This is a genomic window from Streptomyces europaeiscabiei (genome assembly GCF_036346855.1).
GTDB lineage: Bacteria > Actinomycetota > Actinomycetes > Streptomycetales > Streptomycetaceae > Streptomyces > Streptomyces europaeiscabiei.
Window position 1 is genome coordinate 6,888,343 of sequence record NZ_CP107841.1, and the last position, 57,671, is coordinate 6,946,013.

46 protein-coding genes (2 of these 46 only partly in view) are annotated in these 57,671 nt (G+C 71.4%); 28 read left to right on the plus strand and 18 right to left on the minus strand.

Features of this window, described 5'->3' with window-relative positions; translation table 11 throughout:
• The 4 genes from OG858_RS30225 to OG858_RS30240 form a co-directional block, all read left to right on the plus strand.
• A protein-coding gene (locus tag OG858_RS30225; RefSeq protein WP_328544244.1) for an anti-sigma factor family protein crosses the window boundary here: on the plus strand, nt 1–813 show its 3' portion. Its footprint begins 372 nt before the window's first position; the window shows 813 of its 1,185 coding nt (coding positions 373–1,185); its start codon lies off the left edge, out of view; its stop codon occupies nt 811–813.
• A 1,165-nt stretch (nt 814–1,978) separates the two neighbouring features.
• Nucleotides 1,979–3,535, plus strand: coding sequence for a S1C family serine protease (locus tag OG858_RS48240; RefSeq protein WP_408059498.1), 1,557 nt, complete (start codon nt 1,979–1,981; stop codon nt 3,533–3,535).
• A gap of 236 nt (nt 3,536–3,771) precedes the next feature.
• Nucleotides 3,772–4,248, plus strand: coding sequence for a sec-independent translocase (locus OG858_RS30235; RefSeq protein ID WP_086748502.1), 477 nt, complete (start codon nt 3,772–3,774; stop codon nt 4,246–4,248).
• A gap of 298 nt (nt 4,249–4,546) precedes the next feature.
• Nucleotides 4,547–5,218: a hypothetical protein gene (locus tag OG858_RS30240; protein WP_319066520.1), complete on the plus strand. Its 672-nt coding sequence runs from the start codon at nt 4,547–4,549 to the stop codon at nt 5,216–5,218.
• 154 nt (nt 5,219–5,372) lie between these two features.
• Here OG858_RS30240 and OG858_RS30245 read toward each other — a convergent pair whose 3' ends face one another.
• The 3 genes from OG858_RS30245 to OG858_RS30255 form a co-directional block, all read right to left on the minus strand.
• Nucleotides 5,373–6,506: an Mrp/NBP35 family ATP-binding protein gene (locus OG858_RS30245; RefSeq protein ID WP_319066521.1), complete on the minus strand. Its 1,134-nt coding sequence runs from the start codon at nt 6,504–6,506 to the stop codon at nt 5,373–5,375.
• 43 nt (nt 6,507–6,549) lie between these two features.
• On the minus strand, nt 6,550–7,128 hold the full coding sequence (locus tag OG858_RS30250) for a DUF1003 domain-containing protein (protein WP_319066603.1): 579 nt from the start codon (nt 7,126–7,128) through the stop codon (nt 6,550–6,552).
• Between the two features lie 106 nt (nt 7,129–7,234).
• Nucleotides 7,235–8,536 (minus strand): magnesium transporter MgtE N-terminal domain-containing protein, encoded by a 1,302-nt coding sequence (locus tag OG858_RS30255; protein ID WP_319066522.1) that lies wholly within the window; start codon nt 8,534–8,536, stop codon nt 7,235–7,237.
• Nucleotides 8,537–8,712: 176 nt separating this feature from the next.
• Here OG858_RS30255 and OG858_RS30260 point away from each other — a divergent pair, with 176 nt between their 5' ends.
• Complete coding sequence (locus tag OG858_RS30260) at nt 8,713–9,471, plus strand: hypothetical protein (RefSeq protein WP_086751019.1); 759 nt, start codon at nt 8,713–8,715, stop codon at nt 9,469–9,471.
• A 374-nt stretch (nt 9,472–9,845) separates the two neighbouring features.
• On the opposite strand, the gene OG858_RS30265 is transcribed toward OG858_RS30260, so the two are convergent.
• Both OG858_RS30265 and OG858_RS30270 read right to left on the minus strand, forming a co-directional pair.
• Complete coding sequence (locus tag OG858_RS30265; protein ID WP_086751020.1) at nt 9,846–10,406, minus strand: hypothetical protein; 561 nt, start codon at nt 10,404–10,406, stop codon at nt 9,846–9,848.
• Nucleotides 10,407–10,506: 100 nt separating this feature from the next.
• The gene (locus tag OG858_RS30270; RefSeq protein ID WP_319066523.1) at nt 10,507–11,631 is read right to left on the minus strand and encodes a magnesium and cobalt transport protein CorA; all 1,125 of its coding nucleotides are present in this window, start codon (nt 11,629–11,631) and stop codon (nt 10,507–10,509) included.
• A gap of 576 nt (nt 11,632–12,207) precedes the next feature.
• Here OG858_RS30270 and OG858_RS30275 point away from each other — a divergent pair.
• From OG858_RS30275 to OG858_RS30290, 4 genes are all read left to right on the plus strand, one after another.
• Entirely contained in the window at nt 12,208–12,792 is a 585-nt protein-coding gene (locus tag OG858_RS30275) for a suppressor of fused domain protein (protein ID WP_086753645.1), read from the plus strand.
• A 241-nt stretch (nt 12,793–13,033) separates the two neighbouring features.
• Nucleotides 13,034–13,675 carry a DUF6758 family protein gene (locus tag OG858_RS30280; RefSeq protein ID WP_037694964.1) on the plus strand — a complete coding sequence of 214 codons (642 nt, stop codon included), beginning with the start codon at nt 13,034–13,036 and terminating at the stop codon, nt 13,673–13,675.
• A gap of 251 nt (nt 13,676–13,926) precedes the next feature.
• A complete protein-coding gene (locus OG858_RS30285) occupies nt 13,927–14,787 on the plus strand; it encodes a PHP domain-containing protein (RefSeq protein ID WP_319066524.1) in 861 nt (286 codons plus the stop codon).
• A 150-nt stretch (nt 14,788–14,937) separates the two neighbouring features.
• Nucleotides 14,938–15,543: a MarC family protein gene (locus OG858_RS30290; RefSeq protein WP_037694967.1), complete on the plus strand. Its 606-nt coding sequence runs from the start codon at nt 14,938–14,940 to the stop codon at nt 15,541–15,543.
• 80 nt (nt 15,544–15,623) lie between these two features.
• Here the strand turns inward: OG858_RS30290 and OG858_RS30295 are convergent, their stop codons facing one another.
• Nucleotides 15,624–15,776 (minus strand): hypothetical protein, encoded by a 153-nt coding sequence (locus OG858_RS30295; RefSeq protein ID WP_020113966.1) that lies wholly within the window; start codon nt 15,774–15,776, stop codon nt 15,624–15,626.
• 236 nt (nt 15,777–16,012) lie between these two features.
• Here OG858_RS30295 and OG858_RS30300 point away from each other — a divergent pair, with 236 nt between their 5' ends.
• Nucleotides 16,013–16,918 (plus strand): NYN domain-containing protein, encoded by a 906-nt coding sequence (locus tag OG858_RS30300; protein WP_179201500.1) that lies wholly within the window; start codon nt 16,013–16,015, stop codon nt 16,916–16,918.
• A 176-nt stretch (nt 16,919–17,094) separates the two neighbouring features.
• Here the strand turns inward: OG858_RS30300 and OG858_RS30305 are convergent, their stop codons facing one another.
• Nucleotides 17,095–17,973: an alpha/beta fold hydrolase gene (locus OG858_RS30305; protein ID WP_319066525.1), complete on the minus strand. Its 879-nt coding sequence runs from the start codon at nt 17,971–17,973 to the stop codon at nt 17,095–17,097.
• 330 nt (nt 17,974–18,303) lie between these two features.
• A complete protein-coding gene (locus tag OG858_RS30310; RefSeq protein ID WP_408059435.1) occupies nt 18,304–20,886 on the minus strand; it encodes a DEAD/DEAH box helicase in 2,583 nt (860 codons plus the stop codon).
• A gap of 319 nt (nt 20,887–21,205) precedes the next feature.
• Between OG858_RS30310 and OG858_RS30315 the strand changes: the two genes are divergently transcribed.
• Complete coding sequence (locus OG858_RS30315; RefSeq protein WP_086747473.1) at nt 21,206–21,982, plus strand: ferritin-like fold-containing protein; 777 nt, start codon at nt 21,206–21,208, stop codon at nt 21,980–21,982.
• Nucleotides 21,983–22,237: 255 nt separating this feature from the next.
• Here the strand turns inward: OG858_RS30315 and OG858_RS30320 are convergent, their stop codons facing one another.
• The 4 genes from OG858_RS30320 to OG858_RS30335 all read right to left on the minus strand — a co-directional run bounded on the left by OG858_RS30320 (nt 22,238) and on the right by OG858_RS30335 (nt 24,226).
• Nucleotides 22,238–22,510, minus strand: a complete 273-nt coding sequence (locus OG858_RS30320; protein ID WP_037694974.1) for a hypothetical protein — start codon at nt 22,508–22,510, stop codon at nt 22,238–22,240.
• Nucleotides 22,511–22,724: 214 nt separating this feature from the next.
• Nucleotides 22,725–22,952 (minus strand): DUF3107 domain-containing protein, encoded by a 228-nt coding sequence (locus OG858_RS30325; protein WP_037694977.1) that lies wholly within the window; start codon nt 22,950–22,952, stop codon nt 22,725–22,727.
• A 212-nt stretch (nt 22,953–23,164) separates the two neighbouring features.
• A complete protein-coding gene (locus tag OG858_RS30330) occupies nt 23,165–23,806 on the minus strand; it encodes a TetR/AcrR family transcriptional regulator (RefSeq protein ID WP_086747474.1) in 642 nt (213 codons plus the stop codon).
• A gap of 201 nt (nt 23,807–24,007) precedes the next feature.
• The gene (locus OG858_RS30335; protein WP_086747472.1) at nt 24,008–24,226 is read right to left on the minus strand and encodes a hypothetical protein; all 219 of its coding nucleotides are present in this window, start codon (nt 24,224–24,226) and stop codon (nt 24,008–24,010) included.
• Nucleotides 24,227–24,489: 263 nt separating this feature from the next.
• Between OG858_RS30335 and OG858_RS30340 the strand changes: the two genes are divergently transcribed.
• The 7 genes from OG858_RS30340 (at nt 24,490) to moeZ (ending at nt 34,455) form a co-directional block, all read left to right on the plus strand.
• Nucleotides 24,490–25,713 carry an alpha/beta fold hydrolase gene (locus OG858_RS30340; RefSeq protein ID WP_328544242.1) on the plus strand — a complete coding sequence of 408 codons (1,224 nt, stop codon included), beginning with the start codon at nt 24,490–24,492 and terminating at the stop codon, nt 25,711–25,713.
• 281 nt (nt 25,714–25,994) lie between these two features.
• The gene (locus OG858_RS30345) at nt 25,995–27,548 is read left to right on the plus strand and encodes a DUF3152 domain-containing protein (protein ID WP_456243140.1); all 1,554 of its coding nucleotides are present in this window, start codon (nt 25,995–25,997) and stop codon (nt 27,546–27,548) included.
• Between the two features lie 212 nt (nt 27,549–27,760).
• A complete protein-coding gene (locus tag OG858_RS30350; RefSeq protein ID WP_328544240.1) occupies nt 27,761–29,818 on the plus strand; it encodes a DUF3492 domain-containing protein in 2,058 nt (685 codons plus the stop codon).
• A complete protein-coding gene (locus OG858_RS30355) occupies nt 29,815–31,320 on the plus strand; it encodes a hypothetical protein (RefSeq protein WP_373420930.1) in 1,506 nt (501 codons plus the stop codon). The genes OG858_RS30350 and OG858_RS30355 overlap by 4 nt, the downstream gene beginning before the upstream one ends.
• A 196-nt stretch (nt 31,321–31,516) precedes the next feature.
• Nucleotides 31,517–32,476 carry an NAD-dependent epimerase/dehydratase family protein gene (locus OG858_RS30360; protein ID WP_319066530.1) on the plus strand — a complete coding sequence of 320 codons (960 nt, stop codon included), beginning with the start codon at nt 31,517–31,519 and terminating at the stop codon, nt 32,474–32,476.
• The gene (locus tag OG858_RS30365; RefSeq protein ID WP_319066531.1) at nt 32,464–33,213 is read left to right on the plus strand and encodes a spherulation-specific family 4 protein; all 750 of its coding nucleotides are present in this window, start codon (nt 32,464–32,466) and stop codon (nt 33,211–33,213) included. Before OG858_RS30360 ends, OG858_RS30365 begins: the two co-directional genes overlap by 13 nt.
• Nucleotides 33,214–33,276: 63 nt before the next feature.
• Entirely contained in the window at nt 33,277–34,455 is a 1,179-nt protein-coding gene (moeZ, locus tag OG858_RS30370; protein ID WP_086747256.1) for an adenylyltransferase/sulfurtransferase MoeZ, read from the plus strand.
• 92 nt (nt 34,456–34,547) lie between these two features.
• Here moeZ and OG858_RS30375 read toward each other — a convergent pair whose 3' ends face one another.
• From OG858_RS30375 to OG858_RS30385, 3 genes are all read right to left on the minus strand, one after another.
• On the minus strand, nt 34,548–36,062 hold the full coding sequence (locus OG858_RS30375; protein WP_327724851.1) for an alpha/beta hydrolase: 1,515 nt from the start codon (nt 36,060–36,062) through the stop codon (nt 34,548–34,550).
• 118 nt (nt 36,063–36,180) lie between these two features.
• Entirely contained in the window at nt 36,181–37,731 is a 1,551-nt protein-coding gene (locus OG858_RS30380) for an alpha/beta hydrolase (protein WP_319319482.1), read from the minus strand.
• Between the two features lie 124 nt (nt 37,732–37,855).
• Nucleotides 37,856–40,657, minus strand: a complete 2,802-nt coding sequence (locus OG858_RS30385; protein ID WP_179200864.1) for a lysylphosphatidylglycerol synthase transmembrane domain-containing protein — start codon at nt 40,655–40,657, stop codon at nt 37,856–37,858.
• Nucleotides 40,658–40,842: 185 nt separating this feature from the next.
• Between OG858_RS30385 and OG858_RS30390 the strand changes: the two genes are divergently transcribed.
• The 5 genes from OG858_RS30390 (at nt 40,843) to nudC (ending at nt 51,015) form a co-directional block, all read left to right on the plus strand.
• A complete protein-coding gene (locus OG858_RS30390; protein WP_306300430.1) occupies nt 40,843–41,208 on the plus strand; it encodes an MGMT family protein in 366 nt (121 codons plus the stop codon).
• A 311-nt stretch (nt 41,209–41,519) separates the two neighbouring features.
• On the plus strand, nt 41,520–44,867 hold the full coding sequence (locus tag OG858_RS30395; protein ID WP_319066532.1) for an ATP-dependent helicase: 3,348 nt from the start codon (nt 41,520–41,522) through the stop codon (nt 44,865–44,867).
• 58 nt (nt 44,868–44,925) lie between these two features.
• Nucleotides 44,926–48,549, plus strand: coding sequence for an ATP-dependent helicase (locus OG858_RS30400; RefSeq protein ID WP_319066533.1), 3,624 nt, complete (start codon nt 44,926–44,928; stop codon nt 48,547–48,549).
• A 10-nt stretch (nt 48,550–48,559) separates the two neighbouring features.
• On the plus strand, nt 48,560–49,972 hold the full coding sequence (locus OG858_RS30405) for a dipeptidase (protein ID WP_327744939.1): 1,413 nt from the start codon (nt 48,560–48,562) through the stop codon (nt 49,970–49,972).
• Nucleotides 49,973–50,067: 95 nt separating this feature from the next.
• Nucleotides 50,068–51,015: an NAD(+) diphosphatase gene (nudC, locus tag OG858_RS30410; RefSeq protein WP_319066534.1), complete on the plus strand. Its 948-nt coding sequence runs from the start codon at nt 50,068–50,070 to the stop codon at nt 51,013–51,015.
• 13 nt (nt 51,016–51,028) lie between these two features.
• Here nudC and OG858_RS30415 read toward each other — a convergent pair whose 3' ends face one another.
• On the minus strand, nt 51,029–51,271 hold the full coding sequence (locus OG858_RS30415; RefSeq protein ID WP_046704456.1) for a mycoredoxin: 243 nt from the start codon (nt 51,269–51,271) through the stop codon (nt 51,029–51,031).
• A 215-nt stretch (nt 51,272–51,486) separates the two neighbouring features.
• Here OG858_RS30415 and OG858_RS30420 point away from each other — a divergent pair, with 215 nt between their 5' ends.
• The 5 genes from OG858_RS30420 to OG858_RS30440 all read left to right on the plus strand — a co-directional run bounded on the left by OG858_RS30420 (nt 51,487) and on the right by OG858_RS30440 (nt 55,475).
• Nucleotides 51,487–53,766 carry an ATP-dependent DNA helicase UvrD2 gene (locus OG858_RS30420; protein WP_086747575.1) on the plus strand — a complete coding sequence of 760 codons (2,280 nt, stop codon included), beginning with the start codon at nt 51,487–51,489 and terminating at the stop codon, nt 53,764–53,766.
• 164 nt (nt 53,767–53,930) lie between these two features.
• The gene (locus OG858_RS30425; RefSeq protein WP_046704454.1) at nt 53,931–54,254 is read left to right on the plus strand and encodes a hypothetical protein; all 324 of its coding nucleotides are present in this window, start codon (nt 53,931–53,933) and stop codon (nt 54,252–54,254) included.
• Nucleotides 54,255–54,427: 173 nt separating this feature from the next.
• Nucleotides 54,428–54,796, plus strand: coding sequence for a WhiB family transcriptional regulator (locus tag OG858_RS30430; protein WP_037695023.1), 369 nt, complete (start codon nt 54,428–54,430; stop codon nt 54,794–54,796).
• Complete coding sequence (locus tag OG858_RS30435; protein ID WP_086747576.1) at nt 54,793–55,116, plus strand: hypothetical protein; 324 nt, start codon at nt 54,793–54,795, stop codon at nt 55,114–55,116. Before OG858_RS30430 ends, OG858_RS30435 begins: the two co-directional genes overlap by 4 nt.
• 149 nt (nt 55,117–55,265) lie before the next feature.
• Nucleotides 55,266–55,475, plus strand: coding sequence for a hypothetical protein (locus OG858_RS30440; RefSeq protein WP_086747577.1), 210 nt, complete (start codon nt 55,266–55,268; stop codon nt 55,473–55,475).
• Nucleotides 55,476–55,591: 116 nt separating this feature from the next.
• On the opposite strand, the gene OG858_RS30445 is transcribed toward OG858_RS30440, so the two are convergent.
• Both OG858_RS30445 and OG858_RS30450 read right to left on the minus strand, forming a co-directional pair.
• Nucleotides 55,592–56,953: an ABC1 kinase family protein gene (locus tag OG858_RS30445; protein ID WP_086747578.1), complete on the minus strand. Its 1,362-nt coding sequence runs from the start codon at nt 56,951–56,953 to the stop codon at nt 55,592–55,594.
• A protein-coding gene (locus OG858_RS30450; RefSeq protein WP_319262874.1) for a TOMM precursor leader peptide-binding protein crosses the window boundary here: on the minus strand, nt 56,946–57,671 show its 3' portion. 540 nt of this gene lie beyond the right edge of the window; only the last 726 of its 1,266 coding nucleotides appear in the window; the start codon falls outside the window, past its right edge; the stop codon is at nt 56,946–56,948. Before OG858_RS30450 ends, OG858_RS30445 begins: the two co-directional genes overlap by 8 nt.

The window sequence follows — 57,671 nt, forward strand, 5'->3', positions numbered from 1 at the left end:
GGCGACTCCTTCGGATACGTTCCGTCGGGACCACACGGCGGCGCGCTGACGCCGTCGGAGGGCCGTGGACTGCTCGGCGGCCGTGGGTTCCTCGCTGACCGCGGCTTCCTGGGCGGGCGAGGCTTCCTCGGCGACCGCGGGGCGCTGGACGAACGTGGCTTCCTGGGCGGCGGACGCGATCTCTCCGAGGACGCGGACGGCCGTGCGGACCCGACGGAAAGAGCCGCCGACGGCACCGGAGGCACGGGCGACCGGGGCTTTCGAATCCATGCCGTGAGCCGGCAGGAGGCCGAGCGGTCTGCCTCGCGCGGCATGCGGTTCGCCTTCGTGGCGGCAGGCGCGGTGTCGCTGGCAGCGATCGCCCTCGGCGGCGTGACCAACGGGGTGCCCGTCGAGACGGCGGACGCCCGGGGCGCTTCCGGCTCCGGCAGCAATGTCACACCGCTGCGGACGCAGGCCGCGGGTACGGCTCCGGCTCCCGAGTCGCAGCGTCGCCGGGGAACCCTCGGGCCGCTGCTCGGACAGGGCCAGCAGTCCCTGGGCGAGGTGCCCGTCGCTCCGACGGAGATCTCCGCGCCCCTGCTGCCCGGAGTCCCCGCTCCGGCCGGTCAGGACCTTCAGTCCGTGCACCCGCTGACCGTGCCCGTGTTGGCCGGCGCGGCCGCCATGTCCCCGCTCATACGTCCGCTGAGCGTCGCACCCTCGCTACAGCGGACCGACTTGTCCCCGGCACCCGAACTCGCGGGACCGGGCCTGCTGACGGCTCCCGACACCACCTCGTCTCCCACACCCACCTCGCCCGTCCTCCGCTGACCCCGAGTTCTGCGCGCCGGCCCGCGAACCTGGTTGAATCCGGAGTGGGCCGTGTCCGCGCGAGCCGGTTCCGGCCCGCGGCACTCGGCGAACGGTGGGCGGCGGGCCTGTCCTTGGGACGGGCCCCAGGTGTGGGGAGAACATGAACGAGGGGAAGCCCACGAAGGCGAAATGGTGGAGCCGACCCCGAGCGCACGGCGCGGGGGACGGAACGACGGGGGACCACATCGGGGCCGGGGCCGACGAACCGACGGAGACTGCCGGGTCCACGGAATCCGCCGGGTCCCCCGGATCTGCCGGATCCACGAGGACCACCGGGCTCGCGGACACGGTGCGCGACGGAGACCCCGAGGGCGACTTCGAGTTGGAACGCCCGGCAGCGGTGTCGGCCCCCTGCGGGTTCGACACCGAGAGCGGCTCCGACTCCGACTTCGAACTGGCCCGCCCGGCCGCCGAAGCCCCGCTTCGGTCCGGCTTCACGTCGACCCCCGACACGGACGGCGACTTCAAGCTGAAGCTGCCTGCTTCGACGGGTGCGGGAAGCGATGCTCCGGCCGAGGCGGGTCCGTCGGGCGAGAACGGCATGCCCCGTTCCGCCGACGTCGCAGTCACCGCCGTGGCCGCCACCTCTGTCGCCGGTGCCCGGCCGCCGGACGAGCAAGGCGCCCTGCGGGCTCCTGGAGCGCCCTCCGAGCGCCCCAAGCCGCTGCACGACCCGGATCCCTACAGCACCCCGCCGTACGGCGAGCCCGGCCCCTGGGCGCCCGCTCCGGCGGTCCAGCACCCGGCGACGCCTGCCGCGCACGGCGCGGCCACGGCGGTGGGGACGCCGACACATGGAGCGCCGGCCCCGGCGGCTGCCCGGACGAACGCCGAAGCGACCTCCGTGGCTGCCCCGACACACGCCGGGGCGACCTTGGCGGCTGCCCCGACGCACATCGAAGCGACCTCGGCGGCACCCCCGCCCGCTCCGGTGCCCCCGGCCCATGACGCCGTCGTACCTCCGACCACACCCCGGCCCGCGACGGCGACCCCGTACCCGGACGCACACCGGCCCAGCTCGGCTTCGTATCCGGAGACGGCCCAGTCGGCGGCACCCCCGCGTGCGGACGCATCCGGGCCGACGGCGGCTTCGTATCCGGGTGCGGCCCAGCCCGCGACGGCCTTGTACGCGGAGGCGCCCCAGGCTGTGGTCGAGCCCTCCCCGGAGGGGCCCCGACCCGCCGCAGCGCCGTACCCCGAGGCGTCCCAGCCCCCCGGGGCCTCCTACGCGTATCCCTCCCAGCCGGGACCGCCGCCTTTCGGTGACTCGGCGCATGCCGTGCCGCCTGCCTACGCGGGTGGGTCTCAGCCCGTGCCGCCTCACCACGTGGGTGGGTCTCAGCCCGTGCCGCCTGCCTACGCGGGTGGGGCCCGGCAAGCCCCGACGCCGCCCCCCGGCGCCCCCGGCGGGTCCCAGCCCGCGCCACCCGCCTACGCCGACCCCGCCCGGCCGCTCCAAGGTGCCCCACAGGCGCCGCAGGGGCCGTGGCAGAACTACGACCCGTGGGCCGGGTCGGGGTCGCTGCAGCAGAACGGCGCCGCCGTGGGCGACGTGGCGCGGCGGCGTCGGCGCAGGGTGCGGGTCCTGTTGGTCGGGGCCTTGCTGATCGCTGTCGTGGCCGGTGGCATCGGCGGAGCCGTGGGCGCGTATCTGGAGCGGAACGGCGGAGTCGGGGCGGTCGAGCTGCCGCAGGCGAGCGACGGGGTGACGGGGCGGGCGCCCGACAGCGTCGCCGGGATCGCGGCCGGCGCGCTGCCCGGTGTCGTGACCCTGCATGTGAGCGGGGCGAGCGCGCAGGGCACCGGCACCGGGTTCGTGCTCGACGAGCGGGGCCACATCCTCACGAACAACCACGTCGTCGACCCCGCCGGAACGGACGGCGACATATCCGTGACGTTCAGCGGCGGTGAGAGTGCCAAGGCCACCGTCGTCGGCCGGGACACCGGATACGACCTGGCCGTCGTCAAGGTGTCCGGCGTCGGCGGACTCAAGCCGCTGCCCCTGGGCAACTCGGAAGAGGTCCAGGTCGGTGACCCGGTCGTCGCCATCGGCGCCCCCTTCGACCTGGCCAACACCGTCACCTCCGGCATCATCAGCGCCAAGGAGCGGCCCATCACGGCCGGCGGCGGCGAGAGCGGTGACGTGAGCGACGTGTCCTACGTGGACGCGTTGCAGACGGACGCGCCGATAAACCCCGGCAACTCCGGCGGCCCACTTCTCGACGGCAAGGGCCGGGTGATCGGGATCAACAGTGCCATCCGCTCGGCCGGCAGTGGCTCCGAGTCGGACGGCGGGCAGGCCGGGTCGATCGGGCTCGGCTTCGCGATACCCATCAACCAGGGCAAGCGGGTCGCCGAGGAGCTGATCAACACAGGTAAGGCGACCCACCCGGTGATCGGCGTCACCCTCGACATGGACTACTCGGGGGACGGCGCCCGCATCGGTGAGAAGAGCGACGAGGGCGCGTCCGGGGTGACCGCCGGCGGCCCCGCCGACCGGGCGGGCATCCGCTCGGGCGATGTCATCACCGAGGTGGACGGCCAGCTCGTCCACTCCGGTGACGAACTGATCGTCAAGGTCCGCGCCCACCGGCCCGGCGACCGCCTGGAGCTCACCCTCCTGCGGAACGGCAGGGAGCGGACGGTCACCCTCACTCTCGGCTCGTCCGGCGGCAACTGACCGTACGGATCGGCGGCCGCGACGGCGGGGCGTACTGACAGCAACTTCACAGGCGGGGGTCCCGGACCCCCTCCTGCCAGGCAAACAGCTGGGAAAACCCGTCGTCCGGGTGTGGTCGGAAGCCGCCTGACGGTACCGGATCGGAGGGATGGCCGGGTACCGTGGAACCGGCCCGGACCACGGAAGACCTGCCGAGGCCCGCGGATCGGGACCGAGGACATCGCAAGGAGCTTCAGGTGTTCAATGACATAGGTGCGCTCGAGGTGGTGACGCTCGTCGTCCTCGCCGTGCTCGTCTTCGGTCCGGACAAGCTCCCGAAGGTGATCCAGGACGTCACGCGGACCATCCGCAAGATCCGCGAGTTCTCGGACAGCGCCAAGGCGGACATCCGCAGCGAACTCGGACCGGAGTTCAAGGACTTCGAGTTCGAGGACCTCAACCCCAAGACGTTCCTCCGCAAGCAGCTGGACAACGACGAGCTGGGGCTGAAGGAGATCCGCAGCGGCTTCGACCTGAAGAAGGAGATGTCCGACCTCACGGACGCTGTCCACGGCCGCGAGTCGGAGTCCTCGTCCACCTCGTCCACCTCTTCCGTCGCCGCCATCGCCGCCGGCTCCGACGGTTCCGCGTCGGGCTCGTCCGGCGGAACGATCGACATGACCAAGAAGGCCGAGCCGGCCGAGCGTCCGCCGTACGACATGGACGCCACCTGAGCCGCGGGCCCGTCCGCCGAACGCCGGCGCAGCGGCCCGTACCGCCTCCTGCCTGGCCTTCCACGCCGTACGCCCGTGTGCGCCGCGCCCCCGGACGTGATGCGATTCATACCCTCACGCACCCTCGTACGGCCTGAACCCGCCCGTACGCCGTCCTACGCGCCGGGCGCTTTCCCTGCTGCTCGGAGAGCTGTGGCTATGCTGCCCAGTTGTTGTGCGGACCGTAAGAGAGCGAGCGACGACGCCCGTGGGGGGCGGGCCGCTCCGGTCCGTCGAGAGCTAGGAGGCGTCCGGGCACATGGAGACGACGAGTCGGGTAGGCGCGCAGGCGTCGGCCGCGGAGGGCGGACAACCGGTCCCCTCCGCCCGCCGCACGGTCGATGGCTACCTGCTGGCGCCCTTCCCTTGGTACGGCCTCGACGAGGCCTTCACGGGGCCGCGCTGGCTGATGCAGGTCGGTACGTCGGCGGAAGGAGCCGTCGAGCACGGTTCGATCGGACACGGTGACGAGCCCTCGGTGCGCAACGAGTACACCGCCGGAGCGGACGACGAGGCCAAGGAGCGGTTCGCGGTCGTGGTGACCGTCGCGGCGAACGACGTGCGGCGTAGCGCGGACGGCACGGGGGTATTGGAGGCCACGTCGGTCTCCTCGGCGGCGTGGCTCGCCGGGGTCGGGCTGCTGTCCTTCACCTGGCCGGGACAGTTGGACCACACCCGTCGGGACGACTGGCTGGACCAGCAGACCGAGACGGCGTGGGTCCTGGCGGACGACCTGGCAGGGTCCGACTGGTCGACGCTGTCCCTGCCGGTGGACGGGGTGCCGACGCCGTTCCACTACCGCGAGTCCGAGTTCGGGTGGGTGCTTGCGGGGTCGACCTCGCAGGGGGTCCACGTGGGGGCCTACGGGAGAGGGATGAGCGCGTACGGTCTCGGCTTCGCCGTGATGAAGGACATCGAGGCGTACGCATAGCTCGAAGGGCACCGCCGCGTTGTGCTGCGGTGCCCTTCGTCGCCGTAGGGGCTCGGTGGTTCGGGATCACCGGCACGTCGTGGCTGATCGCGCGGTCTTCCCGCGCCCCTTGGCAGCCAAGGCGCCCTCAGCCGCTTTGCCGCCCTAGAACGCCCTAGAACTTGTTCCGCGGGGTGATTCCCAGGCTCATGCCCGACAGGCCCCTCTGGCGGCCGCCCAGCTTGCCGGCGATGGCTCGCAGGGCCGCGCCGGCGGGGGAGTCGGGGTCGGAGAGGACGACCGGGCGGCCGTCGTCGCCGCCCTCGCGGAGGCGGACGTCGATCGGGATGCTGCCGAGGACCGGGACGGTGGCGCCGGTGGTGCGGGTGAGGCCGTCGGCGACGGACTGGCCGCCGCCGGTGCCGAAGACGTCGACCATCTCGTCGCAGTGCGGGCAGGGCAGGCCCGCCATGTTCTCGACGACGCCGACGATCTTCTGGTGGGTCTGCACGGCGATGGAACCGGCGCGCTCGGCCACCTCGGCCGCTGCCTGCTGGGGCGTGGTGACGACGAGGATCTCGGCGTTCGGGACCAGCTGGGCCACCGAGATGGCGATGTCGCCCGTGCCCGGCGGGAGGTCCAGGAGCAGGACGTCCAGGTCGCCCCAGTAGACGTCCGAGAGGAACTGCTGCAACGCCCGGTGCAGCATCGGGCCGCGCCAGACGACCGGGGTGTTGCCCGGGGTGAACATGCCGATCGAGATGACCTTCACGCCGTTCGCGGACGGCGGCATGATCATGTTCTCGACCTGGGTGGGACTGCCGTCGGCGCCCAGCATGCGGGGCACGGAGTGGCCGTAGATGTCCGCGTCGACCACGCCCACCTTGAGGCCGTCGGCCGCCATCGCCGCCGCGAGGTTCACCGTCACCGAGGACTTGCCGACGCCGCCCTTTCCGGAGGCGACGGCGTACACGCGCGTGAGCGAGCCCGGCTTCGCGAACGGGACCTCGCGCTCGGTCTGGCCGCCGCGCAGCGCGCTCGCCAGTTCCTTGCGCTGCTCGTCGCTCATGACGTCGAGCTCGACGTCGACGCGGGTCACGCCCTCGACCCGCGAGACCGCCTCGGTCACACGCTGGGTGATCGTGTCGCGCATGGGGCAGCCGGAGACCGTCAGGTACACGGCGACCGCGACCGCTCCGTCCGCACCGATCTCCACCGACTTGACCATCCCGAGTTCGGTGATGGGACGGTTGATCTCGGGGTCGTTCACCGTCGACAGTGCTTCACGCACCGCGTCTTCCGTAGCCATAGGGACGATGGTACGGCGACCCGCCGGGCCCCTGGGAGCCCCGTCAGCGGTCGCCCATGTCACGTCCGCGCGGATGATCAGCCGGGAATACGGTCCGCGTCCCGCGCGGCCCGTCTCCGTCGTGCTCGTGCAGTTCCCTGACCAGGTCCTGGAGCTCGGAGCGCAGCCAGTCGCGGGTGGCGACCTCACCGAGGCCGATGCGCAGCGCGGCGATCTCCCTGGTCAGGTACTCGGTGTCAGCGATCGAACGTTCGTTCTGCTTGCGGTCCTGTTCGAGGTTGACCCGGTCGCGGTCGTCCTGACGGTTCTGCGCCAGGAGGATCAGCGGGGCGGCGTACGAGGCCTGCAGCGAGAGCATCAGCGTCAGGAAGATGAAGGGGTAGTTGTCGAAGCGCAGGTCACGCGGGGCGGAGACGTTCCAGACCACCCAGAGGATGATGGCGACGGTCATCCAGACGAGGAACGTGCCGGTGCCCAGGAACCGCGCGATCCGCTCCGAGAGCCGTCCGAAGGCCTCCGGGTCCCACTCGGGCAGGAACCTGGCCCTGCGCGGCAGCGGCAGGTCGAGACGCGTACGCGGGCGGGCGCTGGCCCCGGAGGGCGTGCGCTCCCGCTGGGGCACCCCGGGGGCCGATGTGCGCTCGCGTGCGCCCGCACCGGAGTGCGCCCGCTCACGCCCCGCGTGCCGCCCTCCCAGCCGCCCTTCCCGCCCCTCGCGTCCGTCCCGTTCAGGAACCACCGGCCGCCCCCTCGTCCTCGGCGACGCCGTCGTCCTCGTGCAGATGGAACTCCGTCTCCCGCCAGTCCTCGGGCAGCATGTGGTCCAGTACGTCGTCCACGGTCACCGCGCCGAGCAGCGACCCGCTCTCGTCGACCACGGGCGCCGCGACCATGTCGTACGTCGCGAAGAACCCGGCGACGGCGCGCAGCGCGGCCTCCGGGTCCAGCGGCTGGAGACCGTCGTCGAGGATCGCGCTGACGAGGGTGTACGGAGGGTCCCGCAGCAGCCGCTGGAAGTGGACCGTGCCCAGGTACTTGCCGGTCGGGGTCTCGTCCGGCGGCCGGCACACGTACACCTGGGCGGCCAGCGCGGGGGACAGGTCGGCGTTGCGGACCCGGGCGAGCGCGTCGGCGACGGTCGCGTCCGGGCGCAGCACGATCGGCTCGGTGGTCATCAGGCCGCCGGCCGTCTTCTCCTCGTACGCCATGAGCCGCCGTACGTCCGCCGCGTCGTCCGGCTGCATCAGCGTCAGCAGCCGCTCCTGCTCCTCCTCCGGGAGTTCGGCGAGGAGGTCGGCGGCGTCGTCCGGGTCCATGGCCTCCAGGACGTCGGCGGCCCGCTCCTCCTTGAGCTTGCCGAGGATCTCGATCTGGTCGTCCTCGGGCAGCTCCTCCAGGACGTCGGCGAGCCGGTCGTCGTCTAGGGCGGCGGCCACCTCCGCCCGGCGCTTGGGGGAGAGGTGGTGCAGCACGTTGGCGAGGTCGGCCGGGCGGAGCTGCTCGAAGGTCGCGAGGAGGTTCTCGGCGCCCTGCCCGTGCTCCTCCAGCGAGAACCCGGTGACCGCCGACCACTCCACGGTCAGAGTCTCGCCCTTGTGCCGCCGGAACGCCCCGCCCTTGCCCTTGCGGACGAACACCCGGTCGATCTCCCAGTCCCGGCGGGCCGGCAGCTGCTGCACCGAGACGTCGAGGACCGTCACCTCCTCGCCCGTCTCCACGAGCTGTACCCGGCGGTCCAGCAGTTCCCCGATGACGAGGCGCTCGGTGGGGCGCTGCTCGAACCGGCGCACGTTCACGACACCGGTGGTGATGACCTGGCCCGACTCGACGCCGGTGATTCGGGTCATGGGCAGGAAGATCCGGCGGCGGGTGGACAGTTCGACGACCAGACCGAGCAGTCGCGGCGGTTTCCGGCCCACCCGCAGGATGGCCACCAGGTCGCGGACGCGGCCCACCTGGTCGCCGTTCGGGTCGAAGACGGCGACGCCGGAGAGGTGGGAGACGAAGATCCGGGGCGCCACCGCCGCCATGAGCCGCCCCTTTCCTTCCCGTCGAGAGGGGATTGTCCGCCGAGGACGGCTTCAGGCTAGCCCGTCCCGATCGGATATGCCCTGGTGAGCGGTGCGGACGGACTGGCTCCGTGGTGTGCCGGGAGCCCCGGTACTCTGCGGTACGCCTGGACTCCCCACGAAGAGGTGCATCGCCTGTGACTGTGATTCCCCGTACCCGAAGGGCCGCACTGGTGAGCGCCGTCTGCACCCTCGTGGTCGGCGGGCTGGGGCTCACCGGATGCAGTGAGGATCCCGACGAGGGCACGAACGGGGTCGGCAAACTGGAACCCGCAAAGATCCAGAGCAAGACCAAGGCGGCCGCCACGGCTGCGGACACGGTCCGACTGTCCGGGGCAGTGGTGAGCAATGGCAGGACCTACAAGCTGGACATGCGCCTGAAGGAGGACGGCGGCACCGGTTCGGTGACGTCCGAGGGGTCCACCTTCCGGCTGCTGAAGGTCGGCGAGCACCTCTTCCTCAAGGCCGACAAGGACTTCTGGGACCACCAGGACTCCGGGAAGAACGGCGGGGACCACGACGAGTCGGAGACGGCCGCGGCGGACAAGCTGGACGGCATGTACGTGAAGGTGCCGACCGGAGACCCCGCCTACAAGCGCTTCAGCGGCTTCACCGACAAGGACGTCCTCCTCAACAGCCTGCTCACCCTGCACGGCTCGCTGTCCACGGACGGCCACCACGAGCAGTCCGGCACCCGCACCATCCGCATCACCGGCGACAAGGGCTCCGGCGGCACCCTCGACGTCTCCCTGGAGGGCACTCCCTACCCCCTCCGCCTCGTCCGCGCCGGCGACGCCGGCACCATCCTCCTCACCGACTGGGGCAAGGACTTCGCCCTCAAGGAACCGGACGAAAAGTCGGTCGTCGACTACGGCCAGCAACTGCCGACGTCGTAGCGGGGAACAGCACGGGCCGGGAGCCCGGCGGCGCCGGCGCACGAGAGACGGCGAGCGCCACCCCCGTCCCGTGCCACGCCGGGGCAGATCCAGTGCGGGGGTCTACGGCGTGCGTCGGTCGCCCGCGTTGCCGCGGCGGTCCACGGCCTGCGTCACCCGACCGCGTCGCTCCGCCGGTGCACAGCCCGCGCCCGACCGGACGCGCCGTTCAGCTGCCCGTTTCTGCGGCAGCCGAGCGGGCTCCTGCGTCGCCGCACTCCGCCTGGACTCACCCCTTCCTTCGCGGCGGCGATCAGCCGCGGCGGTGGTGCCGGGCAAGCCGTGCCCGTAAACCAGCAGCCCACTCCCGGCCGGCGACACACAGTCGGCCTTGATCAGGCTGGGCCCTGCTGCTTCCGCTTGCGGCGGCCGAAGAGCAGGCGTGGGACACCGGCCGGAATCGGCTGACGGGTCGTCGCGGGCGTCGGGAGCGGGGCCTCGGCCAGGTCGCCGTCGGGCAGCGGCAGGATCGACCCCGTCGGCTCCAGGCGGAGCACCCGGCACTCACGGGCCCAGCGGCCCGGCATCGCCTCGCCGTCGGGGGCGTTGAGCCGCTTGCCCTTGAGCTCGGCCACGGCGGCCTCCCACCCGGGGGAGCCGGGGACCAGTTCGACGACGTTCGCGGCCCAGCCGACCAGCCGCCCACCCTTGTCCTTGCTGCGGACGGTCACCACGGCCGAGCCCCCGTCGACCAACCCCGGCAACGGCTGCTCACCGGCCCCGTCACCGACCACACACGCCGCGCCCTCGTGCCAGACGTGCCACAGCGCGCGCGACGACCCACCCGGCCCACGCACCCAGACGAGCCCGGACTTCTTGGTGGCCTCTTCGACGAGGGCCTGATCGAGCAGCGCGTCGGCGGTCGGGGCTTCGTCGGTCAACGGGTCGGCGGTCATGGAGGCAGCCTAACCGTGCCCCCTAGAACCGACCGTGCCCCACTCGAAGGCCGCCGCCCCGCTGCCCGGCTCCCCGCTCCCCGCTCCCCGCTCCGCCGGCCTACAGCCACCCGTTGCGCTTCAGCGTGCGGTGGATGACGAGGCAGAGCGCGACCGTGACACCGAGGACCACCGGGTAGCCGAACTTCCACTGCAGCTCCGGCATGTACTTGAAGTTCATGCCGTAGACGCCGCACACCATCGTCGGTACGGCGATGATGGCCGCCCACGACGTGATCTTGCGCATGTCCTCGTTCTGCGCCACGGAGGCCTGCGCCAGATTCGCCTGGAGGATCGAGTTGAGGAGCTCGTCGAAGCCGACGACCTGCTCCTGGACGCGGGCGAGGTGGTCGGCCACATCACGGAAGTACTTCTGGATGTCCGGGTCGATCAGCCGCATCGGCCGCTCGCTCAGCAGCTGCATGGGGCGCACCAGCGGCAGCACCGCACGCTTGAACTCCATGACCTCGCGCTTGAGTTGGTAGATCCGGCCGGCGTCGGTGCCACGGGGTGTGCCCTTGCGCCCGGGGGAGAAGACCTCGGTCTCCACCTCGTCGATGTCGTCCTGCACGGCGTCCGCGACCGCCACGTACCCGTCGACGACGTGGTCGGCGATGGCGTGGAGCACGGCCGAGGGACCCTTGCCGAGCAACTCCGGGTCGTCCTGCAGCCGGTGACGCAGTGCCCGCAGTGACCCCTGTCCGCCGTGCCGCACGGTGATGAAGAAGTCCCGCCCGGTGAAGCACATGACCTCGCCGGACTCGACGACCTCGCTGGTGGCGGTGAGTTCGTCGTGCTCGACGTAGTGGATCGTCTTGAAGACGGTGAACAGGGTGTCGTCGTAGCGCTCCAGCTTCGGCCGCTGGTGCGCGTGCACCGCGTCCTCCACGGCGAGCGGGTGCAGCCCGAACTCGGCGGCGATACCGGAGAATTCGGCCTCGGACGGCTCGTGCAGGCCGATCCAGACGAAGCCGCCGTCGCGGCGCACCTGACGGATCGCCTCATGCGGGGTCAGGTTGCGCTCGAAGGCGACACGCGCCCCGTCGCGGTAGACGGCACAATCCACGACGGCCGTCGCCGCCTCCGCCGGACGCGTGGCGTCGTACACGCCGCCGTCCTTGCGCAGCGACAGACGCGAGGGCCGGGCCGGGCGGACCGCGGCGCGCAGGTTGTGGATCATCGACATGAGCAGGCTCCTTCGCAACGAAAGGCCGCCGACGACGGTTGGAACTACCCGGAATGGGGACGTTTTGACTTCGGATGTTTGGCACGTCCACAAAGCGGGGAGCACCGCACCGTCGCGGTGACAGCTTCGCTTGATTCAGATCAGGCGACGTCCGACCGGTGAGAGCCGGTGACTTCTGATCGGCGATTCAGATCAAGACGGGAAAGAAGTGCTCTTCCGATGCGCGACGACCGACGAGCGGCAGGGCGCGATGAGAGGTGACAGCCGGCGGAGCCAGAGATACGGCTACGGCGAGAGCTACGGAACTCGGTGGGCGGAAGAGCGGGTCGTACTGCACGATCGACTTCGGTCCATCGCAGCCCCACCTCCTCCGGCCGGTCCCTCGTAAGGGACGTTCCATACCCCGTTCGGGGTTCCCCGTAGGGGAGTCAGTCTTTTCGGTTCGGGACGCGAGGGCTTGAGAAAGACGCTCTGCGTGCTGCCCGCATGCTGTCCCGACCGGCGGCCCAGAGTAACAGTCGGCTGTGGTGTCAAGGCGCCTGTTTGCCGGTTCCTGACGAGTTCTATGCTCGGCTCATGGCTGATGTTCTTCCGTTGGTGGAGGCCCGTTTGCGCACCGCGCTGGGCGAACCGGACGCGCGCGCCGCGGTCACCTTCCTCGGCACGGACCGCATCGAGGTGCTCCGTTTCGCCGACGGCGACGTGGTCCGTTACGCCACGCTCGGTATGGCCGCCCAGCCGATGGCCGACCCCGCGGCGGTCCTCGCCGACCCCGTCAAGGGCCCTCGCGCCGAGCTGGTCCTGTCCGTGCGGCACGGCGTCGCCGACACCGACAAGGTGCTCCGCCCGCTCGCCGTGCTCGCCGCGTCACCGCAGGTCGAGGGGGTGATCGTGGCCCCCGGCGCCTCCCTCGACGTGGGCGGCCCGCTCTGGCCGGGAGCCCCCTTCACCTCCGTCCTCGTCGCCGAGTCCGGCGGCCTGGTCGAGGACCTCGAACTCGACGCCCCCGCCGACCCCGTACGGTTCCTGCCCCTCCTGCCGATGACCGCCAACGAGGCCGCCTGGAAGCGGGTGCACGGCGCCCAGGCCCTCCAGGAGCGCTGGCTCACCCACGGGACGGACCTCCGCGACCCGACCCGCAGGTCCGTCCCTCTGGACTGATCGGCCGCCCGGCATGACTTCCCCGTGTGACGGACGGCACGCCGCACGTGACCGGAGCGCGCTCGACGACTGGCCGAAAATCGCCGCTTCCCTTGGCTGTGTGGGTAGTTGATTCCGTTGGTCGGTCCGATGGGCCGCCCGCTGTCCGCAGGCCGGCGTCCGTGCGCGGAATGTGACGCGCACACGCCGGACGGGTGATCGTCCTTGACGCGAGCAAGTACGGGGAGGACCGTTGGGCCCTATGAGGGGCGAACCCAGTTGCCCGAAGTGTGGTGGCCGGGTCAGGGCTCCCGGCCTCTTTGCCGACTCCTGGCAGTGCGCCGCGCACGGGCCGGTGCACCCGCTGCAGCCCGTGATCCCGCCCAGCGTCGAGGCCCTCAGCGTCGTGGTGCACCGTGCCAAGGTGCCGGTCTGGATGCCATGGCCGCTGCCCGTGGGCTGGCTGTTCACGGGTGCCGCCTTCGCCGGGGACGACCGCAGCGGCGGACGGGCCACGGCAGTCGCCTGTTCCGGTCCCGGCCCGCTCGGGGGCGTCGGAGAACTCGTCCTCATCGCCGAGGAGCTCGGCGTCGGCCTCGGTGCGCGCTACGCGGGCATCGACGGTCCCGACCCCGGGCCGTACCTGAGCGTCGAGAAACCGCCTCAGGCGAAGGTGCTCGCCGCGGGCCGGCCGACGCCGCTGTGGCATGTCACCGGTACGCCGGACGACCGTGCGGTCTTCGCGGGGGAGGCGCTGGGGCTGTGGCTGTGGGCCATCGTGTGGCCCGAGCAGACGGGGCTGCTGATGTACGACGAACTGGTGCTGACGGACCTGCGGGACGCGGGCGCGGAGGTGGAGCTGTTGCCGTGCGGGGCGCTCTCGCCGCGGATCCTTGAGCCTTGAGCCTTGAGCCTTGAGTCCTGGGCCGTGAGCCCTGAGGCGCCCGGGTGGCCGACGGTGAGTTCCGGGGGGCGGGGTGCCGGGCGGACGAGCCTGCCATCGGCAGGCAGCCGCTGACGCGACCGGACACCCCGGGTCATGAGGCGCGACTCGTGTAGGGGGCGCTGATGGGTTTTGGGTGTGACAAGGGTGGTTCGGAAGGGCGCTATCCTTGACCATCCGCTTCCGTTTCGTCTGCGCCTGGAGTCCGAGTCGTGCGTATCGATCTGCACTGCCACTCCACGGCCTCCGACGGTACGGACACCCCGGCGGAGCTGGTGCGCAAGGCGGGGGCGGCCGGACTGGACGTCGTCGCGCTGACCGACCACGACACGACGCGTGGGCACGCCGAGGCGATCGCCGCGCTGCCGGAGGGGCTCACGCTGGTCACCGGCGCCGAGCTGTCGTGCCGCCTCGACGGGGTCGGCCTGCACATGCTGGCCTACCTGTTCGACCCCGAGGAGTCCGAGCTGCTCGCCGAGCGCGAGCTGGTCCGCGACGACCGGGTGCCGCGGGCTCGCGGGATGATCGCCAAGCTGAACGCACTGGGCGTGCCGGTGACCTGGGAGCAGGTCGCGGGGATCGCCGCCGGCGGTTCCGTGGGGCGCCCGCACGTGGCCACCGCCCTCGTCGAACTCGGCGTCGTACCGACCGTGAGCGACGCCTTCACCGAGCAGTGGCTCGCCGACGGCGGCCGCGCCCACGTCGAGAAGCACGAGACCGACCCCTTCGAGGCGCTCCGGCTGATCAAGGGGGCCGGCGGCGTCGCCGTCCTCGCCCACCCCGCCGCCGTCAAGCGCGGCCGGACCCTACCGGAATCCGCCATCGCCGAGCTGGTCGCCGCGGGGCTCGACGGCATCGAGGTCGACCACATGGAGCACGACACGGCGACCAGGGCACGGCTGCGCGGCCTGGCGAAGGAGCTGGGGCTGCTCACCACCGGGTCCTCGGACTACCACGGCAGCCGCAAGACCTGCCTGCTCGGTGAGTACACGACCGACCCCGAGGTGTACGGGGAGATCACCCGCCGGGCCACCGGGGCGTTCCCCGTCCCGGGAGCAGGCGGAGTGCGCTAGCTCGTCCCGTCCGTCTGCGTCGCACGGCACCCGGCTGCTGCCGGGCACGCCCACAAGGTTCCGCCCTGCGGAACGATTGCCCACAGTGGTTATCGCCATCACACTGGGCTGCCCTCTTTCCTCCGTTCTTCACTCCCGCAAGGCACCCCTGTGTTCGATCTTGCTGTTTTCGGTTCCCTCTTCCTCACCCTCTTCGTGATCATGGATCCCCCCGGGATCACCCCGATCTTTCTCGGACTCACCGCCGGGCGGCCCGCTCGGACGCAGAAGCGGATGGCCTTCCAGGCCGTCTGCGTGGCCGGGGGTGTGATCACGATCTTCGGACTGCTCGGACACCAGATCCTGGACTATCTGCATGTGTCCGTGCCGGCGCTGATGATCGCGGGCGGGCTGCTGCTTCTGTTGATCGCGCTCGATCTGCTGACCGGCAAGACGGACGAGCCGACGCAGACGAAGGACGTGAACGTCGCACTCGTCCCGCTGGGGATGCCGCTGCTGGCCGGTCCCGGCGCGATCGTGTCGGTGATCCTGGCTGTGCAGAAGGCGGACGGCGTGGCCGGTCAGGTGTCCGTGTGGGTCGCCATCCTGGCGATCCACGTCGTGCTCTGGCTGACGATGCGGTACTCGCTGCTGATCATCCGGGTCATCAAGGACGGCGGTGTGGTGCTGGTGACCCGGCTCGCGGGCATGATGCTCTCCGCGATCGCCGTGCAGCAGATCATCAACGGCGTCACCCAGGTCGTACAGGCCGCCTAGTCCACGCCTGGTCCAGGTGTTGCAAAGCCCCGTACGGCATCGATGCCGTACGGGGCTCTGAAGTGTGAACGGATCCGCTGCTACGAGGCGGTCACGTCGGCCGGGCGGATCCAGAGGCGCTGCCCGATGGCGGCGGCCTGCTGCACGATCCGGTTGACGGAGGCGGCTTCCACGACGGTGCTGTCCACGGGTGTGCCGCTGACATCGTCGAGTCGCAGGATTTCGAAGCGCAAGGGCTTCTCCCTTCGTCTGGTCATCCTCCTGAGGAGAACTACTGGTGGCGGTTCGCGGGTCATCGGTGCCCGTGTTCCATATGGAGTCAACGGTATGCATGTTACAAACATTCCTTACGCTAAGGAAAATTTTCGAGAAGCTAATTACTAGCCGGTAAGTGATGTGGGGGTATGTCTACCGACAGGCGGGAAGACTGATTGGGACCGGTTGTGTTCGCAGCGTGACCGCCGGGACAATGGTGGTGATGAACGACGACCTCACGGCGCTCGGCGCCCGCATCGAACGTACGAACGAGTTGCTTCATCGCATGCTCGCCGAGGTGGCGAAGACGCCCTCGACACATGCGATCTTCGTCGATGCCGGGTATCTGTACGCGGCCGTGGGGCGGCTCGTCGCGGGGACGGAGGACCGGCGGTCCTTCGACCTCGACGCGGAGGGACTCATCGACGCGCTGATCGACAAGGCGCGCACGATCTTCGCGGACAGCCGACTGCTGCGGGTCTACTGGTACGACGGGGCACGCCGCCGCATCCATACGGCGGAACAGCAGTCGATCGCCGAACTGCCGGACGTGAAGGTGCGACTCGGCAACCTCAACGCCAACAACCAGCAGAAGGGCGTCGACTCCCTCATCCGCACCGATCTGGAGTCACTGGCCCGGCACCGCGCGATCAGCGACGCGGCGCTCATCGGCGGCGACGAGGACTTGGTGTCGGCGGTCGAGGCGGCGCAGGGGTACGGGGCGCGGGTCCACCTGTGGGGCATCGAGGCTCCCGAGGGCCGCAACCAGGCCGATCCGCTGCTCTGGGAGGTCGACAGTCAGCGGACCTTCGACCTCGACTTCTTCAAGCCGTACGTGTCACGGCGGGCCGCCGCCACCTACGAGACCCCCACCGGCCCTCGCCCCACCCGTGAGGACGTCCGCTTCGTCGGCGCGCAGATCGCCGCGAAGTGGCTCGCCTCCCGCGGCCGGGAGCCCCTGCAGGAGCTTCTGCACAGCCACCCGTACCTTCCCGGCTCCGTCGACCAGGACCTGCTCGTCGAGGCGGAGGGGCTGCTCCAGTACTCGCTGCGGGGCCAGGCCGACCTGAGGAGGGCGCTGCGGGACGGCTTCTGGGAGCACCTGCGGGCGCAGTACTAGGGCGCGCTTCTGATGGCTCCTGGCCGGAGATCATCCGGCCGATCGGCGCCGCGCGAGGTGACTCGTGAGGCGCCGGCCGCCTCACCGGACTCGTCCGTAACCGCTCGCCAACGGCTTCAAGAGCCGTCGGAAACGGCCTGGCCACACCGAGGGCGACCAGAGGTCCCGATGTCGGGTCAGCCGGTGGCGATCCGGTCCCAGAAACCGATGAGGGCGTCCGCCGTCGCCGTCGGCTGGTCGGTGTTCGGCGAGTGTTCGGCGTCACGGATGACGGTGCGGTGGGCGTGCAGGCGCACGGCCATGTCGTCGAGGAGCGGAATCGGCCAGGTGTCGTCGCGTTCGCCGGACAGGACGTGCTTGGGCAGGTCCACGGCGGCGAGTTCGGCGACGCGGTCCGGTTCCTCGCAGAGCTGGCGGCCTGTCGCGATGAGCTGGGCGGGGCTGGTGGCGAGCCAGCGGCGGCGCAGGTCGGCGCGGTCGTCCAGCCCCTCGTCGAGGGCTCCCGTCTCGGTCTCCTCCGGTTCCGGCGCCTCCATGGCCTGGATGGCGTCCCACACCTGCTCCATGTCCATCACGGCCAGGGCATCCCGCAACAGCTTCACGCGCTGCTGCTGGCCGCCCGAGATCCGGGCGGGGCCGGAAGCCATGAGGGTGAGCGAGGCGAACGGGGAGGCGTCCAGCAGCAGGGCGGCGCGGGAGATCTGACCGCCGAGGGAGTGGCCGACGAGATGCAGGGGGGTGCCGTCGCTCACGGCCTCCGCCTGGGCGAGCAGATCCTTCGCCAACTCCGCCTGCGCGTACGGCGCTTCGTCCTCCTCGGCCCCCGGGCTCTCGTGCTGCCCGCGGCCGTCCACCGCCACCGACCGGTACCCGGCCTCCGCCAACGGCTCATGCAGCGCGATGAAGTCCTCCTTGCTCCCGGTGAACCCCGGTACGAGCAACACGGTCCCCTTCACCGCCGCCCCCGCCTCGATCACGGCGAACTCCCCACGAGGGGTACGCAGAAGGTGGGCCCTGGCACCGGCGGGCGGGGTGAAGGTCGGGGGACGGCTCATGGGGGGAGGGTAACCGGCCCACGAACCCGACGGTCGCGCCACCCCTGCGACCCCGAGGGCCGGTCGTCGGGTGCGGGTGGGCGGGGGCTGGTCGACAGCGTGGGGCGCGCCCACGGTTCTCAGGGGCGCGGGGAGTCGAGCGATCAACCACACACGGCCTGCACCCGTCCCCGACAACAGCCCTCACCGAGCTACCAGGCGCCAAGGAGGAAAAAATGGGGGCACAGTCCCTGGAGGAAGGGGCAGGCATGGGCGGTGGGGGCGAGAACCCCTTGGAACGCCGAAGGCCCGGCCCCGAAAAGGGACCGGACCTTCACTCGGCTGTTCGGCTCAGCCCTCCGTGGGCTCCACGGCAGCCGCGGCCTTCCGAGCACGACGACGCGGCGCCGGAGCCTCGGCCGCCGCCTCGACGACAGCCGGAACCGCAGCCTTACGCGTACGACGCGGCTTCGTGGCCTGCTCCTCCGTCGGCTGGGCCGGAACCGCGCCCTCGGCCGTGGCCGCCGCCTTACGGGTGGTGCGGCGACGCGGCTTGGGCGCCTCGACGGTGTCGAGGGCGGTCTCGGCGGCGCTGTCCGTCGCCTCGACGGTGGCTGCGGCGGTCTTGCGCGTGCGGCGTCGGGGTGTGGCCGGAGCCTCTTCGGCGGCGGTCTCCTCGACCACGGCCTCGGCGGGCGCGGCGACCTTGCGGGTGCGGCGACGCGGCGCGGCCGGAGCCTCGGCGGCGACCGCACCCTCGGCCGTGTCGAGCGCGGCCTCGGCAGCGGGCGCCACGGCGGCCACCGCGGCCTTGCGGGTCCGACGGCGAGGCGTGGCCGGAGCCTCCTCGGCGACAGCCTCCACCACGCTCTCGGCGGCTTCCGCCACGCTCTTACGGGTGCGGCGACGCGGCTTGGGCGCCTCGACGGTGTCGAGGGCGGTCTCGGCGGCGCTGTCCGTCGCCTCGACGGTGGCTGCGGCGGTCTTGCGCGTGCGGCGTCGGGGTGTGGCCGGAGCCTCTTCGGCGGCGGTCTCCTCGACCACGGCCTCGGCGGGCGCGGCGACCTTGCGGGTGCGGCGACGCGGCGCGGCCGGAGCCTCGGCGGCGACCGCACCCTCAGCGGTGTCGAGCGAGGCTTCCGCGCCGGCCACGGCCTCGGGAGCCTCGGCGGCCTCCACCGACTTGCGAGTGCGGCGGCGACGCGGCTTCGAGGCTTCCTCGCCCGACTCGGCAGGTGCGCCCGAGACGGTCTCGACCACGGCCTCGGCCCGCTCGGCCGACGTGCTCTCGACCGCGGTCTCGGCGCCGGGGTTCGCACCGGCGCCGGCGCGGGTACGGCGGCGACGGCGAGGTGTACGGGGCTCGGACTCGGCGGAGCCGGTACCCGGCGTCTGCGCGGACTCCGAGGGCTTGGTGACCGCGGCGGCCTCCGGGGACGCCCCGTCGACGCTGGAACCACTGCGCGTACGGCGGCGACTGCGCGGCGTACGCGCCGGGCGCTCACGCTCGCGCTCGGCGGACGACGGGCCGGAGGAACGGCCGCCGCGACCGCGCGGACCGCGCCCGCCCGGCTCACCGAGGTCTTCCAGCTCCTCGGCGTCCAGCCCGGCCCGGGTGCGCTCGGAGCGCGGCAGGACACCCTTCGTGCCCGCCGGGATATTGAGCTCCTCGAAGAGGTGCGGGGAGGTGGAGTACGTCTCCGGCGGGTCGTTGAACCCGAGGTCCAGCGCCTTGTTGATGAGCTGCCAGCGCGGGATGTCGTCCCAGTCGACGAGAGTGACCGCGATGCCCTTGGCACCCGCGCGGCCCGTACGGCCGATGCGGTGCAGGTAGGTCTTCTCGTCCTCGGGGGACTGGTAGTTGATGACGTGGGTGACGCCCTCGACGTCGATGCCGCGGGCTGCGACGTCGGTGCAGACGAGGACGTCCACCTTGCCGTTGCGGAAGGCGCGCAGGGCCTGCTCGCGGGCGCCCTGGCCGAGGTCGCCGTGGACCGCGCCGGAGGCGAAGCCCCGCTGCTTGAGCTGGTCGGCGAGGTCGGCCGCCGTGCGCTTCGTACGGCAGAAGACCATGACCAGTCCGCGGCCGTCGGCCTGCAGTATGCGCGAGACCAACTCGGGCTTGTCCATGTTGTGCGCGCGGTAGATGTGCTGAGAGGTGTTCGCGACCGTCGCGCCCTCGTCGTCCGGGGCCGTGGCGCGGATGTGCGTCGGCTGGGACATGTAACGGCGGGCCAGGCCGATGACCGCGCCCGGCATCGTCGCCGAGAACAGCATCGTCTGGCGCCGGGCCGGAAGCATGTTGATGATCTTCTCGACGTCGGGCAGGAAGCCCAGGTCGAGCATCTCGTCGGCCTCGTCGAGGACCAGGCACTTGACGTTCTTCAGGTTCAGCTTCTTCTGGCCCGCAAGGTCGAGAAGCCGCCCAGGGGTGCCGATGACGACGTCGACGCCCTTCTTGAGGGCCTCCACCTGGGGCTCGTAGGCGCGGCCGCCGTAGATCGCCAGGACGCGCACGTTGCGCACCTTGCCGGCGGTCAGCAGGTCGTTGGTGACCTGGGTGCACAGCTCGCGCGTGGGGACGACGACGAGCGCCTGCGGCGAGTCGACGAGGTCCTCGGGCTTGGCGCGGCCGGCCTCGACATCGGCGGGGACGACGACGCGCTCGAGGAGCGGGAGGCCGAAGCCCAGCGTCTTGCCGGTGCCGGTCTTGGCCTGGCCGATGATGTCGGTGCCGGTGAGGGCGACCGGGAGCGTCATCTCCTGGATGGGGAAGGGGGTGAGGATGCCGACGGCCTCAAGGGCCTCGGCCGTCTCGGGGAAGATTCCGAGATCTCGGAAAGTCGTAGTCAGGGTGCTGCCTCTTCTGTGTACGCGGTGTGAGGCGAGCGCGGGGGTCGTGTCGGACCGTGCCGGGGACGTCGGCCGCCTCACGGGCGGACCGTGTGGCACGGGACCACTGCCGACGCTCTAGCGCTCATACCGCTGAGGGGTTCCCTCCGGACGCCGTACGCAGAGTGCCGTACGGAAAAGGAGGGCTGTCGGGTCGGAGCCGATCGGGCCACCGACCGGGCATCCTCATGCGTGCGGCCTGTCGAGACACGGTCGAACTACGTCGACGTACCAGCAGGCGCATTACCACCATACCCCGGAATCGCGCATATGCGATGGCCGATTTGGTCACGTAGTCGTCGTCACACTGAAGGGCACACTGAGTGACCGGGCCCTTCCGCCTTGCGCGGAGCGGGCTATTGTGCGCTGCATGACCACGTCTGACAAGCCTGAGAACGCCACCGGCAGCGAGTCCGCCGACGCCGCCGACACCGCCGAGGTCACCGGGATCGCCGCCCAGGACTGGGCCCGGGCCTCCGCCGACCCGCAGTACCGCGCCGCGGTGGTGGACCTGCTGGGCGCGCTGGCGTACGGGGAGCTGGCGGCGTTCGAACGGCTCGCGGAGGACGCGAAGCTGGCGCCGACCCTCGTCGACAAGGCCGAGCTGGCCAAGATGGCGGCGGCCGAGTTCCACCACTTCGAGAGGCTCCGGGACCGGCTCACCGAGGTGGGCGAGGAGTCGACGCGTGCCATGGAGCCGTTCGTCGACGCGCTCGACGGCTTCCACAGGCAGACCGCGCCGTCGGACTGGCTGGAGGGGCTCGTCAAGGCGTACGTCGGCGACTCGATCGCCAGCGACTTCTACCGGGAGGTCGCGGCGCACCTCGACTCGGACACGCGCGGGCTGGTGCTCGCGGTGCTGGACGACACGGGGCACGCCGGGTTCGCCGTGGAGAAGGTGCGGGCCGCGATCGACGAGGATCCGCGCGTGGGCGGGCGACTGGCGCTGTGGGCACGGCGGTTGATGGGGGAGGCGCTGTCGCAGTCCCAGCGGGTGGTGGCCGACCGCGACGCCTTGTCCACGATGCTCGTGGGGGGTGTCGCCGACGGGTTCGATCTGGCCGAGGTGGGGCGGATGTTCTCGCGGATCACCGAGGCGCACACCAAACGGATGGCTGCGCTGGGCCTCGCGGCCTGAGTGGGGGCGCCCAGGGCGCTTCTGATGGCTCTTGGTCGGAGATCATCCGGCCGATCGGCGCCGCGCGAGGCGACTCGTGAGGCGCCGGCTGCCTCACCGGACTCGTCCGTAACCGCTTACCAACGGCTTCAAGAGCCGTCAGAAACGGCCTATTCGTCGTGGGGGGACTCGCCGTCCGGTGGGTGCGGGTGCTTCATGGCTGTTCGCGCAGTTCCCCGCGCTCCCGGACGGGGCTTCGTCCCTGTCCGCGGTTCGTCACGCCGTCGCTGAGCTGCTGCGTCGAAATCGTTCCGTCGGGCGCAGGAGCAGGGACAGGGAGGCGGCTGCCATGACCAGTGCGCCGGTGAGGATCAGCGGGTAGTTCGCGGAGCCCAGTGCCGTGTGGGTGAGGAAGGCGCCGAAGAGGGCGCCGGCGGTGCCGGTCGGGAGGACCAGGGTGCGGGACGGCAGGCGGTGGGGGAGGCGGTAAGCGGCGGCGCAGGCCAGGGCGAAGCCGAGGAGCGCGGATCCGAGTGCTTCCAAGAACATGATCGGGTTCCCTCCCGCACGGCCTGGCCTGGGCAAATCGGTCGTAGCCGGTACTACCCGCGAGCCGCGGCACGCAATCATCGTCTGTGGACGAGATGTAGTCGCTCTGTGCGGTTCGGCCCGTGGGAGCCATGAGGAGCGGGCGTACGGAGGGGCCCGGTGGTTTCACACCACCGGGCCCCTCCGTATACCTCTTGTGCCTTGTGCCTCGTGACTACAGCGCGCTGAAGCCCACCTTGCGGACGGCCGACTCGCCGATGTCGATGTAGGCGAGACGGTCGGCCGGGATCAGCACCTTGCGTCCGTGCTCGTCCGTGAGGCTCAGCAGCGCCGTCTTGCCGGTCAGCGCATCGGCAACGGCACGCTCGACCTCCTCGGCACTCTGACCGCTCTCCAGAACGATCTCGCGGGGCGCGTGCTGCACGCCGATCTTGACCTCCACGGCTATGTCCCTCCGACGGTCAGTGAAGTGCGCGGGCTTCCGCGCCGTACGCAGCACACATTAGCCCGGTGAGGGGACGTACACGCTCCGCCTGAGAACGCCAGGAGCGAACAGGGCGTGGGAACAAAACCGCGGACCGGGGCCGGGTCGCGCGGCCGGTCCGGGGTCGCACGCTCGATGCCGTCGGCGGTATCGGCGATCAGCGCTGTCGATCACTGCTGGTCGATGCCGTGCAGGGGGAAGCCCGCGATGCCCCGCCAGGCCAGCGAGGCCAGCAGCTGCACCGCCTGCTCGCGCGGGACGCTGCGGTCACTGTGCAGCCAGGACCGTGCCACCACCTGGGAGAGGCCGCCCAGGCCCGAGGCGAGGAGCATCGACTCCGCGCGAGAGAGACCGGTGTCCTCGGCGATGACGTCACAGATGGCCTCCGCGCACTCGTTGGTGACCTTGTCCACGCGCTCGCGCACGGCGGGCTCGTTCGTCAGGTCCGACTCGAAGACCAGCCGGAACGCGCCGCCCTCGTCCTCGACGTACGCGAAGTAGGCGTCCATCGTGGCCCGGACGCGCTGCTTGTTGTCGGTCGTCGAAGCGAGCGCGCCGCGCACGGACTGGATGAGGGATTCGCAGTGCTGGTCCAGCAGGGCCAGATAGAGGTCGAGCTTGCCGGGGAAGTGCTGGTAGAGCACCGGCTTGCTGACTCCGGCACGCTCGGCGATGTCGTCCATCGCGGCCGAGTGGTAGCCCTGGGCCACGAAGACTTCCTGGGCGGCGCCCAGCAACTGGTTCCGTCGGGCTCGGCGCGGCAGGCGTGTGCCCCGCGGGCGCGCCGCCTCTGTCTGCTCGATGGCTGTCACGCCGCCTCCCAAGATCGTCCACATGCGGGTGTGCGCCGCGCCGCCATCGTACTTTTCGGTAACCCGGGTGTGCGCGGTGCGAGCGCAGAATTTCACGGACCGGACGTAGGGGATAGTGCCGCATGCCGCATTAAACAGGGGTGTAGCGGGCACGGAGAAGCTCTTTCTCGCCGCCGGGCGTCGTTCCTGGTGAGGATCGGGTTACCGGTAGTCCTCCTCATCGAGGGAGACCACGCGGGCCTGTTCCGCCAGGTCGGCCTCGTTGGCGGCGCTCGGATCGGCGTCGGTCAGCGGGTCGTCCCGCTTCTGTGTCCAGTCCGTGCGCTGCTCGGCGGCATCGGCCTCGGGGGCCTCGACGTCTTCGAGCTCCACGGGGTCCTCCTCGACGAAGGTGTCGGGTTCGGTCGGGTCTACGGCCATCGCGGGTTCCCCTTCCTGGTGCGCCCTGGTCCGCCGGAACGTCCTCGAAGGCGGCGGGGGCCACGTACGGGTGCCCTGTTCGCGAGCCTGGATGCCCTGCTTATGAGCCTAGGAGAAGGGTGATAGTGGCGCTATGCGGTCCCTGTGCGGTCCCGGCGGTGGGTGCTCCCCGCCCGTACCCCATGGCGAGTGGCTGATTTGTGTCCTGATCTGTGACGGCGAACACATGAGTCACTGCGTGATCGTCTCGTAACATTGCCCGCATGTCTTCGCCCGAGCCACCGTCCCTGCCGACCGCCACCGCGTCGCCGAAGGCGAGCGCAGTGCGTGTGGCGCCCGGGGAACAGCTGAGGTCGGTAAGGCTGCCCGGGATCACGCTGTCGGTGCGGTCGAGACCGCCGGCGCGCGAGGGACTGCCGCCCGCCCTCTACGTGCACGGCCTGGGCGGATCCTCGCAGAACTGGTCCGCGCTGATGCCTTTGCTCGACGGACTCGTGGACAGCGAGGCGCTCGATCTGCCCGGCTTCGGCGACTCGCCGCCACCGGACGACGGTAATTACTCCCTCACGGGACACGCGCGCGCGGTCATTCGCCACCTCGACGCAGCCGGGCGCGGTCCTGTCCACCTCTTCGGCAACTCCCTCGGCGGCGCGATCGCGACCCGTGTCGCCGCCCTCCGCCCCGATCTCGTCCGCACCCTGACCCTCGTGTCGCCCGCCTTGCCGGAGCTTCGCGTGCAGCGGACCGCCGTGCCGACCGCGATGCTCGCGCTGCCGGGTATCGCGGCGCTCTTCACCCGTTTCACCAGGGGCTGGAGCGCCGAGCAGCGCGTACGGGGCGTTACTGCACTCTGTTACGGCGACCCCGGCCGCGTGACGGACGAGGGCTTCCGCAACGCTGTCGAGGAGATGGAGCGGCGGGTCCAGCTGCCGTACATGTGGGACGCGTTGACGCGTTCCGCCCGGGGGTTGGTGGACGCCTACACCCTGGGCGGGCAGCACTCGCTCTGGCGTCAGGCGGAGCGAGTCCTCGCCCCGACCCTCCTTGTCTACGGCCGCCGCGACCAACTCGTCGGCTACCGGATGGCCCAGCGCGCCGCCCGCTCCTTCCGCGACTCCCGCCTTGTCTCCCTGCCGGACGCGGGGCATGTCGCGATGATGGAGTATCCGGAGGTTGTTGCCGCCGCGTTCCGTGAACTGCTCGCGGATACGGGGAAGTCGGGCGGCGGGGCGGATTCGGTGTCGATGGGGTCGGGGTCGGGGTCGGGTGGCTGGGATCCGGGTGTGGATTCGCCTGTGGCTGCGGCTTCGTTGAGTTCGGCTGGTGCTGGTGCTGGTGCTGGTGCTGGTGCTGGTGCTGCGGGTTCGGTGTCGGTTGACGCTTCGAATGACGGTGGTTCGGTGGGCGGCGGCCGCCTGGCCGGTGCCGACAGTGCCCGATCGGCCACCGAAGGGCCTCCAGCGGGCTCTGCCGGCGTGGGGAGCTGAGGCGCGGCGTGGGACGGCACAGCCGCAAGGGGCGGGCGCCGAAAGGCGACACAAACGATATAAGGGAAGCCCGGACGGCGGCGTCCGCCGGGGCAGGCGACCGCGGACCGGCGACGCAGCGGGTACCGAGGGTCCAGGGAGTGCAGGGGGCCCAGGGCGTGGGCGGACCGGCTCCTCCGGCCGCCAGGGACGCTGCGGCTGCGGCTGCGTCGTCGGCAGGAGGGAAACCGCCGGGCGGTCCCCCGCCGCGCCGCAGGTACGGCCAGGCTCCCGGTCAGGGGATGCCGCAGTTCAACGCAAGTGCGCCTGGGCGGCAGGGTCCGCGTCTCCCCGATGCCACCCCCGCGCACGGCTTCCCGCGCCTTCCGGATGGCGCCCCGGCGCACGCCGTCCCCCGTTTCGCCGACGGCACTCCGGCGCACGGGTTTCCACGCCTTCCTGACGGCACTCCGGCGCACGGGGTGCCGCGCCTTCCGGACGGCACGCCCGCACAGGGCTTCCCACGGTTCCCGGACGGCACCCCGGTCCGTGGCTACCCACCGAGTCGTGGTGGGCACCCCGAGCAGCGTGAAGCGGGCGGCGGTTGGGGGCACTTGGGTGGTGGTGGGCCCCGGACGGGTGCCGGACACGGCGTGGCGCAAGGGGCTCCGCAAGGGGCCCCGTATGGTGTGCCGGGCGAGGCGCCACTCCCCGGTGCCCCGTACGGTGAGCCTCCGGAGCGTTCCGGCCGCCGCATCCCCATTCCCCGGCAGCGGCAGGAGACCATGCCCCCCGGTGGCCCCCGCCAGGCCTATCTGGACGCCTTCGACGAGGTCGACGACGTCTTCGCACCCGGTCGGACACACCGTGCCGCGCCGGGGGCCGATGCCGACCACCGGGTCGAGGTGGCTCTCGAAGAGAAGCCGCTGCACGAGGCGCACGAGGGGCCACTGCAAGAGGAACCGCTGCAGCGGAAGCTGTCGCAACAGCAGGTGTCGCAGGAGCAGCCTCCGCGTGATGGGGCCGAGGGCGTCGGGGCGGCTAAGGGGGCCAAGGGGCGGGCGTTCGCCGGGATCGCTGCCGCCGCGGTCACGACCGTGCTGGCGGTGGTCGTGGGCGGACAGGTGGCCGGCGGACAGGACGAGACCGCCACGCAGTCGCAGGCCGCCGACGCCGGCGAGCGTGATGTGCGTGGCGCCTCGCGCAGCGACAACCGGCCCACACCGTCCGGTCCGCCGAGCCCGAGCGCGACCCCGCTGTCGTACGACCAGAAGATGGGCAAGGTGTACGCGCTGGCCGCGGATCTGGAGGGCGACGGGAAGTTCGATGCGGTCAGGGGCTTCGACAAGGCGCCGGGGACGGGACAGAAGTACCGCTACCGGGTCGATGTCGAGAAGGGCCTTGGGCTGGACGCCGAGCTGTTCGCCGAGGCCGTACAGAAGACCCTGAACGACGACCGGAGTTGGGCCCACAGCGGTGGTCGTACGTTCGAGCGGATCTCCTCGGGAACACCCGACTTCGTGATCACGTTGGCCAGCCCGGGAACCACCGCTTTCTGGTGCGCCAAGTCGGGGCTCGACACGACCGTGGACAACGTGTCCTGTGATTCGGCCGCCACGGAGCGCGTGATGATCAACGCGTACCGCTGGGCCCAGGGCTCCGAGACGTACGGCGATCAGATCCACGCGTACCGGCAGATGCTGATCAACCACGAGATCGGCCACCGCCTCGGCTACCCCCATGTGACCTGCGACAAGGACGGCGAACTCGCGCCCGTCATGCAGCAGCAGAGCAAGTTCCTGACGCAGGACGGGATCACGTGCAGGGCCAATCCCTGGCCCTACCCCGGTAGTTGACGGAAGCCCGCCCGGCGCCTGACACGGCGTGACCGAGTGATCCCCTAGCGCGACAAAACGCGTCCCGCTAGGGAAAGTTACGACCGTTCACCCCTTTTGGTGGTGCGATGGACAACCGTCCGTCGCACCACCGCCTTGTCCGCATACGTTCGTCCCGCTGCGAGCCGCCGGGTGAACGGCGGCTTCTCAAACGGGAGATCGGGGGTGCACGCGTGCGTATCGGACTGCTTACGGAGGGTGGCTATCCGTATGTGAGCGGTGACGCCAGGCTCTGGTGCGACCGACTCGTACGTGGGCTGGAGCGACACGAGTTCGACATCTACGCGCTCAGCCGGAGTGAGCGGCAGGAGGACGAGGGCTGGATCCCGCTGCCGCCGCAGGTCAGCCGGGTCCGTACGGCACCGCTGTGGACGGCCGAGGACGACGGGGTCGTCCACGGACGCCGGGCGCGGAGGTGCTTCGCGGAGGCGTACGGCGAACTGGTCGCGGCGGTGTGCTCGGGGGGAGCGGGCCGGGTCCACGGTGTTGCTGGTGAGGCCGGGCTACTCGGTGGGGCCGGTGGGGCCGGGGAGGCTTTCGAAGGCGGGGCCGACGCTGAGGCGGACCGTTTCGGCAACGCGCTGTACGGGCTCGCCGAGCTGGGCCGCGACGAGGGTGGGCTGGTCGGCGCGCTGCGCTCCGAGGTCGCCGTGCGGACCCTGGAGCGCGCTTGTCGCGCGCCGGGCGCACTGCGAGGGGCGCGCGAGGCACGCGTACCGGATCTGCTGACGGTCGCCGCACATCTCGAACGCGCCCTGCGCCCCCTGTCACTCGACTGGTACGAGGACGACGGGCTCGGCTCGGTCGACCTGTGCCACGCGGCGGCGGGCGGCTCGGCCGCACTTCCCGGGCTGCTGGCCCGTCACTTCCACGGGGTGCCGCTGCTGGTCACCGAGTACGGAGTGCCGCTGCGGGCGCACTACCTCGGGGCCTCGGGAGAGGCGCCGGTGCGCGCCCTGCTCGCGGCCTTCCACCGGCGACTGACCGCCGAGGTCTACCGGCAGGCCGCCTGCCTCACCCCCGGCAACACCCACGCCCGGCGCTGGCAGGAGCGCTGCGGCGCCGACCGCGCCAGGATCCGGACGGTCTATCCCGGCATGGACGCCGCCCGTTTCGCGGAGGTGGGCGAGTCCCTGGAGGGCGCGGATCCGTACACGCTGGTCTGGGTCGGCCGTATCGAGCCCGCCAAGGATCTGATCTCGCTGCTGCACGCCTTCGTCGAGATCCGCCGAGCGGAGCCCAAGGCGCGGCTCAGGATCGTCGGAGCGGCAGCGGGGTCCGAGGCCACCGCCTATCTGGGCCATTGCAAGGCCCTGGCCGCGCAGCTCTTCCCCGACGAGGCGGACGGCGTCCACGCGATCGGCTACAACCCCGTCTCCTTCGAGGAGATCGGCGACCCGGCAGTCCCCGACCTGGCCGAGGCCTATGCGGCGGGTGCGGTGGTCGTGTTGTCCAGCGTCGTCGAGGGCTTCCCGATCAGCCTGGTCGAGGCCATGTTCTGCGCCAGGCCGACGGTCTCCACCGACGTGGGCGCCGTCGTGGAGGTCATCGGCGGCACGGGCCTCGTCGTCCCACCGCGCAACCCGCGGGCGCTGGCCGAGGCGTGCGTGGCGCTTCTGCGGGAACCCGAGCGCCGTGCGCGCCTGGGCGCGGCCGCCCGCGCACGAGCCCTCGAACTCTTCACGGTGGAACAGAACGTCGCGGCATTTCGTGGCATCTACCTTGAGGTCGTCTCCCACGCCCCGGTGCGCAAGGTCGTCCTCGACGGGACCGGCGAACCACTGCCCTTCAGCGCCCCGGCGGAGGCCCACGTGCCCGGCCGCTGGACCGATCCCCGGCTGGTGGCGGGCGGCCTCGGGGTAGCGGGAGTCGCCGGTGTGGCAGGGGTAGCGGGGGTCGCCGGTGTCGCGGGCCTCGGCGGGGGTGCCGCCGGTCGGCCGCACTGGGCCCGCGGCGCGCCTGTGCGGGCGACGACGCCTGTGCGGGCGACGACGCATGCGCGAGCCACGGCATCGGTGCCGGTCACGACGCCGGCTGCAAGTTCTGATCCCGGCTCGGCGCCGGACTCCTCGCCCGACCCGGCACAGAGCCACGCGGCCGGCCAGGCTCCGGCGGCGGCACCTGCCACAACTGCGGCGTCGGCTTCGGCGTCCGATCCGGTCCGGGCTGTGGAGAGGCCTCCGGGCACAGCGGCCGGGGAGCCGGTTCCGGCGGGGGAGGGGGCGCGATGAGCGAGCTGCGGCTGGACGGGCTGGACGGGTTCGATGGGTTGGAGCGCTCGGACGTCATGGACCGCGTGGACGGGCTGGACCGCGCGGCAGGACTGGACCGAGTCGACCGACCCGACCGCATGGCCGGACTGGATGGGTCGGACGGGCCGGGCGGGTCGGACGGATCCGGCAGTGCGCCGGACGGGCCCGGTGGGTCGGACGGACCCGGTGGGTCGGCTGAGGTGAGCGCGTCGCGTTCGGGAGAGCGGTCGGGCGAGCCGGGCCCGGGAGGGCTGTCGGGTGAGCCCGGCGCCAAGGGCTCGCCCGGTCCGAAGCCCCTGCTGGATGCCATGACTTCGCCCGACCTCCTGGCAGCACATGACCTCGTAGCCCTGCCCGGCCCGACCCTCCGGCCGGGCGCCCGCTGCCCCGCCGCAGCCGAGCCCGAGGCCGCCCCCCGACGTGGTGGAGCCGATCCCGTGAAGGCTCTGATGCACCGGCACCGGGACCTCTGCGAGCGGGCGGTGGACTCCTTGGAGATCGCCGCCGGGCTGGAGGCGCACGGGGTGACCGACCGTACGGCTGCCCGCTTCCGCCACCGGGACGTGTTCTCACTCGCCGAGGAGATGTACGCGCGTGTGTCGCGTGACGGGGAGGAATCCACGGAGCGTGAGCCGGTGCCGGGTGCGCCCGGCGTGCGCGGCGGATGGGCCGTGCTGGCCCTCCTGCCGGGCTCCCTCTGCGCGGCGGCCGTCGTAGGAGTACGCCTCACCGACGGTCAACCCCGTCTCGCCGTCGCTGCCCTCGGCGCCCTCGCGGTGGCCCTCGGCCTCCGTGTGGCCCTCACCCGTGGCCCGCTGCGCGCTCCGGCCGACACGGCGGGCCGTACCCGCGCCTGGACCTGTTGGCTGATCACGTACGCCCTTCTCGGCGACGGCCTGCTCGCCGCCGGCCTCGACGGCGGCCCCCAGGGCGCCTGGCCCCTGGCCGAGGCCCCCGTGCTCGCGCTCGCCCTGTCCTGCGCCCCCGCAGTCTGGTCCGCCCACCTTCTCTCCGTAGGTGCCCGCCGCAAACTCGCCGCCAGCCGAGGCCTCGCGGAGTTCGCCGACTCCGTGAAGCCCCTGATTCTCGGAGTGTTCGCGCTCCACCTCTGTGCCCTAACCGCCCTGCTCGCGCTGTGCGGTGCAATCCTGCACGAGCCGGCCGGGTACGTCGGCGCGGGTGCCCTCGGCGTTCTCCTTCTGCTCGCCCGTCTCCTCATTGCGCACGGGTTCGCCCAGGTCCCGACCGTCACCCTCCGCGCAGCCGCTCTGGCCGAGGCGTTCACGCTGGGCACGGTCTTCGCAAGCCGCCTGCCCGGCTGCTCCCTCCTGGCCGTCCCTGTCGAGACCGTCGCCGACACCTGGGGGCCCGGGGCCGTCCCCGCCCTCGTGTGCGGCACCACCGCGCTCGCCCTGCTCGTCCACGCCACACGCACGCTGACCCGGGCCTCGGCCCACGCCCTGCCCTCCGGGGAGACCTGACCCACCTCGGACTTGCACGACGGTGGTACACCGCCGTGCAAGTCCGAGCCCGACCGATGCGCGGGACTTCCGTCCCGAGCGTCCCCTCCCGCGGGGCCGACACCGCGGGCCCACTCATCACCCACGGCACCACCCCATAAGGAGAACGCCAGATGATCACCTCCCGAACCGGAGAACCCGCCCCGGGAGCCGCCCGATGAGGGTCCTGCTGATCGGAGCCAACGGATACCTCGGCCGCTTCGTCGCCGAACGCCTGCTCGCCGACCCGGCCGTCCAGCTCACCGCGCTCGGCCGTGGCGACGACGCCGACGTACGGTTCGACCTCGCCACCGGCAGCCCAGGCGCGCTCACCCGCTTCCTGGACGCTGTCCACCCCGGAGTCGTCGTCAACTGCGCCGGCGCCACCCGCGGCGGCGCCCGCGAACTCACCCGGCACAACACCGTCGCCGTCGCCACCGTCTGCGAGGCCCTGCGCCGCAGCGGCTGCGGGGCCCGCCTGGTACAGCTCGGCTGCGGCGCCGAATACGGGCCCAGCCAGCCAGGCTCCTCCACCGCCGAGGACGCCGTGCCCCGCCCCGGCGGCCCGTACGGCGTGAGCAAGCTCGCCGCCACCGAGCTCGTCCTCGGCTCCGGCCTGGACGCCGTGGTCCTCCGCGTCTTCTCGCCTGCCGGACCCGGCACGCCGGCCGGTTCCCCGCTCGGCCGACTCGCCGAAGCCATGCGCCGCGCCATGCAGTCCGGCGACGGCGAACTCAAACTCGGCGGGCTCGGCGTCCAGCGCGACTTCGTCGACGTCCGCGACGTCGCCCGCGCCGTCCATGCCGCCTCGCTCTCCGCGGCCCAGGGCGTGATCAACATCGGCTCGGGTCGCGCCGTGCGTCTCCGCGACGCCGCGGCCGTCCTCGCCCGCGTGGCCGGCTACGGCGGCGCCCTCCACGAACTCGACTCCCCAACCGGCCCCCTCAGGCCCGCCATCGGCCACCCCCGCCCCGAACCGGACCACGCGGCCCCCGTCTCCTACCCCTACCCGGACGGCTGCGGCAGCTGGCAGCAGGCCGACGTCCGCACCGCTCGCGACCGGCTCGGCTGGCGGCCCAGGATCAACCTCGAGGAGTCCCTCGCCGACATCTGGATGGAGGCGGCGTGCCGTATCTGACCCCCGCCCCGTCCGGCATCACGAGCACCGGCCTAAGCCTCGGCTTCGGCATCCCCGGCTATGCGCACCCCCTCGTCGCCCCACTCGAGTGGGGCGAACTCACCCGCCCCGGCACCCCCCTGCACTGGGTCGTCCTGAACGTCTCCGACGGTCCCGGCAGCCGGCCCGACCCCCACTGCCTGGAAGCCGCCGGACGGCTGCGGAACGCGGGCGTCCGGGTCCTCGGTCACCTGGACGTGACCTACGGGGCGCGCACCTACGCCGAAATCGCCTTCGACGCGCGCCGCTATCTCGACTGGTACCGGATCGACGGCTTCCTCCTGGACCGCTGCCCCACCGAGCGCAGCGCCCTGCCCGAGACCGCCCGCACGGTCACCGCGCTCCGCGCACTCCTCGGCGGCGGTCACATCGTCCTCGGCCATGGCATCCATCCACATCCCGGGTATGCCGAGACCGCCGACCAACTGGTGACCTTCTCCGGGCCCTGGAACGACTACCGCTGGTCGCAGGTGGCCGAGTGGACCGCCGACCATCCGCCCGAGCGCTTCTGTCACTTCGTCCACGGTGTCCCGCGCGGCCACCTCGACGAGGCGCTGCGCATCGCCCGCTGGCAGGGCGCCGCCACGATCTACTTCACCGACCGCACGGACCGCGGCGGCCGGATCGACCCCTGGGAGGCGATGCCCGGCTACTGGGACGACATCGTCTCGCTGATTGGAACGGGTGTCTCGGAATGAAAGAGGGCGTGGCAGTGTTACGGGGAGAACAACTGTAGTGATTGACCGACCAACGGAGTCCCCGTGTCGCTGCCACCCCTGGTCGAGCCCGCTTCCGAGCTCACCGTAGACGAGGTTCGCAGGTACTCCCGCCACCTGATCATCCCCGACGTGGGGATGGACGGGCAGAAGCGGCTGAAGAACGCCAAGGTGCTCTGCGTGGGCGCCGGCGGCCTGGGCTCGCCGGCGCTGATGTACCTGGCCGCGGCGGGCGTCGGGACGCTCGGCATCGTGGAGTTCGACGAGGTCGACGAGTCGAACCTGCAGCGCCAGATCATTCACAGCCAGGCCGACATCGGCCGCTCCAAGGCCGCGTCCGCGCGCGACTCCGTTCTCGGCATCAACCCGTACGTGAACGTGATCCTCCACGAAGAGCGGCTCGAGGCCGAGAACGTGAAGGAGATCTTCAGCCAGTACGACCTGATCGTCGACGGCACGGACAACTTCGCGACCCGCTACCTGGTCAACGACGCGGCCGTGCTGCTGAACAAGCCGTACGTCTGGGGCTCGATCTACCGCTTCGACGGCCAGGCCTCCGTCTTCTGGGCCGAGCACGGCCCCTGCTACCGCTGCCTCTACCCGGAGCCCCCGCCGCCGGGCATGGTCCCCTCCTGCGCCGAGGGCGGCGTCCTCGGGGTGCTGTGCGCGTCCATCGGTTCCATCCAGGTCAACGAGGCCATCAAGCTTCTCGCGGGCATCGGTGAGCCGCTCGTCGGCCGCCTGATGATCTACGACGCCCTGGAGATGCAGTACCGCCAGGTCAAGGTCCGCAAGGACCCGAACTGCGCGGTCTGCGGCGAGAACCCCACCGTCACCGAGCTCATCGACTACGAGGCCTTCTGCGGCGTTGTCTCCGAGGAGGCCCAGGAGGCGGCCGCCGGCTCGACGATCACTCCCAAGCAGCTCAAGGAGTGGATCGACGACGGCGAGAACATCGAGATCATCGATGTCCGCGAGATCAACGAGTACGAGATCGTCTCCATCCCGGGCGCCAAGCTGATCCCGAAGAACGAGTTCCTCATGGGCACTGCCCTGGAGGCCCTCCCGCAGGACAAGAAGATCGTCCTGCACTGCAAGACGGGCGTCCGCAGTGCGGAAGTCCTCGCGGTCCTGAAGTCGGCGGGCTTCGCCGACGCGGTGCACGTCGGCGGTGGCGTGATCGGCTGGGTCAACCAGATCGAGCCGAACAAGCCGGTCTACTAGGCACACGCCTTCCAGGGAGGGGCTCGGCGCCACGGGTGCCGGGCCCCTCACCGCTGCCGCCCCCCTCGGCTCGAGTCGGCGGCCGTGACGGTCTACGCGCAGACCTTGCCGTCCTTCGGCACCGTCCCGTCCAGCAGATACGCGTTCACCGTCGAGTCGACACAGCTGCTGCCGCTGCCGTACGCGCCATGCCCCTCGCCCTTCCAGGTGAGCATCACACCGACACCTTCGCCCAGTTCCCCGGCCATCTTCCGCGCCCCCTCGTAGGGCGTCGCCGGATCGCCGGTGTTGCCCACCACGAGGACGGGCGCCGCTCCCGGTGCGCTCACCTCCGGTGAGTCCGTCAGGCCCGGCACCGGCCAGTCGTGGCACCAGCCTGCGGTGTCCCAGCCCAGGAATTCGCCGAAGACGGGGGAGATCTCCCGGAACTCGGGCAGCAGCTTCTTCGTCTCCTCCGGACTCGGCCGCTGCTTCTGGTCCAGGCACGATATGACCCGTTGGGAGTGGGTCGTGGTGCCGTAGCGGCCCGACGGATCACGCTCGTTGTATCCGTCGGCCAGTGCGAGCAGCTCGGTGCCGTCGCCGTCCTCGGCCGCGTCGAGCGCACTGGTCAGCGTGGGCCAGCTCTGCTCGCTGTAGAGCGGCAGGACGATGCCGGTGGTCGCCAGCGTCTGGGTGAGCTCGCGGCCGGACGTCGTCGCCAGCGGCTCGGCGTCGATCCGCTCCAGCAACTCCTCGATCTTCCGGGTGCCCTCCTCGGGGTCCTGGCCGGTGGACTTCAGGTAGTTGTCGAGAGCGCGCTGGAAGCCCAGGGCCTGGTTCTTCGCGTGGCCCACCGTGTCGGCGGTCGGGTCGACCACCGCGTCCAGGACCAGGTGTCCCACGTTCTCGGGGAACAGGTGGGCGTAGACGCCGCCGAGTTCGGTGCCGTAGGAGATGCCGAAGTAGTGCGTCCTCTCGTCGCCGAGGGCCTGGCGCATGAGGTCCATGTCGCGGGCGGTCTCGGTGGTCGACACATGCGACAGCAGCTTGCCCGCGGCCTTCTCACAGCCCGCGCCGAAGGCGGTCGCGTCCTTGAAGAAGGCCGTCTCCTCGGTCACGTCGTCCGGTGTGGCGTCCACCGACTCGCCCGCCTGGATCTCCTTGTCGCTTCGACAGCGCACCCCCTCGCTCGCGGCCACCCCGCGAGGGTCCCAGCTCACCAGGTCGTACCGCTCGTGCAGTTCGCTCGTGAGTCCCGCGTACGACGGCAGCGTGGACACGCCGGAGCCGCCGGGCCCGCCGAAGTTGAACAGGAGGGAGCCGATACGTTCGTCGGCGTCGCCGGTCGCCCTGCTGCGGATCAGCGCGAGCCCGATCGTCCCGTCGTCCGGGTTCGCGTAGTCCAGCGGCACCTTCAGCGTCGCGCACTGCCAGTCGTCGCCCGGTGCCGGGCCCTCCGAAGTCGCCTTGCAGCGCCCCCAGCCGAGCTTCTGGGGCGCCGGTGAGGAGGCCGAGGCCTTTCCGTCGTCCGCCTCCTCACCCGCCCGGTCGTCACTGCCGCCGCTACAGCCGGCGATCAGCAGCACGGCTGCGGCCACAGCCGCCCCCCGTGAAAATCGCGCCATGCGTACGTCCCCCTCTCGCGATACCGTCCGCCGGATGTCCCGAATGGCGGTCATGCCATGGTATGCGGATTGCAGTGAATGCCGAGATTGCCTGTGGATAACGTTCTGACCTGCACTTTTATGAGCAGACCGTGCCGGCCTTCGGCACCCTCCCCCTCAGCAGGTAACCGTCCACGGCCGTCTGGACGCACGCATTCCCGCTGTTGTACGCACCGTGCCCCTGGCCCTTGTATGTCAGCTCGATCCCGACGCCCGCCCCGAGCGCCTCCATCATTTTCCGCGCGCCCGCGTACGGTGTGGCCGGGTCGCCCGTGTTGCCGATGACGAGGATCGGCGCCGAGCCCGGGGCGCGCACGTCGGGATGGTCGGCCGCGCCGGGGACCGCCCAGTCGGTGCAGGTGAGCAACTGCCAGGCGAGCCATTCGCCGAAGACGGGCGAGGCCGCCCGGAACTCGGCCAGCTTCGCCTCCACGTCCTGTGTGGTGTAGCGCGGCTTGTCGTCCGAGCAGCTGATGGAGACGTGCGCCGCGGCGGCGTTGCTGTACTCGCCGTTCTCGCTGCGCCCGTTCAGCGAGTCGGACAGCAGCATCAGCAGGCTGCCGTCCCCGTCGTACGCCATCTGGAGGCCCTCCGTCAGATACGGCCAGAGGTCCTGGGAGTACAGGGCCTGGGCGATCCCTTTCGTGGCCGAGGACTGGGTCAGGTCGCGGCGGAAGGTTCCCGTGATCGGCCTGGCGTCGAGGTCGTCGAGCAGCTTGGTGATCCGGTTCTTGACGTCCTGCTCGGTGTCGCCGACCGGGCAGTCCTCCTCCTTCGACACGCAGTCCCGTGCGTAGTTGTCGAGCGCCAGTTGGAACCCCTTGGCCTGTCCGAGCGAGCCCCGATCGTCCGTCTGTGTCGGGTCGACGACCGCGTCGAACACCGCCCGTCCCACGTTCTTGGGGAACAGATGGGCGTAGACGCCGCCGAGTTCGGTGCCGTAGGAGATGCCGAAGTAGTGGAGCTTGTCGTCGCCGAGGACCTGCCGCATGAGGTCCAGGTCGCGGGCCGCGTCCGTGGTGCGGACGTAGGGGAGGGTCTTGCCGGAGTTCTTCTCGCAGGCGGAGTTGAACGCCTTCGTGTGGTCGAGGAACTCCTTCCGCTCGGCCGCGTCGTCCGGTGTCCCGTCCTGTTGGAAGTACTCGTCGAGTTCCTCGTCGTCCTCGCACTCGATGCCGGCGCTGCGGCCGACGCCACGCGGATCGAAGCTCACCAGGTCGTAGCGGGTGCGCAGTTTCGCGTAGTCCGCACCGGAGGAGGGGAGCGCCTTGACGCCCGAGCCGCCGGGGCCGCCGAAGTTGAAGACGAGCGAGCCGATGCGCTGGTCGGCGGCGCCGCCGGCCCTGGCCCGGATCAGCGCGATGGGGATGGTGTCGCCCCTGGGCTCGTCCCAGTCGAGGGGCGCCCGCATGGTCGCGCACTGCCAGACGTCGCCGTCCGGCAGCGGTGAGGGCGCGGCGCCGCCGCCCTCGGATTCGGAGGGTGCCTCGCAGGTCTCCCAGCTCAGCTTCTGGGAGGTCAGGTCCTCGTCGTCCCCCTTGGCGTCGTCGCCACAGCCGGCCGCCGACAGAGACAGCAGGACGGCGATCGCGGTCACGGCAACGGCACGCGGCCGGGGCGGGGTGGGCATGCACCCATCCTGGAGCCGCCCGGGTCGGCGCGCTCGGGACGCGGGCCGTGCGGGTGAGGCACGGCACCCGCGCGCAGCCCCGGGGTGAGTTCGGAAAAGGGGACCCACGCGCGCGTGGACCTGCCTAGAGAGCGCCCTTTCGGGACAGTTGGTTGAAGGCCAGCCACCCCGGCAGTACGGGCAGCCACAGCGTCAGCAGTCGGAACAGCAGCACCGCAGGCGCGGCGACCTCCAAAGGGAGCCCCACGGCGGTCAGACCGAAGGTCAGGGTGGCCTCGACGGCGCCCACACCACCTGGGGTCGGCGCTGCGGACCCCAGTGCGTTGCCGGCGAGGAAAACGACGGCGATGCTGGCGATGCTGATCGAGGCCGCGTCGTTGCCGAAGGCGCGGATCGAGGCGTCCAGGCAGAGCACGAAACAGCCGGTGAGCAGCAGCATGCCGCCGATTCCGGTGATCAGCTTCTGCGGCCGTTGCAGGATGTCGAGCATGCGCGGTACGACACCGGCGAAGAGTGACCGCACGCGCGTGACGACGAATTTGCGCAGGAACGGGATCGACGTCACGACCAGAACGAGCACCGCGACCGTCAACAGGCCCGCGATGACGGTACGCGACGGCGACAGGGACGGTGTCTTCTCGGTGCCGGTCAGATAGCCGAAGGCGAGCAGCATCAGGATGTGGCAGCCGAGCCCGAAGAGTTGCGACGCGCCGACACTCGCCACCGCGAGCCCCGGACGCACACCCGCACGCTGCAGGAAGCGTGTGTTGAGTGCCACACCGCCCACCGCGGCCGGCGCCACGATCTTCACGAACGATCCCGCGACCTGTGCCGCCACGGTTCGCAGGAACGGCACCCGCTCCGGCACGAAGCCCAGCAGGCTCATCGCCGCAGCCACGTAGCTCAGCGCCGAGAAGAACACGGCCGCGGCGACCCAGCCCCACTCCGCGTTCTCGATGAGTGGCCCGAACTCGGTGTGGGTGAGCTGGGTCAGCAGGAAGTACGCACCGATCGCACCGGCGATGAGACTGATCAGGGTGCGCGGCTTGACCCGCTCCAGCCGGGCCGGTTCGACCGGTGCCTGGGGCCTTATCAGGAGCACCTGGTGGCGGATCTGGGTGAGCAGGTCCTCCTCGCGGGCCTCCTCCAGGGCCTCGTCGATCGCTCGCTTCTCGGCCCGCTGCTCGGCCCGTACGGCCTTTTTGTCGGCCTTGCCGGGCTCGGTGGCCTTGACGTGCTCCTCCGCGCGGGCCTGCTTGGCCAGGTGGGACGCCTCCAGGACCGCCTCGCGCTCGCGTTCGGCGCGCTCGCGGGCCAGTCTGCGCAGGGTCGCGCGCGTGGAGCGCGAGAGCGCGATGGGCTGCAGCATCGGCAGACAGTCGGCCACCGCGTCGGGGCCGAGCACGCTCACCGCCGAGGCCACGGCGCGTTCGGCGCCCACGCGCAGGCCCAATGTCGTCAGGAGTTGGGAGACGTCCATGCGGAGCACCAGGTCGCCGGCCGCGATCTCACCGACCCGCAGATCGGTCAGGATCACCATGCCGGAACGATCCACCAGGACCGCGTCGCCCACGAGCCTGCGGTGCGCGATGCGCCGTGACTGCAGTGCCTTCACCTGGTGCCAGGTGTCCGACATCAGCTCGTCGGTGACCTCGTCGTCCGCCAGGGAGTCCAGGGTGCGGCCGCCGGTGTGCTCGTAGACGAGCATCACGGCGTCCGGTCCGAGTTCGGAGGTCGCGATCAGCTTGGGTGCGTTGGCGCCGGCCGCGATGGCCGCGTACGCGAGCAGGGCCTCCTGTTCCAGCGCCTGGCGCAGTGACTGAAGGCTGCGGCGTGTGGTGATGCCGCGCAGCGTCAGCCGCCGCCAGACGCGGTAGAAGAAGCCCTGCGCCTGCTGTTCCCGGTCGACGACGGTGACGTCCAGGGGTGGACCGTCCTCCAAGGTCACGAAGTACCGGCGGCCCCGGTCACCGCCCTCCGCCGTGTCCGGGATCTCCTCACGGGCCGCGCTCACCGGTTTGAAGCCGACCCGCCTGAGGCCGGCCATCAGGGTCCGGCCGGTCGGGCGTACGTTCGGGGAGCCGACCGCGTACAGCGTCCCGTAGGCGACGGTCCAGCCGATCAACACCGTCAGGATGATCGAGAACGGTGTCGTGTAGCCGGTGACCAGCATCGAGAAGGCGTCCAGCAGCAGCACGATCCACAGCACGCCGCGCCAGCGCGGTCTGCGGGACATGCCGACGGCGGTCATGTAGGCGATGACCGGCGCGAGGTAGCCGTGCACGGGGTCGGTGAGGGCGTGGATGTCGCCGGGTGAGGGCTGGGTGAGCGCTTCCTGGATCGAGTCGGGGGCAGCCCTGGCGACCCACAGGTCTGTCGCCAGCGTCACTCCGTGTGCCAGGACCGCCGCGAGCACGCCGTCGGCGATGCGCAGCCCGTCCCGCTTGATCAGCCGCTCGATCGCGAAGGCGACCGGCACCAGCAGGATCGCGATGCTCGACCCGAGGCCCGCGAGCTTGATCAGAAGATCGGGCGCCTGCCCCGTGCCCTTGTTGATGTCCTGTTCGAGCCCGGAGGTGGTGCCGTGGGCGAACGCGGCGATCGCCAGCAGGACGATGATCCCGAGGACGCCGACGGCCAGCCGCATGAGGTCGGAAGGACGGTGCACGCGCGCGGGGAGCAACGGTTCGTCGCCCTCGACCTCCTCGGCGTGAGCCTCCTCAAGGTCGTCCTCGTCGCGCTCCTCCTGCCGCTTCTCGTTCTCGTGCGTCACGGGGGAGGCTGTTTCGGCCGCGGGCGGGGTGGTGCCGGATGTCTTTTTCGAGACGTTTTCGGTGCTCTTGTCGCCTTCCTCGGCGGTGTCCGGGCGCGAAGAGGCGCCAGACGTGCCCGCCGCGTCATCGGGGTGCACGCTCTGCTGCTTCATCGTCTCTTCTTGGTCTCGTATCACCAGTCACCGCCCGCACGATGGTGGCATGCCCGGTGGGCACACAGGGGCATCAGGGTGCAATGCGGGGGCGCACAGTCTGCCCGAAGACCGCCCCCGGGGCGAGGGACGCACGCGTCGGTCACCACGTCCCATTGTCGGTGGGGTGGGGCAGGATGGGGCGGATGAGCGAGGAGAGCCTTCCGGTGGACGCCCTGCCGGAGTACGCGGAGCGGGTCCTCGAGGTCACCGACCTGATCCCGCCTGGACGGGTCATGACATACGGGGACGTCGCCGAATGGCTGGGGGAGGGCGGCCCACGCCAGGTGGGCCGCGTGATGGCCCTCTACGGGGGCGCGGTCGCGTGGTGGCGGGTCGTCCGCGCCGACGGCGTCCTGCTGCCCGGCCACGAACTGAGAGCCCTGGACCGCTACCGCGCTGAGGGCACCCCCCTGCGCGAGGCGAGCCGCACCACCGAGGGCCATGTGCCGCGCGTCGACATGAGACGGGCACGCTGGGACGGCGGCGAACGTGCGGAGGGTCACACCTGACAGAGTCCGGTGTCCGACGGATCCCGGTGAGCCCCCTGGTCCGTACGGGGGAAACGGGGCACGTCGGTGGTATGCCGTACGTTCGATGGGCGAGGGACGCGCGTGCCGCGCGAGTCGGGAGGGAACAAGGGGAAGCCCTGCTTCCGTGCCACCGGTCGGCGTAGCGTCGGCTGAAGGTGTCCCTCTCACCCCGCGGCCACCGCTCTCGACGAGCGGCGGGCCTCGCACCCGTTTCCCGACCACCACCCCTTGACGACGGCGCACCGCCTCGGCAGTGACATCTCGCACACCCACCAGGACCGGCGAACCACGTGAGCTCCTCTTTCTCCACCAGGCGCCTGTCGCACCCCCAGGTGCGACAGGGGAGCCGTGGCGCTTACCGACTGGTGCGTACCCCACCGGCCCGAAGGGACCCCCCTCGTCTGGACGCCGAGCAGCGCGGCGTGGTTGACCACGGGGCCGGTCCCCTGCTGGTCCTCGCAGGTCCGGGCACCGGCAAGACGACCACTCTCGTCGAGTCCGTGGCGGCCCGCGTGGCCCGGGGGGCCGACCCCGCGCGCGTGCTCGTCCTGACCTTCAGCCGCAAGGCGGCCGTGGAGCTGCGCGATCGGATGGCGCTGCGCATGGGCGCCTCGCGCGCCCCGCAGGCCACCACCTTCCATTCGTTCTGCTACGCCCTGATCCGCGCCCACCAGGACAGCGACCTGTTCGTCGAACCACTGCGGCTGCTGTCCGGCCCCGAACAGGACGTGGCGGTCCGTGAACTGCTCGCGGGCCAGCCCGACCTGGAGCGCCTGGGCCTCGCACATGTGCGCTGGCCGGACGAGCTGCGCGCCTGCCTGACCACGCGAGGGTTCGCCGACGAGGTCCGCGCGGTCCTCGCCCGCAGCCGCGAGCTGGGCCTGGCCCCCGAGGACCTGCGGACCTTCGCCGCACGCATCGGCCGCCCGGACTGGCTCGCGGCCTCCGCCTTCCTCGCCGAGTACCTCGACGTCCTCGACCTGCAAGGAGTGCTCGACTACGCGGAACTGGTCCACCGGGCCGTGCTCCTCGCCGACCGCCCCGGTGTCGCCGAGCGGCTGGCCGCCCAGTACGACGCGGTCTACGTCGACGAGTACCAGGACACGGACCCCGCCCAGGTAAGGCTCCTGAGGGCCCTTGCGGGCGGCGGCCGCACCCTGGTGGCGCTCGGCGACCCGGACCAGTCGATCTACACCTTCCGGGGTGCCGACGTGAACGGCATCCTGGAGTTCCCGGCGGTCTTCCCGCGCGCGGACGGTCACCGGGCGCCGGTCGCGGTCCTCAGGAACTCCCGCCGCTCGGGAGCGGACCTGCTCGCCGCAACCCGTCTTCTCACGCAGCGCATGCCGCTCACCCGCCTCCCCGCCGAGAAGGTACGGGCCCACCGCGAGCTCAGGCCCGTACGGGACGGGGGGCGTGTCGAGGTCTACACGTACCCGACGTCGGGTACCGAGCTGGACAACATCGCGGACGTCCTGCGGCGGGCCCACCTGGAGGACGGCGTCCCCTGGAGCGAGATGGCCGTCCTGGTGCGCGCCGGCGCCCGCACGATCCCCTCGATCCGGCGCGCCCTCACCGCCGCGGGCGTCCCTCTGGAGATCGACGGCGACGACCTGCCCCTGCGCCACGAACCGGCCGTACAGCCCCTTCTGACGGCGCTGCGGACGGTGGCACGGGCGGAGCTGGGGGAGGCGGCCCCGGCAGCCTCGACCCAGGAGTCCGACGACTCGTCCGACAACCCCGGGGCGCAGCACTCGTGGCTGGGCACCGAGACCGCGCTCAACCTCCTCGCCTCCCCCCTCGCGGGCATGGACACCGCCGATCTGCGACGCCTCGGCCGCGCGCTGCGCGAGGAGGAGCGGGCCGGCGGCAACCCCGTGCCTCCGCCCTCGGACGAACTGCTGGCACGCGCGCTGGCGGAGCCCGAGCGACTGGTGGCGCACGACCCGGTGTACGCGCGGGGAGCGCAACGCCTGGGCGCGCTGCTGCGGAAGGCACGCGAGCGCCTCGCGGGCGGTGGTACGGCCGAGGAAGCGCTGTGGGAGCTGTGGGACGGAACACCGTGGCCCAGGCGCCTGGAGCGGGCCGCCAGGCGCGGTGGCGCGGCCGGGCGCAACGCGGACCGTGACCTCGACGCCGTGTGCGCGCTGTTCGCCACGGCGGCGCGCGCGGAGGAGCGCACCGGCGGCCTCGGCGCCCTCAACTTCCTGGCCGAGATCGAAGCCGAGGACATCGCCGCCGACACGCTCACCGGACGGGCCCTGCGTCCCGACGCCGTCCGCCTGATGACCGCGCACCGCTCCAAGGGACTGCAATGGCGCCTGGTCGTCGTCGCCGGTGTCCAGGAGGGCCTGTGGCCGGACCTGCGCCGTCGCGGCTCGCTCCTGGAGGCCGACCGCATCGGCCGCGACGGCCTCGCGGAGCCACTTACGCCGGGCGCGCTGCTGGCGGAGGAGCGACGTCTCTTCTACGTGGCCGCCACGCGCGCGCGTGAGCGCCTCGTCGTCACCGCGGTGAAGGCACCCGCCGACGACGGCGACCAGCCCTCCCGTTTCCTCTCAGAACTCGGCGTCGAGCCCAAGGACGTCACCGGCCGCCCCCGCCGCCCGCTGTCCGTGCCCTCCCTCGTCGCCGAACTGCGCGCCACGACGGTGGACCCGCGTGTGTCGGACCCCCTCCGCGAGGCCGCGGCCCTGCGCCTGGCCCGGCTGGCCGCGCTGAGCGACGAGGACGGCCGCCCGCTGGTGCCGTCGGCGCACCCGTACCGCTGGTGGGGCATGTTCGAGCCCACCGAGAGCAAGGTGCCGCTCAGGGACCGCGACCAGCCCGTCGTACTGTCCGGCAGCGCCCTCGACCAGCTCGCCAACACCTGCTCCCTGCAGTGGTTCCTGGGCCGCGAGGTGAAGGCCGACGCCCCCGCGACCGCCGCCCAGGGCTTCGGCAACGTCGTCCACGTCCTCGCCGACGAGGTCGCCTCCGGCCGGACCCCTGCCGACCTCGACGTCCTCATGGAGCGCCTCGACTCCGTGTGGAACGCGCTCGCCTTCGACGCGCCCTGGAAGTCGGAGCAGGAGAAGCAGCACGCGCGCGTGGCGCTCGAACGCTTCCTGAAGTGGCACGTCATGGACCGCACGGGGCGCGCCCCGGTGGCCAGCGAGCACGACTTCGACGTCACCCTCGAAGCAGGCGACTACGAGGTGCGCATCCGGGGCTCCATGGACCGGGTCGAGGCCGACACCGAGGGCCGCGCGTACGTCGTCGACTTCAAGACCGGCAAGCAGGCCGTGAGTTCCGCCGAGGTGACCCGCCACCCCCAGCTCGCCGTGTACCAGCTCGCGGTCCGTGAGGGGGCCGTCGACGAGCCCTTCGGCGGCGTACGCCCCGAACCGGGCGGCGCCGAACTCGTCCAGCTGCGACAGGGCGCCGCCAAGAAGAACGGCGGCGAGACCGTCCCCAAGGTGCAGGCCCAGGACCCCCTGGAGGGCGCGGCGGGGGAGTGGGTGGGGGACCTCCTGGCCACGGCCGCCGGCAAGGTCCTGGACGAACGCTTCTCCCCGACCGCGGGACAACACTGTGCACACTGCGCTTTCCGGGCATCGTGCAGCGCCCGGCCCGAGGGCCGTCACGTGGTCGAGTGAGCCTGCCCGAGGGGTGACCCGGCATCCGCTGTCAGTGCCCGGCGCTAGCCTCTCTGGAATGTCCGCCCGTATCAGCGATCCCGAGCAGCTCAAGGAGCTCCTCGGCATCCCGTTCACCCCGGAGCAGACGGCCTGCATCATCGCGCCGCCCGCCCCGCAGGTGATCGTGGCCGGAGCCGGGTCGGGCAAGACCACGGTGATGGCCGCGCGCGTGGTGTGGCTGGTCGGCACCGGACAGGTCGCCCCCGAACAGGTGCTCGGCCTGACGTTCACCAACAAGGCGGCCGGCGAACTCGCCGAGCGCGTACGCAAGGCCCTGGTGAAGGCGGGCATCACCGACCCGGACGTGATCGACCCGGACAACCCGCCGGGCGAGCCGGTCATCTCCACGTACCACGCCTTCGCGGGCCGCCTCCTGACCGACCACGGTCTGCGCATCGGCCTCGAACCCGCCTCCCGGCTCCTCGCCGACGCCACCCGCTATCAGCTCGCCGCACGCGTGCTCCGCGAGTCCCCCGGGCCGTACCCGGCACTGACCCGCTCCTTCCCGGACCTGGTCGGCGACCTGTTGACCCTCGACTCCGAACTTGCCGAGCACCTCGTACGACCGGAGGACCTGCGCGCGTACGACGCCGAACTGTTGCGCGAACTGGAGGGTGTGAACCTCACCAACGCGGACCTCCGCAAGGTGCCCGAGGCCGCCGCCGCCCGGCGTGAACTCACCGAGCTGGTGGGCCGCTACCGGGCGGCCAAGCGCGAGCGGGACCTTCTCGACTTCGGCGACCAGATCGCCCTGTCCGCCGGCCTCGCCGGGCTTCCCGAAGTGGGGCGCATCCTGCGGGACGAGTTCCGGGTCGTCCTGCTCGACGAGTACCAGGACACCTCGGTGGCCCAACGCGTCCTGCTGGCAGGCCTGTTCGGCAGCGGCACAGGCCACCCCGTGACCGCGGTCGGCGACCCCTGCCAGGCCATCTACGGCTGGCGCGGCGCCTCCGTCGCCAACCTCGACGACTTCCCGGAGCACTTCGCCCACCCCGACGGCCGCCGCGCGACCCGCCAGGCGCTCAGTGAGAACCGCCGCAGCGGCGGTCGGCTCCTCGACCTCGCCAACGGCCTAGCGGAACCCCTGCGGGCCATGCACGCGGGCGTGGAGGCCCTGCGGCCCGCGCCCGGCGCCGAACGCGACGGTGTGGTCCGCTGCGCCCTGCTGAACACCCACGCCGAGGAACTCGACTGGATCGCCGACTCGATCGCCCACCTCGTGCGCACCGGCAAGGAACCCGGCGAGATCGCGGTCCTGTGCCGGACGGCCACCGACTTCGCCGAGATCCAGGGCGCGCTCGTCGCCCGTGACATCCCGGTCGAGGTCGTCGGCCTCTCCGGACTGCTCCATCTCCCCGAGGTCGCCGACCTCGTCGCCGTCTGCGAGGTCCTCCAGGACCCCGGCGCCAACGCCTCCCTGGTCCGCCTCCTCACCGGCCCGCGCTGGCGGATCGGCCCGCGCGACCTCGCCCTCCTCGGGCGCCGGGCCAGGCTGCTCGTGTCCCACGCGCGCGTGGACGGCGACGACGACCCGGACCGTCGGCTCGCCGCCGCCGTCGAGGGCGTCGACCCGTCCGAGGTGATCTCGCTGGCGGACGCCCTGGACACGTTCCTGGAGCTGCCGCTCGAAGCCGAGGGGGAGGACGACGGGCTGCCGTTCTCGCCGGACGCGCGCGTCCGGTTCGCCCGGCTCGCAGCCGAACTGCGCGACCTGCGCCGCTCACTCGCCGACCCGCTCATGGACGTCCTCCACCGGGTGCTCGCCGTGACCGGACTGGAGGTGGAACTCTCCGCTTCCCCCCACGCGCTCGCCGCCCGCCGCCGCGAAACCCTGTCGAACTTCCTGGACACCGCTGCCTCGTTCGCCGCCAACAGCGCCGGCGAGGCCGGCCTGCTGGCCTTTCTCGGTTTCCTGCGCACAGCCGCCCAGTACGAGAAAGGCCTCGACAACGCCCTGCCGGGCGGTGAGAACACCGTCAAGGTGCTCACCGCCCACAGGTCCAAGGGCCTTGAGTGGGACGTCGTCGCCGTCCCCGGCCTGGTCACCGGCACCTTTCCCAGCACCCAGGGCCGCGAGAAGTGGACGGCGCAGGGCAAGGTCCTGCCACACGAGCTGCGCGGCGATGCCGACACCCTTCCCGATGTCGAGGCCTGGGACGCGCGCGGCCTGAAGGCCTTCCAGGAGGCCATGAAGGACCACCAGCACACCGAGGAACTCCGCCTCGGCTACGTCACGTTCACCCGCCCCCGTTCCCTGCTCCTCGGCTCCGGCCACTGGTGGGGCCCGTCCCAGAAGCGCCCGCGCGGGCCGTCCGACTTCCTCATGGCCCTGCACGACCACTGCGTCGCCGGACACGGCGAGATAGAGGCCTGGGCCGACCGGCCCGTGGAGGACGCCGAGAACCCCGCCCTCCACGTGACTGCGACCGACCACGCCTGGCCCCTCCCGCTCGACGCCACGGCTCTGCTGCGCCGCCGCGCCGCCGCCGCGACCGTACTGGCACACCTGGAGAGGGCCGCGTCGCACGAGGACACACAGCGGGGCGCCGCCCACGACACGGATCCCCACTCCTCCTGCGACCACCCGGACTGGCCGCCTCCGCCGGACGACGAAGAATCCCTCTACGAGGACGACGCCTTCCCGGACGACATCCCACACGACGACGAGGGCCTCCCGGCCGGCGTCCCCGGGGGGCTCCACGACGAGGACACCGGCGACTGGGACTCCTGGTCCTCGGACCGCCCCGCACGGGCCGCCCACGCGCGCGTGGAGCACTCCGCGCAGGACGAGCGCGCGCCTGCCGTGCCGCATGCCCGCAGGCACCCCGCCGCGTCCGGCCTCAGCCCCGAGGAAGCGCGCACCGTCGCCTCATGGGACCGCGACCTGGACGCGCTCACCGGAGAACTCATGCGGGCCCGCGCGAAGGTCACCGACGTACCCCTGCCCGCGTCGCTGACCGCCTCGCAGCTGATGCGTCTGGCCGCCGATCCGGACGGCTTCGCACAGGAGCTCGCCCGCCCCATGCCCCGCCCCCCGCAGCCCGCGGCGCGTCGCGGCACCCGTTTCCACGCCTGGGTCGAGGCCCGCTTCGAAGAGCTGCGACTGCCCATGCTGGAGCCCGAGGAACTGCCCGGCAGCGACGCCGAGATCGCCGACGAGCTGGACCTGGAGGCCCTCAAGGAAGCCTTCGAACGCACTCCGTACGCGCACCGCACGCCTCACCGCGTCGAGGAACCCTTCCAGCTCGGCATCGCCGGACGTGTCGTACGCGGCCGTATCGACGCCGTCTACCGGGAGAGGGACGGCGACGGGACGACGACGTACGAGATCGTCGACTGGAAGACCAGCCGCACTCGCACCGCCGACCCGCTCCAGCTCGCCATCTACCGGCTCGCCTGGGCCGAGCAGCAGGGCGTGCCCCTGGAGTCGGTCGGGGCGGCCTTCCTGTACGTCCGCACGGGGGACGTCGTACGGCCCGAGGGCCTCCCCGGCCGGGACGCACTGGAGCGGCTCCTCCTGGAGGAGCCCGGCGCCGACGGGAGATCCGATTCGGACACGGAGGGGCGGCAGACGTCGGCGCGCGGGGCCGGGGCGGTCACGGACGAACCGCCGGACGAGCATGCCGGTGCGGGCCGATAGGCTCGTGAGCATGAGCCAGCCCGTTGACAGCGACGTCAGCGTCGTCCGCACGTACATCGAGAACCACCGTGCCGCCTTCCTCGACGACCTCGTGGAGTGGTTGCGCATCCCGTCGGTGTCGGCCCAGCCCGAGCATGCGACGGACGTACGGCGCAGCGCCGACTGGCTGGCCGCCAAGCTCAAGGAGACAGGCTTCCCCACCGCCGAGGTCTGGGAGACGGCGGGCGCCCCCGCCGTCTTCGCGGAATGGCCCTCCGCGGACGCCGACGCCCCCACGGTCCTGGTCTACGGGCACCACGACGTGCAGCCCGCGGCCCTTGCGGACGGCTGGGAGACCGAGCCGTTCGAACCGGTGATCCGCGGAAACCGTCTCCACGCGCGCGGGGCGGCCGACGACAAGGGGCAGGTGTTCTTCCACACACTGGGTGTCCGCGCCCACCTCGCCGCCACCGGCCGGACCGCCCCCGCCGTCCACCTGAAGATGCTGATCGAGGGCGAGGAGGAGTCCGGCTCCCCGAACTTCCGCGCCCTCGTCGAGGAGCACACCGAGCGGCTCGCCGCCGACGTGGTCGTCGTCTCCGACACCGGCATGTGGGCCGAGGACACCCCCACCGTGTGCACCGGCATGCGCGGCCTGGCCGAGTGCGAGATCGAGCTGCACGGTCCCGACCAGGACATTCACTCCGGCTCCTTCGGCGGTGCCGTACCCAACCCGGCCACCGAGGTCGCCCGCCTCGTCGCAGCCCTGCATGACGACCACGCGCGCGTGGCGATACCCGGTTTCTACGACGGCATCAGGGAACTCACCGACCGCGAGCGGGAGCTCTTCGCCGAACTGCCCTTCGACGAGGAGCGGTGGCTGCGCACGGCCAGGTCGACGGCGGCACACGGCGAAGCCGGACACACCACCCTGGAGCGCGTCTGGGCCCGTCCGACCGCCGAGGTCAACGGCATCGGCGGCGGCTACCAGGGCGCGGGCAGCAAGACGATCATTCCGTCGTCGGCCATGGTGAAGCTGTCCTTCCGCCTGGTCGCCGGGCAGGACCCGGACCACATCCAGAAGGCTGTCACCGCCTGGGCCGCCGAGCGGATCCCCGCCTGGATCCGCTACGAGATCACGTTCAGCGGATCCACCCGCCCCTGCCTGACACCTCTGGACCACCCGGCACTGCGATCGCTCGTACGAGCCATGGGCCGCGCCTTCCAGCAGCCGGTCCGCTACACGCGCGAGGGCGGCTCCGGTCCCGCCGCCGACCTCCAGGAAGTCCTCGGCGCACCCGTGCTCTTCCTGGGCATCTCCGTCCCCTCCGACGGCTGGCACGCACCCGACGAGAAGGTCGAACTCGATCTGCTCCTCAAAGGCGTCGAGACCAGCGCGTACCTCTGGGGCGAACTGGCCCGAAGCCCCCGCGAGGCACACTGAAGAAGGCCCCGCACACCCCAGCCGGCCCGCCCGCCGCCCGCCCCGCCGAACCACCCGCCCAATCATCCGTTTCACCGGGGGAGTTGGAAGCACCCGTGACCACCTGGACCGACCACACCGCTGACCGACCCATCGCGCTCACCGCCCCCAGCGGCATCGACCGGGCCGCCCACCACCGGCTCGACGAGGCCTGGCTCGCTGCGGCGTGGAGCCACCCCACGACCCGCTGCTTCGTGGTCTCCGGCGGTCAGGTCCTCATCGACGAGACCTCGGACGGCACCACCGAACTCGTCATGACCCCCTCCTTCGAGGCCCCGCTCACCGAGGCGCACCGCTACTTCCTGGGCACCGACGCCGACGGTGTGAGCTATTTCGCACTCCAGAAGGACGCGCTCCCCGGCCGCATGGACCAGTCCGCCCGCCCGGCAGGACTGCGCGAGGCGGGCATGCTGCTGTCGCCACGTGACACAGGCCTCATGGTGCACGCGGTCGGCCTGGAGAACTGGCAGCGCACCCACCGCTTCTGCTCCCGCTGCGGCGAGCGCACGGTCATCGCGGCGGCCGGCCACATCCGCCGCTGCCAGGCCTGTGGCGCCGAGCACTACCCGCGCACCGACCCTGCGGTGATCATGGCCGTCACGGACGAAGAGGACCGCATCCTGCTCGGGCGCCAAATGCACTGGCCCGAGGGACGCTTCTCCACCCTGGCGGGCTTCGTCGAGCCCGGCGAGTCCATCGAGCAGTCCGTGCGGCGCGAGGTCCACGAGGAGGTCGGCATCAGCATCGGCCAGGTCGAGTACATCGCCAGCCAGCCCTGGCCCTTCCCCTCCAGCCTCATGCTGGGCTTCATGGCCCGCGCAACCTCGACGACCGTGAACGTCGACGGCGACGAGATCCACGAGGCCCGCTGGTTCTCCCGGGAAGAGCTGCGGGCCGCGTTCGAGTCCGGAGAGGTCCTGCCTCCCTACGGCATCTCGATCGCGGCCCGACTGATCGAACTCTGGTACGGCAAGCCCCTGCCGACGCGAAGTCACATCGGCTAGGACTCGTCCGTGGCTACGCGCCTATCTTCTGCTTGACCTGCGCCAGCGAGGGGTTCGTGAGCGTCGAACCGTCCGGGAAGAGGACGGTGGGAACCGTCTGGTTCCCACCGTTAGCCTTCTCCACGAAAGCGGCGGAGTCCGGGTCATGCTCGATGTTGATCTCGTTGTACGTGATGCCCTCGCGCTCCATCTGGCTCTTCAGCCGACGGCAGTAGCCGCACCACGTGGTGCTGTACATCGTCACAGTGCCCGGCATGTCCCTGGCGCTCCTTCACGGTCTGAGGGGTCGTGCTCGCAGTGAGTGGAACGTACGCGACAGGCGCGCCATTCCCTTACGCGGGTGGCGTCCACCACCCGCGTAAGGGAATGGCGGGCCGTGCGCCGCACCGCAACGCAGAGTGCGTACCGCCCCGCAGCAGAGCGCGTGGCGCACCCTGCTGCGGGGCGCCTGCCGCATTAGTACGACTGCGGGTGCCTGCCTGTGGACAACTTGCTCAGCCGTCTCCGGCGACCTGGCAGCATGGCCATGTGACAGCAGCAACGCACTCCACCCTCTTCCCGCGGGTCCCCGACTCGGCCGACGCGGTGCTCGAAGGGCTCGACCCCGAGCAGCGCGCGGTGGCGACCGCCCTGCACGGTCCGGTGTGCGTGCTGGCGGGCGCCGGCACGGGCAAGACCCGGGCGATCACCCACCGGATCGCCTACGGCGTGCGTGCAGGGATCCTCCAGCCCGCCAGTGTGCTGGCCGTCACCTTCACCGCCCGCGCCGCCGGAGAGATGCGTGGCCGCCTTCGCCAGCTCGGCGCCGCCGGAGTCCAGGCCCGGACGTTCCACTCGGCCGCGCTGCGCCAGCTCCAGTACTTCTGGCCGAAGGCCGTCGGCGGAGGTGTGCCACGCATCGTCGACCGCAAGATCCAGATCGTCGCGGACGCGGCCGCCGCCTGCCGCATCCGTCTCGATCGCAACGAACTCCGCGACGTCACCGCCGAGATCGAGTGGTCCAAGGTCACCCGGACCGTGCCCTCCGACTACGCCGCCGCGACCGCCAAGCAAGGCCGCGACGCCCCCCGCGACCCGGCCGAGATCGCCCAGATCTACGCGACGTACGAGAACCTGAAGCGCGAGCGGGCCGTCATCGACTTCGAGGACGTCCTCCTGCTCACCGTCGGCATCCTCCAGGACCGCCACGACATCGCCGAGCAGGTCCGCTCCCAGTACCAGCACTTCGTGGTCGACGAGTACCAGGACGTCAGCCCCCTCCAGCAGCGTCTCCTGGAGCTGTGGCTCGGGGAGAGGGACGACCTGTGCGTCGTGGGCGACGCCAGCCAGACGATCTATTCGTTCACTGGTGCAACTCCCGACCATCTGCTCGACTTCCGCCACCGTCACCCCGGGGCCACCGTCGTCAAGCTCGTCCGTGACTACCGCTCCACCCCGCAGGTCGTCCACCTCGCCAACGGCCTGCTCTCCCAGGCCCGCGGCCGCGCCGCCGACCACAGACTCGAGCTGATCTCCCAGCGCCCACCTGGCCCCGAGCCCCGCTACACCGAATACACGGACGAGCCCGCCGAGGCCGAGGGCGCCGCCCGCCGCATCCGGGACCTCATCGCCTCCGGCGTCCCCGCCGGCGAGATCGCCATCCTGTTCCGGACGAACTCCCAGTCCGAGACCTACGAACAGGCCCTCGCGGACACCGGAGTGCCCTACCAGCTGCGCGGCGCGGAACGGTTCTTCGACCGTCCCGAGGTGCGTAAGGCGGGGGCCGCGCTGAGAGCCGCCGCCCGCTTCGGTGGCAACGACACCCTCCTCGAGGACGCCGTCGACCTTCCTTCACTGGTACGGGCCGTGCTGTCCGGCGAGGGGTGGACCAGTGAACCGCCGGCGGGCTCCGGCGCGGTCAGGGAACGCTGGGAGTCCCTGGCGGCCCTGGTGAATCTGGCCCACGACTTCGCCGCGGCCAAGCCCGACGCCACGCTCGGCGACCTGGTGGCGGAACTCGACGAACGGGCGAACGCCCAGCACGCCCCGACCGTCCAGGGCGTCACCCTCGCCTCACTGCACTCCGCGAAGGGTCTGGAGTGGGACGCCGTCTTCCTGGTCGGTGTCGCCGAGGGCATGATGCCGATCTCCTATGCGAAAACGGACGAACAGATCGAGGAGGAAAGACGACTCCTCTATGTGGGCGTCACTCGCGCGCGCGATCAGCTCTCGGTCTCCTGGGCCCTGTCCCGCTCGCCAGGCGGCCGGCCCAACCGCCGCCCCAGCCGCTTCCTGAACGGCCTGCGCCCCGGATCCACCGCGACGGCGGGCCGGACCGGTACGGGCGGCTCGGGCGGCGTCGAACTGGGCTCGGGGGGCGGCCGGACGGGTGACCTGGCGGCACGCGGCACCGAGGCCGCTCCACGCCGCGCCGGCCGGACCCCGGCCCGCTGCCGCGTCTGCGGACGCACCCTGCGGGACGCCGGCGACATGAAGCTGATGCGCTGCGAGGACTGCCCCTCCGACATGGACGAGGGCCTCTACGAGCGACTGCGCGAGTGGCGCGCGGCCCAGGCGCAGCGCAGCGGCCAACCGGACTTCTGTGTCTTCACCGACCGGACGCTGATGGCGATCGCGGAAGCGGGGCCGAGCACTCCGGTTGAGCTGGGTCGCATTCCCGGTGTCCGCGCCCGCAAGCTGCAGCGGTACGGCGCCGATGTTCTCGACATCTGCGCAGGTCGGGAGCCCGGGTGCGAGGACGAGAACGACTGATGCGAACTCGTCGAAAAAATAGTTTGCGCATGCCCCGGCAATCCCCATAGGTTCTTAGGCACGAGAGCAGCGGCCTTCTCGAAGGCCCCGGTTTCGTGATGTACTTCATATCCGTCGGATTGGCTCGCGCCGGTCCCCATAGACGCCGAGAGGAGGCGAGTCCAGTGATCAGCATCAACACCAGCTTCACCAGCACGGTCAAAATGACCGATCGCTCGGCCGTCTCCCTGTGCCTGCTCGGCGTCTCGAACCTGGGTACCGGTCTGTCCGCCATCAGTGGCGGCCGTCCGGCGTCCTCCGTGTCTCTGGCGGGTCTTCCCGTCCGTGAGCGCAATGAGCGACCGACCAGGGCACTGGAAGCGGCAGTAGAGGCACAGGCCCAGGCCTATGCCTTCGCGGCAGCCGGTGCCGGATTCCGGAAGCAGACGACGCAGCATCACCTGATGTGGGCCTTCCGTGGGCCTGAACCCTGGAGTGATCCAGCCTGATCGACGATCAGGCCGGCGCCTTCAGGGCCGCGGAACCCCACCCGGGATCCGCGGCCCTTCTGTTTGTCCCCGACCGGGGACTGCAGAGCGAAGGGGCCTCGGGACAAGAAAAGAACCCGGTACCAGCCGCCACCGGCCAACAGGCCGGAACGACCAGACGAGGAAGACGAACCGTGCAACTCGAAGCGCACGCCCCGTCCGTACCGCCTTCCGAAACGATCTCCCCGCCCGGCCTCACGGAGGACTCCACCTTGACCCCGCTCACCGCGCTCACCGCGCTCGACGACGCCATCGAGAACCTCGGCGTACCCGTCCCCTGCCGCTCCTACGACCCGGAGGTCTTCTTCGCCGAGTCGCCGGCCGATGTCGAGTACGCCAAGTCCCTCTGCCGCACCTGCCCGCTGATGGAGGCCTGCCTCGCCGGCGCCAAGGAGCGGCGTGAGCCCTGGGGCGTCTGGGGTGGCGAGCTCTTCGTCCAGGGTGTCGTCGTGGCCCGCAAGCGGCCTCGTGGTCGCCCGCGCAAGAACCCGGTCACGGCATGAACATCACCGGAACGATCGACCGCCCTCTCACGCACGATCCCAAGAAGCAGGCCCCGATGAAGCCGTCCGCGAGTGAGCCCGTCGGCTCCGCGACTCCAGACTTCACCACCACCGGCGCGAACGCCTCGCGTCAGAACAGGACCCGAGAGATGCATCTCATGCCAGAAGCCCTGGCTCGTGCGCATATGCACGAGCGCCTGCACCAGGCCGAGCAGGAGCGCCAGGCCATGCGTCTGGCGGTCGCCCGCCGGATGCAGCGCCGGGCCGAGCGCGCTTCGATGCGCGCCCGCCGTGCGCTCGCCATGGCGGTCATGCAGTAGTCGCCACGCGGCAACCGGCATAACCAGCCTGGGCAGGCACATCAGAACCACCGATAGCAGTGGCTCTCCGCGGGGGCCGGTCCGAACGGACCGGCCCCCGCGGTGCGTGGTGACCACTGATCCGTCGACTGCGGCGATATCGTCGCCGAGTGACGAGTCTTTCCGGGGACAGCGACAACGGCGGCTCCGCCGCAGAACCCCAGACCCTCATGTGCGCCCGCTGCGGCACCACCGCCGAAACCCCTCAGCCCCTGTGGATCTGCTCCGTGGAGAACGGCGGACGGCACTACTTCTGCAACACCTGTGCCCGGGAGAACCTGCGAGCGATCGAGGGCAGGCTGGACTCGGCCTGGTGGTGAGCCTCGGGCCAAGCCTCTGGTCGGCACTCCTTCCGTGATACGGATCCCGGTCCTGACCCGGATAGCGGAGACAGCGGACGAATCGCCGCTGCTCGAACCGTCGCCGCTCGAACCGGTTACGCCTCCGCGACCGACTCGCCCTCCTCCTCGAACTCTTCGAACAGGAAGCCAGGCAGCCATTCCTCCAGTTCGTCGCGCATACGGACCGTCGCGCCGAGTTGGCACAGGACGCCGATGGTGCTCAGGGTCACCCGGTGGATGAGGAGGTAGGACGGCGGCAGGTTCAGCTGCTTGCCCAACTGGTGGGCGGGGGAGCGGGGGTCGGCGATGCGAGCGGCCTGGCTGCGCATCCAGCCGCGGGCGAAGGAGAACTCGTCGGCCCGGACCGGCTCGATGATGGGGTGGAGATAGTCGAGGACCGCGTCCGGGTCCAGGTCTATCGACTCCTTCACGAAGCCCTCTGTGCGGAGCATCTCGTAGACGGCCTCGGCATCGCCCTCGATCGTCAGCCGCAGGGCCTCACCGATCGGGTTCGGCAGGCCGCCCGGCAGACGGTCCACCGTGCCGAAGTCGAGCACGCCGAGGCGCCAGCCGCGCTTCTCGTCCGGCACGAGGCGGAAGTTGCCCGGATGCGGGTCGGCGTGCAGGAGGCCGGTGCGGGCCGGGCCTGAGAAGAGGAAGCGGGTCAACAGCTGGCCCGCCCGGTCGCGCTGCTCCTGAGAGCCGTCGGTGATCACTTCCGAGAGAGGGATGCCCTCCATCCACTCGGTCACCAGCACCTGATCGCACTGGTGCACCACAGCCGGGACCACGACGTCCGGGTCGCCCGCGAACTCCTCCGCGTGCGCCTGCTGGGCCTGGGCCTCCAAGCCGTAGTCGAGCTCTTCGGAAACACGGTCCCGCAGCTCCGCGATGAGCGGCTTGATGTCCATCCCGGGGATCAGCGGGCCCAGCAGACGAGCGAACCGGCTGAGTTGGCCGAGGTCGGAGAGCAGGGCCTCGCCCGCGCCCGGGTACTGCACCTTCACCGCGACCGTGCGGCCGTCGTGCCACACCGCGCGGTGCACCTGGCCGATCGAGGCCGCGGCAGCCGGCTTCTCCTCGAACTCCAGGAACAGCTCCTGCCAGTCCTTTCCGATGCGCTCCTCCAGTACGGAGTGGACCGTGCGGGTCGGCATCGGGGGCGCGGCGTCCTGGAGCTTCGTCAGAGCCGCGCGGTAGGGGCCCGCTACCTCCTCGGGGAGCGCCGACTCGAAGACGGACAGGGCCTGCCCGAACTTCATCGCGCCGCCCTTCAGCTCGCCCAGGACCTTGAACAACTGTTCCGCCGTGCGCTGCTGGAGTTCGCGGCCCACGAGCTCCGCCGACTCGCCGACGATTCGCTTGCCGAGTCCCCAGGTGGCCCGGCCTGCGATGCCGAGCGGAAGCGCGGCGAGCTTGGCGGTCCGGGTGACCGCCTTGCGGGGAAGATCAGACATGCGCCCTCCAAGTCCCAGCAGGCCGTGCCGCGTGTGCCTTGCGGGACAACCTCGTTGACCGCTGTTGCCCTGCCATTGTCTCGTGCGCCTGCCCGTCCTTTGGGGTGTGTTCCCCGTTACGTTTCGCGGAGGCCCCTTTTTCCGCGGCTGTGCAGGAACATGCCGGGTGGGGCCACACCGGGCGCGGGTGCCAGTCGAACCCCGGTACCGAGACCTCCCAGCGGGCGCCCGTGCTGGACGGCATGTGCCCGTCGAGGAACGCGAGCGCATGCCCCGCGGCCAGTCCGGCGACGGTCGTGGCCAGGGTGAGATCGCAGGCTTCGAGTTGGTGCGGGCGACCGGACCTCCACTGGGCGACCAGCCGCGGCCAGGTCTCGTCGCGATCGGCACGGCTCTGGTCCAGACAACCCGCGCAACCCGTCTCGCCTGGCAGGACCAGGGGCCCGACCACGCCTGTCCCCTCCACCACCCCGGCATACAGGTGCGGTGTGCCCGAGGCGATGAGTGGCTCGGCGGCCCCGGGCTTGGGGGCGTGGACGTCGACACCGTCGCGTGGGGCGAGGATGACCAGTGAGAAACCGGGCTCCTCGCGCAGGCGGTTCATCGGCATCTCCTCGGACGGGTCGGTGGCCTGCCGTGGTCCGCGGCGGCGTCGGGGCGGGCGATCGGGTGCCGCGTGGCGAGCGGCTCGGCGTGCCGCCATGTCCCTGCGCTCGCC

Coding starts and splice junctions, on each gene's coding strand:
- OG858_RS30390 (WP_306300430.1), top strand. CDS start 40,843: ATGAGCGAGGAGAGCCTTCCGGTGGACGCCCTGCCGGAGTACGCGGAG.
- OG858_RS30415 (WP_046704456.1), bottom strand. CDS start 51,271: ATGCCGGGCACTGTGACGATGTACAGCACCACGTGGTGCGGCTACTGC.
- OG858_RS30340 (WP_328544242.1), top strand. CDS start 24,490: ATGTCTTCGCCCGAGCCACCGTCCCTGCCGACCGCCACCGCGTCGCCG.
- OG858_RS30375 (WP_327724851.1), bottom strand. CDS start 36,062: ATGGCGCGATTTTCACGGGGGGCGGCTGTGGCCGCAGCCGTGCTGCTG.
- OG858_RS30280 (WP_037694964.1), top strand. CDS start 13,034: ATGAGGGGCGAACCCAGTTGCCCGAAGTGTGGTGGCCGGGTCAGGGCT.
- OG858_RS30355 (WP_373420930.1), top strand. CDS start 29,815: ATGAGCGAGCTGCGGCTGGACGGGCTGGACGGGTTCGATGGGTTGGAG.
- OG858_RS30245 (WP_319066521.1), bottom strand. CDS start 6,506: ATGGCTACGGAAGACGCGGTGCGTGAAGCACTGTCGACGGTGAACGAC.
- OG858_RS30345 (WP_456243140.1), top strand. CDS start 25,995: ATGCCGCAGTTCAACGCAAGTGCGCCTGGGCGGCAGGGTCCGCGTCTC.
- OG858_RS30445 (WP_086747578.1), bottom strand. CDS start 56,953: ATGTCTGATCTTCCCCGCAAGGCGGTCACCCGGACCGCCAAGCTCGCC.
- OG858_RS30380 (WP_319319482.1), bottom strand. CDS start 37,731: ATGCCCACCCCGCCCCGGCCGCGTGCCGTTGCCGTGACCGCGATCGCC.
- OG858_RS30305 (WP_319066525.1), bottom strand. CDS start 17,973: ATGAGCCGTCCCCCGACCTTCACCCCGCCCGCCGGTGCCAGGGCCCAC.
- OG858_RS30405 (WP_327744939.1), top strand. CDS start 48,560: ATGAGCCAGCCCGTTGACAGCGACGTCAGCGTCGTCCGCACGTACATC.
- OG858_RS30360 (WP_319066530.1), top strand. CDS start 31,517: ATGAGGGTCCTGCTGATCGGAGCCAACGGATACCTCGGCCGCTTCGTC.
- OG858_RS30240 (WP_319066520.1), top strand. CDS start 4,547: ATGGAGACGACGAGTCGGGTAGGCGCGCAGGCGTCGGCCGCGGAGGGC.
- OG858_RS30435 (WP_086747576.1), top strand. CDS start 54,793: ATGAACATCACCGGAACGATCGACCGCCCTCTCACGCACGATCCCAAG.
- OG858_RS30385 (WP_179200864.1), bottom strand. CDS start 40,657: ATGAAGCAGCAGAGCGTGCACCCCGATGACGCGGCGGGCACGTCTGGC.
- OG858_RS30275 (WP_086753645.1), top strand. CDS start 12,208: ATGGCTGATGTTCTTCCGTTGGTGGAGGCCCGTTTGCGCACCGCGCTG.
- OG858_RS30400 (WP_319066533.1), top strand. CDS start 44,926: ATGTCCGCCCGTATCAGCGATCCCGAGCAGCTCAAGGAGCTCCTCGGC.
- OG858_RS30335 (WP_086747472.1), bottom strand. CDS start 24,226: ATGGCCGTAGACCCGACCGAACCCGACACCTTCGTCGAGGAGGACCCC.
- OG858_RS30300 (WP_179201500.1), top strand. CDS start 16,013: ATGGTGGTGATGAACGACGACCTCACGGCGCTCGGCGCCCGCATCGAA.
- OG858_RS30270 (WP_319066523.1), bottom strand. CDS start 11,631: ATGTCGATGATCCACAACCTGCGCGCCGCGGTCCGCCCGGCCCGGCCC.
- OG858_RS30255 (WP_319066522.1), bottom strand. CDS start 8,536: ATGGCGGCGGTGGCGCCCCGGATCTTCGTCTCCCACCTCTCCGGCGTC.
- OG858_RS30320 (WP_037694974.1), bottom strand. CDS start 22,510: ATGTTCTTGGAAGCACTCGGATCCGCGCTCCTCGGCTTCGCCCTGGCC.
- OG858_RS30265 (WP_086751020.1), bottom strand. CDS start 10,406: ATGACCGCCGACCCGTTGACCGACGAAGCCCCGACCGCCGACGCGCTG.